Here is a 55166-nt window from a genome sequence, read left to right as displayed (position 1 = left end):
CGCAACTGGTGGTCTTCCTTTTGCTTGCTGGTCGCATGCAGGTGCTCTCCAGCTGGTTGGTGCCGGCCTGGTGGATGCTGCTGCCGCTGGCAGGAGACTGGCTGGCCGGGCCCCACGATCGGCGGTGGCGGGGCTGGATCGTGGCGGGAGCCTGGGGCACGGCCCTGATCTTGCCAGCGCTGCTGCTCACCCTGGCCCTACAGGTGCGCTGGGGAGTGCTCGACGCCTGGTTGCCCCCGGGGCTCGACCCCTCGACCCAGTTGATGCCTGCCGACAGCCTGCGGAGGGACCTCCGCCGCAACCCCGTCGTCTGGAAGGCCCTGCAAGAAGCCAGCCTGATCGCCGGCAACCGCTACGACCTGCCGGGCTTTCTGGCTCTGGCGCTGGGTTCGCAGCTGAATGCCGACTACACCACCTTCAACAACGATTCCAGGGGATTCGCCTGGTGGCAACCGCCCACTGGCTACCGGGGTGCCAGTGGGGTGCTGTTCGGCATCGTGGATCCCGGCAATCCCCTGGTGCGAGAAGCCTGGCTGCCTCAGCTGGGGAAGGTGGAGCCCCTGGGGACCGTTGAGATTCACCGCGCTGGCCGCCCGGCTTTGCAGTTGGAATTCAGCCGTTTTGGCCCCTTGCCCAGCCCTTGGCCCCGTCGTTACGGTCCCAATTCGGCACCGGAGAGGCTCCCGTAACGGCTTCCATACCGGCCCTCAAGAAGCGTCAGACCAGCACGGTCTCGGTCCGGCGGCTATGGCGAATGCCGGCGATCGCTTCGCGGTAATCAGGCGCGTTGAACACGGCCGAACCGGCCACGATCGCGTTGGCACCGGCTTCCACCACCTGCCAGGTGTTGTTGGCCTTGAGACCGCCATCCACTTCGATCCAGGGATCGAGGCCCCGCTCGTCGCACATACGTCGCAGGCGGCGTACCTTTTCCACGGCTGAGGGGATGAAGCTCTGGCCGCCGAAGCCGGGGTTCACGCTCATGATCAGCACCAGGTCACAGAGCTCGAGGCAGTACTCGAGGGTTTCCAGCGGTGTGCCGGGGTTGAGCACCGCACCGGCCTTCTTGCCCAGATCCTTGATCTGGCCGAGGTTGCGGTGGAGGTGAGGGCAGGCTTCCACCTGTACATAGATGTGATCGGCGCCCGCCTTGGCGAAATCGCCCACATAACGCTCGGGCTCCACGATCATCAGGTGCACATCGAGCGGTTTCTGCGTGACGGGGCGCAGGGCTTCGACGATCAGTGGGCCGATGGTGATGTTGGGGACGAAGCGTCCGTCCATCACATCCACATGGATCCAATCGGCCCCCGCCTCGTCAACGGCCCGCACTTCGTCGCCGAGACGGGCAAAATCTGCAGACAGGATCGACGGGGCGATCACCAGAGGCTTGGTGCTCATGGCTGGGGCCACCGGGGCAAGAGATCCACACCATTGTAGGAAGAGGCCGGTACCGGCCCCCCAGCCGCTGGCCGCCCCATGGGGCGCTGATACAGTCGCCACGGCCAGAGACCGAAACAAACCTGCTGCAGCTGGTCTGCCGGTTCTTGCTTCGGCACCGCCGCTCCCTCCCCCTGCCGGACTTTTGTGGATCGCACCCTCATTCAGGAACTGCTTGAAGTCGTCGAGCAGGCCGCCATCGCCTCTGCGCACCTGACCGGCCTCGGCAAGAAAGATGAAGCCGACGCTGCTGCCGTGGAGGCCATGCGCCTGCGGATGGGCAGCATCGCCATGCAGGGCCGGATCGTGATCGGCGAAGGGGAGCGCGACGAAGCCCCGATGCTCTACATCGGCGAGGAAGTGGGCAGCGGCACCGGTCCCGGCGTGGATTTCGCCGTCGACCCCTGCGAAGGCACCAACCTCTGCGCCAACGCCCAAGACGGCTCGATGGCCGTGCTGGCCGCTTCCGACCGCGGTGGCCTTTTCAATGCGCCCGACTTCTACATGAAGAAGCTGGCGGCACCGCCGGCCGCCAAAGGCAAGGTGGACATCCGCAAGAGCGCCACGGAAAACATCGCCATCCTCAGCGAGTGCCTCGGCCTGCCCGCCAACGAGCTGGTGATCGTGGTGATGGACCGCGCCCGCCACAAGGATCTGATTGCCGAGATCCGCGCCACCGGCGCCCGGGTGAAGCCCATCAGCGACGGTGACGTGCAGGCGGCCATCGCCTGTGGCTTCTCCGGCACCGGCACCCATTGCCTGATGGGCATCGGCGCTGCTCCGGAAGGGGTGATCTCCGCTGCAGCCCTGCGCTGCCTGGGTGGCCACTTCCAGGGTCAGCTCGTGTATGACCCCGCGGTCGCCCAGACCTCCGAGTGGGCCGATTACACCAAGGAAGGCAACATCGCTCGCCTCAATGAAATGGGCATCACCGACATCGACAAGGTGTACGAGGCCGAGGAGTTGGCCTCCGGCGAAAACGTGGTCTTCGCAGGCAGCGGCATCACCGATGGCCTGCTGTTCAAGGGCGTCAAGTTCGAGCGCGACTGCACCCGCACCAGCAGCCTGATCATTTCCTCGCTCGATTCCAGCGCCCGCTTCACGGACACCATCCACATCAAGCCCGGCGCTCAAAGCGTCGCGCTGCGCTGAGTCCCACCCCATGCACATCGCCGTCGTCGGGCTCAGCCATCGCACGGCTCCAGTCGAAATCCGGGAGCGCCTCAGCATCCCGGAACAGACGATGGAGGAATCCCTCCAGATCCTGCGCGGCGATGCCCAGGTGCTCGAGGCCTCCATCCTCAGCACCTGCAACCGGCTTGAGATCTACACGCTGCTGCGCCATCCGGAGCAGGGCATCACGGCCGTGGGCTCCTTCCTGAGCCAGCACTCGGGCCTTGATTTCGGCGAACTCACCCCCCACCTCTTCACGTATCACCATGAAGAGGCGGTGGGTCATCTGCTGCGGGTGGCGGCAGGGCTCGACAGCCTGGTGCTTGGGGAAGGGCAGATCCTCTCCCAGGTGAAGAAGATGGTGCGGCTGGGCCAGGAGCATGGCTCGATCGGCCCGATCCTCAACCGGCTGCTCACCCAGGCGGTGAGCACCGGCAAGCGGGTGCGCACCGAAACCAATCTCGGCACTGGCGCCGTGTCGATCAGCTCGGCGGCGGTGGAGCTGGCCCAGCTCAAGGTGGGCCAGAGCCGCGGCGTCGACGACCTCGTGTCGCTCGAGGGGGAGCAGGTGGCGGTGGTGGGAGCGGGGCGCATGTCCCGGTTGCTGCTGCAGCACCTGCAGGCCAAGGGCTGCCGCGCTCTTGTGCTGCTCAATCGCACCGTGTCACGGGCGGAGGCCCTGGCGGCTGATTTTCCCGAGCTGCCGGTGCAATGCCGGCCGCTCGAAGACCTGGACCATTGCCTCAGCACCTGCTCGCTGGTGTTCACCAGCACGGCAGCCGATGAGCCGATCATCGACGCAGCCCGGCTGCAGGGTCTCAACCGCCGCTCCTCGCTGAAGCTGATCGACATCGGCGTGCCCCGCAACATCAGCTCCGACGTCGCTGCCCTGGGTGGGGTGGAGGCCTTCGATGTGGACGATCTGCAGGAGGTGGTGGCTCGCAATCAGGAGGCCCGCCGTGAGATCGCCGCCGAAGCCGAAGGGCTGCTGCAGGAGGAAGCTCGCCAGTTCCTCGACTGGTGGGACGGCCTGGAAGCCGTGCCCACCCTCAACCGGCTCCGCCAGCAGCTGGAGCTGATCCGCGAACAGGAGCTGCAGAAAGCGCTCAGCCGCATGGGCCCCGACCTTTCAGCGCGGGAGCGCAAGGTGGTGGAAGCCCTCACCAAAGGCATCGTCAACAAGATCCTGCACAGCCCGGTCACCCACCTGCGGGCGCCCCAGCCACGCCAGCAACGCCATCAATCCATGAAAGTGCTCCATGAACTTTTCGCGCTCGATGAGTCCAGCGGTGAGGGCTGAATTCCAGACCACCGACCGGGGGTCACGTGCTCCGGTACGGTGCTCGAATGCTGACAACAGCAGTCCTTGGGGGCAGTGATGAAGCGGGTTCTGGCGATCATCCTCGGCGGCGGAGCGGGCACCCGGCTCTACCCGCTCACAAAGATGCGGGCCAAGCCGGCGGTGCCGCTGGCCGGTAAATACCGGCTCATCGACATCCCGGTGAGCAACTGCATCAACTCCGGGGTCAACAAGATCTACGTGCTGACGCAGTTCAACAGCGCGTCGCTCAACCGCCACCTCACCCAGACCTACAACCTCTCCGCCGGCTTCGGGCAGGGGTTCGTGGAGGTGCTCGCGGCTCAGCAGACCCCTGACAGCCCCAGCTGGTTTGAAGGCACTGCGGACGCCGTGCGCAAATACCAGTGGCTGTTCCACGAATGGGACGTGGACCACTACCTGATTCTCTCCGGCGACCAGCTCTACCGGATGGATTACAGCAGCTTCGTGCGCCACCACATCGACACCGGCTCCGACCTGAGCGTGGCGGCGCTGCCGGTGGATGCAGCCCAGGCCGAGGGCTTCGGCCTGATGCTTACCGATCCCCAGGGGTGGATCCGCGAGTTCAGCGAGAAGCCGAAGGGCGCCGCCCTGGAAGCGATGGCGGTCGACACCTCCCGCCACGGCCTCTCGGCCGACGAGGCCCTCAAGCGCCCCTACCTGGCGTCGATGGGCATCTATGTGTTCAGCCGCGACACCCTGTTCGACCTGCTGGTGAGCAATCCCGAAGCCACCGACTTCGGCAAGGAGATCATCCCCACCTCCCTGGCGCGGGGCGACAAGCTCAGCAGCTTCGTCTTCAACGACTACTGGGAGGACATCGGCACGATCGGGGCGTTCTACGAGGCCAACCTGGCGCTCACCGACCAACCCAGCCCGGCCTTCTCTTTCTACGACGAGAAATTCCCCATCTACACGCGGCCCCGTTACCTGCCCCCCAGCAAGTTGCTGGACACCCAGGTCACGCAGTCGATCATCGGTGAAGGCTCCCTGCTGCAGGCCTGCAGCATCCACCACTGCGTGCTCGGCGTGCGCTCGCGCATCGAGGCCGAAGTGGTGCTTCAGGACACCCTGGTGATGGGCGCCGACTACTTCGAATCGGCGGAAGAGCGGGCCGTGCTGCGCGAGCGGGGCGGCATCCCACTGGGCGTGGGCAATGGCACCACCGTGCGGCGCTCGATCCTCGACAAGAACGTGCGCATCGGCCGCAACGTCACGATCGTGAACAAGGACCACATCGAGGAAGCCGACCGGCCGGAGCTGGGCTTTTACATCCGCAACGGCATCGTGGTGGTGGAGAAGAACGCCACCATCGCTGACGGCACCGTGATCTGAGCGGTTGCTGACACAGCCGCGCAGGCGGCGGCGTCGGGCGGGCCGCAGGGGCACACTGGCTCAGAAAGGTTTGCAGCCCAACCCACATGAGCAAAGCGCACTTCGGCCTGATCGGCCTGGGCGTGATGGGCGAAAACCTGGTCCTCAACGCTGAGCGCAACGGCTTCTCCAGCGTCGTCTACAACCGCACCTGGGCCAAGACGGAAGAGTTCCTCAACGGCCGCGGCGCCGGCCTTCAGATCATCGGCGCCCACTCCCTTGAGGAGTTCGTGGCCAGCCTGGAGCGCCCCCGCCGCATCCTGATGATGATCAAGGCGGGCCAGCCGATCGACGACACCATCGCCGCCATCTCCCCGTACCTGGAGGATGGCGATCTGCTGATCGACGGCGGCAACTCTCTCTACACCGACACCGAGCGGCGGGTTAAGGAGCTGGAGAGCAAGAGCTTCGGCTACATCGGCATGGGGGTGTCCGGTGGCGCCAAGGGCGCCCTGGAGGGGCCGAGCATGATGCCCGGCGGCACCAAGGCGGCCTACGACGCCATTGAGAGCCTGGTGACCAAGATGGCCGCCCAGGTGGAGGACGGCCCCTGCGTCACCTACATCGGCCCCGGTGGCGCCGGCCATTTCGTCAAGACGGTGCACAACGGCATCGAGTACGGGATCGAGCAGATCCTGGTGGAGGCCTACGACCTGATGAAGCGCGGCGCCGGCCTCGATGGCATCGCCATGGCCGATGTGTTCGACGGCTGGAACCAGCTGGAGGAGCTCTCCTCCTATCTGGTGGAGATCACCGAGGTGTGCCTGCGCACCCGCGATCCCGAGGATGGCGGCGACCTGGTCGAAAAGATCCTCGACGTGGCCGGCCAGAAAGGCACCGGCCTCTGGACCGTGATCAGCGCGCTGGAAATGGGGGTGCCCGTGCCCACCATCTACGCCTCCCTGAACGGGCGGGTGATGAGCTCGATGAAATCCGAGCGGGTGGCCGCTGAATCGGTGCTGCCGGGTCCGGCGCCCCACCCCGTGCAGCTCGGCGAGCCCACCGAAGGCCTGCCACCGCTGCGGGATGCGGTGATCCTTGCCTGCATCGCCAGCTACGCCCAAGGCATGGCCCTGCTGGTGGAAGCCTCCAAGCTGCACGACTACAACCTCCACCTGTCCGCGATCGCCCAGATCTGGAAGGGGGGCTGCATCATCCGCGCCCGCCTGCTGCAGCGCATCCAGGACGCCTACGACGTCAATCCGGGTCTGGCGAACCTGATGGTGGACCCCTGGTTCGCCGAACAGATCAACCGCCGGCTGCCCGGCCTGCGCCAGGTGGTGGCAGATGCGGCCCAGGCCGGCATTCCCGTGCCCTGCCTGAGCAGCACGCTCGATTACATCGACAGCTACCGCACCGCCCGCCTGCCCCAGAACCTGCTGCAGGCCATGCGCGATTGCTTCGGCGCCCACACCTATCAACGGGTGGACCGCGACGGTGCCTTCCACACCGAGTGGCTCTGATGGAGCACACCCCATCGCCCACCTATCAGCTGAAGGTGGTAGCCGGGGGGCAGGAGCATCTGGCCGAGTGCGCCGCCACCACGATCGCCTCTGCCATCGACCTTGCGCTGGCGGAGCGGGAGCGGGCCCAGATCGCCCTCGCCGGTGGCACCACCCCGGAGGCCGCCTATCGCCATCTCGGCGCGGCCCATCTGCCCTGGAACCGGGTGGACGTGCTGCTCGGGGATGAGCGCTGGGTGCCGGCCGACGACCCCTCCAGCAATGCGCTGCTGCTGAGCCGCTCCCTGCTGGCCGCCGGCCCCGGCCGGGAGGCCTGCTTTCATCCCGTCCCCACCGATCAGGACACGCCGGAAGCCAGCGCCGCCGCCTTCGCGGCCATGCTGGCTCGCCTCTGCGCCGGCGATCCGCCGGTGCTGGATGTGGTGCTGCTGGGTCTGGGGGAAGACGGCCACACCGCCTCGCTGTTTCCAGGCACGGCAGCCACCACGGTTGTGGATCGCCCGGTGACGATCAGCGAGGGCAAGGGCCTGCCCCGCGTGACCCTCACCGCACCGGTGCTGAGTGCCGCGCGCCAGGTGGTGTTTCTGGTGAGCGGGGCAGGCAAGCGCCAGGCCCTGCAACGCCTGCTTGATCCGAACGAGCCGGCCGTGCGCACCCCGGCCCGGCTGGTGAAGCCCCTCACTCCGGTGCTGATCCTCGCCGATCCCGCCGCTGCGGCAGGCTTGGAGCCTTGATGGAGCCGGCTGGCATGGTGGCACCGCTGGTGGTGGTGAGCGGCGACGGGTTCAGCGGCTGGCTGGCCCTGAACGACACGATCATGGGAGGACGCAGCAGCGGCGTCTGCCGCATCGGCCCGGAGGGGCTGGTGCTGGAGGCCGATGTGGTGGAGCAGGGCGGTGGCTTCGTGAGTTGCCGCTCGCCGCTGTTCTCCCCGCCCCTGAACCTGGGCGACTACCGCGCCCTGCAGCTGGAGTTGCGTGGCGACGGCCGCCGCTACAAGCTGGCCGTGGCCTGCGCCGATGGCGTCGCCGGGCTCACCGAGCTGATCCCCGGCGGGCTGCGCTGGGTGGCGGAGTTCGACACCAGCGTCAGCGCGCCTGACCAGCCGCCCCAACGGGTGGAGATTCCCTTCGCTCAGCTGCGGGCCTCGGTGCGGGCCCGCCCGCTGAACCTGCCACTGCGCTTCGATCCCGGCCGGGTCACGCGGCTGCAGGTGCTGCATTCCAAGTTCGGCGACGACGGCCAGCTGAACGCAGGCTTCCAGGCCGGCCCGCTGCAGTTGTCTCTGGTGGCGGTGCGAGCGGTGCCGTGAGCGCCGCCGATGAGCTCAGCCGGCGGATCGCCGCCGCGGCCGATCTCTGCCTCAAACCGCACCGCCATGCGGTGGTGGGAGCCATGGCCAGCGGGGCCTCCGGCTGTGAAGGCTCCGCCAGCGAAAGCTCGGGCGGGCCTGGCGACTGCTGCCTGCGCCTGCAGCCACGGGGGATCGACGGGGAGCGGCTGCCGCAGCAGGACATCGAGCTGGAGCTCTACCGCAGCGGCAACGACCTCCACATGATGCTCAGCTGGCCGGAGCAACCGGAGCAACCGATGCTCTGGCACGGCCAGCACCCCGTCTGGATGGATGGGGAGACGGGGCTGCGCACCGAGCGGCCGCCGGCCGGCGCCCCGCTGGAAGCCCTGGCCCGGCGTCTGCGCGCCTTGCTCAGCCTCCCCTCCGATGCACACGGAGAGGACCCTGCAGAGGCTGCAGGCCCTGCGGGCGAGCCTCCCTGGCAGGCCTAGACCGGATCGGTGACGGCACCCAGACTGCTGCTGCTCACCAGACGGGCGTACTTGCCCAGCACGCCGGTGCGGTAGCGGGGGGCGGGGGCCACCCAGGCAGCGCGCCGGCGCTCCAGCTCGGCCGCGTCAACATTCAGCTGAATCAGCAGCTGGTGGGCGTCCACGGTGATGCTGTCGCCTTCTTCCACCAGCGCGATGGTGCCGCCCACGGCCGCCTCCGGTGCCACGTGTCCCACGACCATGCCGTAGGAGCCACCACTGAAGCGGCCATCGGTGATCAACGCCACCGATTCGCCCAGCCCCTGGCCCACGATCGCGGCGGTGGGGGAGAGCATCTCGCGCATGCCGGGGCCACCCACGGGACCCTCGTAACGCACCACCACCACATCGCCGGCCCCCACAGCTCCGGCCAGGATCGCCTCCAGGGCACTTTCCTCGCTCTCGAACACGCGGGCCGGGCCGGTGATCACGGGGGTCTTGACGCCGCTGATCTTGGCCACCGCCCCCTCTTCCGCCAGGTTGCCCTTGAGGATGGCCAGGTGCCCCTTGGCATAGAGCGGATTGGAGAGGGGCCGGATCACGTCCTGACCGGCCGGGGGCTCGCTGGGCACATCGGCAAGCACCTCACGCAGGGTGCGACCCTCGATCGTGCCGCAGTCGCCGTGCAGCAGGCCCGCATCGAGCAGCAGCTTCATCACCTGCGGGATGCCGCCGGCCCGGTGCAGATCCACCGTCACGTAGCGGCCGCTGGGCTTGAGGTCACAGATCACCGGCACCCGCTGGCGGATGGTTTCGAAATCGTCGATGGTGAGCGGCACCTCGGCGGTGCGGGCGATCGCCAGCAGGTGCAGCACCGAGTTGGTGGAGCCGCCGACGGCCATGATCACGCTGATCGCGTTTTCGATCGCCTCGCGGGTGATCAGGTCGCGGGGGCGGATGTTCGCCTCGATGGCACGCACCAGCACCTCCGCCGAACGGGCGGCGCTCTCCGCCTTCTCCGGATCTTCCGCCGCCATGGTGGAACTGCCCGGCAGGCTGAGCCCCATCGCTTCGAAGGCCGAGCTCATCGTGTTGGCGGTGAACATGCCGCCGCAGCTGCCGGCACCGGGGCAGGCGTTCTTCTCGATCGCCAGCAGCTCCGCCTCATCGATGCGACCCCCCGAAAACTGACCCACCGCCTCGAAGGCGCTCACCACGGTGAGATCACAGGGACCAAGCCGGCCGGGCTTGATCGTGCCGCCATAGACGAAGATCGCCGGGATGTTCATGCGGGCCATGGCGAGCATGGCGCCGGGCATGTTCTTGTCGCAGCCGCCGATCGCCAGCAGGCCGTCCATGCTCTGGGCGTTGCAGGCGGTTTCGATCGAATCGGCGATCACCTCCCGCGACACGAGCGAATACTTCATTCCCTCGGTGCCCATCGAGATGCCGTCGCTGACGGTGATGGTGCCGAACATCTGGGGCATGGCACCGGCGCTGTGGGCGGACTGCTCAGCGCGCCGGGCCAGGTCGTTCAGGCCGATGTTGCAGGGCGTGATCGTGCTGTAGCCGTTGGCGATGCCGATGATCGGCTTGTCGAAGTCGCCGTCGCCGAAGCCCACCGCCCGCAACATGGCGCGGTTGGGGGAACGCTGGACACCTGCGGTGATGGCGGCGGAGCGGAGCATGGAAGGCAGGGGAACACCGGAGATCAACCTACCGATCCGCAGGAAAAGCCTCCGCGTCAGGAGAGTCCGCAGAACACAGCGTGCGGCGGGAAGGGTTCCAAGCCGGAGGAGCCGTGAGGCAGGCCTTTGGCTTGCGCCTGGGCTGAAAGCTGTTGGGCCAGCGGGCGGATCAGTTGTCCGGGGTTAGGCACTCCAGCTGGCGGCGCACATCCTCGATGGCCTGGTTGAGCTCCTGAACCTTGTGCTGCAGCTCCTTTTCGAGCAGCGGGCGACGGATGTAGCCCTCTCCCTCGCTGGGGCCATCCTGAAAGCGCGACAGGGTGAGGCGACGGCGCTGGCGCTCGGCCAGCCGGCGGCGCTCAGCGGCGTCGAGCAGCCACCAGGCCAGCCCGGCCGCTCCCACCACGGCCCCGGCGATAGCGCTGGCCAGGATGGTGCTGCCGCCGCGCGTTGACCCGTTGTGTCCTGCCATCAGGTGGCTCCGATCCAAAAGCCCATTGACACAGCCTAGAAGGCGTGCATCAAGGCATCCGCCACGCGCAGGGCATTGGCGATCACCGTGAGGCCGGGCGACACCGATGGACAGCTGGGGAAGACGCTGGCATCGGCGATCCAGAGGTTGGCCACTTCATGGCTGCGCCCCGCCAGATCCACCACGGAGCTGGCCGGATCACTGCCCATGCGGCAGGTGCCGCAGGCGTAGCCCATCACCGCCAGCGGCGCTTCGCCGCGGGGATGCACCAGCGAGGGACGCACCACCTGGGTGAGAGGGTCCTTTTCGGTGCGCCGCAGGGTGTCGATCCAGCGGTAGACGAGCCGGTCGTGGGCTTCGAGATTGTTGGGCAGGTAGTGGATGCGGATGCGGTCACGCCGCAGGGTGATCGCATTGTCCGGATCGGGCAGCACCGCACTCATCGCCCACCAGCACACCGAGCGGGCCGCCAGCTGCCGCAACGCCGCGTTGGGGAGCAGCCGGGTCACCAGCGAAAGCACCGGCGGGGATTCGGCGAACAGGGCGTCCTGCAGCACGCCGCCGCCGCTCTCGATGTGGCCGAGCGGGAAGCTCACGTTCTTGTCACCCCAGTAGTAGTCGTTGACGCCGAGGCTGCGGGGGTAAGCGCCGGAGTTGGCCCGGGCCGCCAGCTGCAGGATCGCCGTGAGCTGGGGCCGCATCAGGTTGCGGCCCACCTGGCCGGAGCCGTTGGCCAGGCCGGCGGGATGGGGATCTGAGACAGAGCGCAGCAGAATCACCGCCGTGTTCACGGCTCCAGCGGCCAGCACCACCTGATCACCACGAAAGAGCCAGTTCTGGCCGTCGATCTCCGCCTCCACTCCGCGCACCTCCGTGCCGCCGGGATTCACATGCAGGCGGTTAACCCTGGCGTTGGTGCGCAGGCAGGTGCCGGCGCCTGCAAGCGCCGGGGTGACACCGAACAGCTCCGCATCGCCGCTTGGGTCTGCCGGATCCTCCGACCAGCTGAGCGGCAGGTCGTAGGGATGGCACGACTGGCGACGGAGGCCTTCACGCAGCTCCTCCAGCAAGGGATCAAGCGGCCGCGGCGACCGGGCGTAGGCGGCGAAACGGCTGGGCTCGGTGGGATCCACCCCCTGGCGGCCATGCACGCGGTAGAGGGCTTCAGCCCGGTCGTACCAGGGGGCAAAGTGGTTGTAGGGGAGACCCCAGGAGGGTGCGGTGGCTTCCTGATAGCGCAACGGGCCGAACTCCTGCTCCCGCATCCGCTCCAGCACCGCCCCCCAGATCTTGGTGTTGCCGCCGAGGGCATACACCGCCTGGGGGGAGAAGGGATCGCCATCGGTGCCGAACCACTGCTCGCCAGGGTGGTAGCGGTCTTTGCGGAACAGGTCCACATCCGCGACGTTCTGGTCTTCTCGGGGCAAGGCGGCGCCCCGCTCCAGCAGCAGCACCGAGCGGCCCTTCGCCGCCAGATCGCTGGCCAGGGTGGCGCCTCCGGCGCCGCTGCCGACGACGATCACGTCGTAGTGGGTGTCATCAATGATCATGCTTGCCAGGCGTAGAGAAGCAGAAAGAGCAGCACCCAGATCACATCCACGAAGTGCCAGAACAGGGAAACAGCGATGACACCCTGTTCACCGTTGTCGTAGTTGCCTGGATAGAACGAGCGCCCCAGCATCAGGCCCATCAGCAGGATGCCGGTGGCCACATGCAGGCCGTGAAAGCCGGTGAGCAGATAGAAAAGACCGCCGAAGGTGCCGCTGGTGAAGCCGAACGAAAGGCCGCTCCATTCACTCGCCTGGCCATAAAGAAAGACGGAGCCCATCGCCATCGTGAGCAGCAGGAAGGCGCGGAAGGCCCACAGGCGTTTCTGGCCGAGGAAGTGCTCAGCCACGGCGATCGTGCCGCTGCTCGACACAAGCACCACTGTGAACTGCAGCGGGGTGCGCCACTCCAGCCCCTCCACCCCCGGCGGCAACCAGCTGGTGGCGGTGGATTTCAGCAGCGCATAGGCGGCGAAGAACGCCAGAAAGATGACGCTCTCGGAGCAGAGGAAAATGATGAAGCCGGTGAGTGTGTAGCTGGGATGGCTGGCGTGGCCTTCGCCATGGGCCGGGCCGGGGCCGGTGGGCGCCGCTGAGGGAAGGGTGGTCATGGTTCAGGCCTCCTGCAGGGCGCGTTCATAGGCCTCCTGGTGCTCCACCAGGGGTTTGCCCGTGCCGTAGCCGTAGGGGCCGCTGATCACGGTGGGAACGTTGTCTTCAAAGTTCTCGGCCGGAGGAGGGGAGGGGAGCAGCCACTCCAGGCCGATGGCTTTCCAGGGATTGGCCGGCGCCTTGGGCCCCCACACCCAGGAGCTCACCAGGTTGAGCAGGAAGGGAATGATCGACACCCCCAGCAGAAAGCCGCCGAGGCTGGCGATCACGTTCCAGAAGGCGAATTCCGGGTCGTACGACGACACGCGCCGAGGCATGCCCATCAACCCGAGCGGATGCATCGGGAAGAAGTTGAGATTAGTGCCTACAAAGGTGAGCAAAAAATGGAGCTTGCCCAGCCCTTCGAAATACATATGGCCAGTGAATTTAGGGAACCAGTGATAGATCGCCGCATACACCCCCATGGTGGCAGCGCCGTAGATCACGTAGTGAAAATGGCCCACCACGAAGTAGGTGTTGTTGACGTGGATGTCCACCGGCACCGTGGCCAGCATGATGCCGGTCACACCGGCGAACACGAAGTTGAACAGGCCACCGAGGGAAAACAGCATCGGTGTGTTCAGCTGGATCTTGCCCCCCCACAGGGTGCCCAGCCAGGCGAACACCTTGATGCCGGTGGGTACCGCGATCAGCATCGTGGACACCATGAACAGATCCCGCATCCACTGGGGCACCCCGCTGGGGAACATGTGGTGCACCCACACCACCAGGCTGAGGCCCACGATCACCAGCGAAGCCATCGCCACGAACACGTAGCCGAACAGGGGCTTGCGGGCGTGCACGGGAAACAGTTCGGAGAAGATGCCGAACACCGGCAGGATGATCACATACACCGCCGGGTGGGAATAGAACCAGAAGAAGTGCTGATAGAGCACAGGGTCGCCGCCCCCTTCCGGGCGATAGAAGGACGTGCCCACCACCAGATCGAACAGCAGCATCACAGCGCCGCCGGTGAGAGCGGGCAGGCCGATCAGCTGAATCGTCTGGGCGGAGAGGGCGGTCCAGCAGAAGATCGGCATCCGGAAGAACGTCATGCCGGGAGCGCGCATGCGCAGGATCGTGGTCACGAAGTTCACCGCTCCCATGATCGACGACACGCCGGAAAGGGCCACCGCCGTGATCCACAGCGCTTCGCCATTGATCAGATGGCCCAGGGGGTTCTGCAGGCTCACCGGTGGATACGACCACCAGCCGGAGGCCGCCGGACCACCGGGCACCAGGAAGCTGGCCATCAGGATCACGCCGAACACAGGCACAAGCCAGAAGGCAGCGGCATTGAGGCGCGGAAAGGCCATGTCAGGGGCGCCGATCATGCAGGGGATCAACAGGTTGTTGAGGCCGTTGAGAACCGGAAACATGAACAGAAACAGCATGATCGTGCCGTGCATCGTGTAGAGCGCGTTGTACACGGTGCGATCCACCAGATCCGCCTCAGGCGTGATCAGCTCGCCACGCATGATCATCGCCAGCAGCCCTCCCACCAACAGGAAGAACAGCGAGGTCACGATGTATTGGATGCCGATCACCTTGGCATCGGTGTTGAAGCTGAAAAAGCGCTTCCAGTTGTTCGGTGCCCCCGGCACCGGGTGGGCGGCCTTGAGGATGCCGGGATCAAGAGAGGTGAGGGTCATGGGGGTCAACCTGCGTGGGGAAGGGTGTTCGAGCCGGGCACGTTGACCATTGGGGGGGGAGCCGGGGGCACGGTGGGATAGCCGGAGGCGCGCAGCCGGGATTGCTGCTGGGCGTATTCCCGGGAGGCATCGCTGATGCCGGGCCGCAGGGGCTGGGCCGCCGCCCGGGTGAGCCAGTCCTGGTAGGCCTCCTCGCTCTGCACCACCACATCCACCTGGTTGGCGGCGAACCAGGTGCCGCTGTATTCGGAATCGCGCAGGCGGTAGCGACCCTCGCGGGTGGGGGTGATGAAGAAGGCGATCGAGCGGCCGGGGATCACCTGCTGCTTGAGGCGGAAGGCGGGCACGTAGAAGCCGTGGATCACATCGGCGCTCTCCAGCTGCAGGCTCACGCGACGACCCACCGGCAGGTGCAGCTCGGTGCTCGACGCAGCCGCATCCGGGTAGCGGAACTCCCACGACCACTGACGGGCGATCACCTGGATCTCGGCGGTGGGGGCGCCGGCCATCGCCTCGGCGGTGTCGCCGTGGCTGTGGTCCATGGGGCCGATGGCGCCGATCTCACGGTTGACGCCGATGGTCGTCCAGGCGATCGCCATGACCAGCATCAGGGGAATCGCCGTCCAGATGATCTCCAGCACGGTGTTGCCCTCCACCGGAGCGGCATCGTCCATGTCGTATTTCTCGGCCCGGTTGAACAGCAGCACGTACGCCATCACCGACACCACACCGGCGAACACAAAGCAGGCGATCGCGGTTTCGAGGCTGAAGAGGTCATCGACCAGTGGGGCGGCGCTGGAGGCCTGCACTGGCAGCCAGCGGTAGGCCTGCTGCCCCAGCCAGTGCGACAGCAGCACCAGCAGCCCCACCCAGACGCTGACGGCGGCCACCGCGGCCCGATTGACAGAGGCGGGCGCGGGCGGTGAGCTGGTCATGGCAGAGCCTCACGGAGATCGGCGCCGGCGGCCAGCAACTGGTTGGCGGTGACGTGCACGCCGAATTCGACAGCCAGCTGGGCGCCGATGGTGCCATGCACCCCCAGCAGGGCGAACATCACAATGCCGAGGGCCAGGTAGCTCCACTGCACCTGCCGCCCCATCTCGCGGCGCCAGGCATAGCGCTGAAAGCCCCGCCACACGGTCATCAGCACGATCACCAGCAGCAGCAGCAGACCACCGGCGCCGTGCCAGAGCATGCTGCCGGTGCTGCTGAGGCCGAAGCTGCTGGTGATGCCGGGCAGAGGCACGGCCAGCTGCATCTCGAAAAAGCCGGCGGTGACGGTGAAGAAGCTCACCACGCTGCAGGCCAGCAGGTTGTACCAGCCCACATCGTGCAGGGCGGAGCGGGTCACCGGCAGCGCCAGAAAGCGGAACACACGCCGCTCCAGCGGGAACAGGGCCCCGGCGATATCAAAGGCGATGGCGATGATGAACAGGCCGATGGTGAGATGCACCAGGTTCGGGTGAATCGGCAGGCTGTAGGGGAGGCCATTCGGACCGAGGGCCATCACACCAATCCCTCGCGCATCGCTTCCACCACCTTGACGGTGTGAAGGCCGTAGATCCAGACCAGCTCGCTACCCAGCAGCACCTGCACCACCACCAGCACGCTCAGCACCGAGCCGGCGCCGAGGAAGGCCAGCGGCAGGCGGCGCGGATCCTTGCTGCGGATCACGTAACGCCAGGCCGTGAGCACCGAGAGGATGCCGGCCAGCGCCCAGCCGATCGTGCTGTGCAGGTTGAGGATCTCGCGCGATTCGCCATAGGGGTTGGCCAGGCCCGCTTCCACCTGGCCGAAGATGATCGCCACGAAGATCGCCGCGGTGGCGAACAGCAGGTTCCAGAAGCTCACCTCATAGAGCTCAGGCTTGCCGGCCAGGCGGCCGATCACGTCGAACAGGAACGCGATCAGGGCCATGGCGATCACGAAGTGGACGACGATCGGATGGATCGTGTCCATCCAGGGAAGGTTGCGATCGTTGAGCTGGGGCAACAGCTCGAGCATGGCCGCAGAGGGGAATGGCTGGCCCCACCTTGAAGCTTGGCTTCGGGCGGGTGCGTCATTATCAAGAAATAAAGCTAGTGCGTTTGTGCAACCCGACACATCGGAGCGTGCGGGTCATCCAGGGGGAGAAGGCCAGTCCAGGTTCTGCCTTTAGCGTTGGCTTTCGCGAGACCGTGCCCGATGTCGATTCCTGCGTCCAAGCCGTTGCGCTGGCTGGCTGCCGCCCTGGTCTTCGCTGCTGCCGGCCTGTCGATCGCCCTGCCATTCGTGTCAGCCACGCTGCTGACGATCGTGCTGGGCGGGGTGGCGGTGGCAGGCGGGATCTCCCAGCTGCTGCGTCTCACCGGCGGCGGCGACCTCAACACCAAGCTGTTTCGCGGCCTCAGCGGGCTGCTGTATGTGGGCGGTGGCCTCTGGATTCTGGTGTTTCCGGTGAGCAGTGAGGTGAGCCTCACCCTGTTCGTCGGCCTGCTCATGGCCTTCGAAGGGGTGATGGAACTGGCCGCCGGTGCCGCTGCCGATGGCCAGGCCCGGGGCCTGGTGATCGCCGACGGTCTGGTGACCGCGATCCTTGGCGGTCTGCTGATCGCGGAATGGCCCAGCGACAGTCTCTGGGTGATCGGCACCCTGTTCGGCGTGGCGCTGGCCTTCTCCGGCGTCAACCTGCTCACCGCGCCTGATCCCGGCGCCGTCAGCGGGAACGTTTGACGAACCAGGCAGCCACCAGAAACGCCGCCATCACCAGGGACAGCTCGATCAGCCCGCCACTCCAGAGCCAGTCGCGGAAGGTGAACACTGCGGGAGCAAGCGGAACCGGAAGCAACAGAGCCATGGGGGTTCACCGGCTTCAGCCGGTCAGTGGCGGTCGGGCCTGATTGTGAGGCTTCGGCGCCCGTCCTGCCGTGGCGCAGGGCGCGGGCTCACTCCCCGGCAGCGAGGGCGTCGGGGCGGCGCTGATCGGCGACCCCCAGGCTGCCTCCGCCCGGCAGAGCCTCCACCGACTGGGCCGAGCCCATCGCCCGGGCTGGCCGGAGCCGGTGGCCCATCGCCTCCAGCAGGACGAGCGTGTCGGAGCTGAAGCCCTGCTCGATCGCCACTTCATCCGGCCAGAGCTGGCTGTGAAAGCGCGGTGCACTCACGGCCGTGGCCAGGTTGAGGCCGTGTTCCAGCCGGTTGAGCAGCACCTGCAGCACGGTGGTGATGATGCGGCTCCCGCCCGGGCTGCCGGTGGCCAGCAGTGGGCCGCCGCTGCGATCAAGCACCAGGGTGGGGCTCATCGAACTGAGCGGCTGCTTGCCCGGAGCGATGGCGTTGGCTTCCCCCTGCACCAACCCGTAGGCATTCGGCACACCCGGCTTGGCGGTGAAATCGTCCATCTCGTTGTTGAGCAGGAAGCCGGCAGCCGGCACGCTCACACCGTTGCCGTAGGCAAAGTTGAGCGTGGTGGTGGTGGCCACCATCAGGCCGTCGCGGTCGATCATTGAGAGGTGGGTGGTGTTGGGGCCCTCCGGCCGGCCCGGCGGTGGCGGCGCCAGTTCGGCGGCGGGCGTGTGGCGGTCGGTGCGGAGGCGGCGGCGCTGGGCGGCCGCATAGGCCGGGCTGAGCAGACGCTGCAGCGGCATCGTCACGAAGCGAGGGTCGCCCAGATAGGTGTTCCGATCCCGGTAGGCCAGGTTCATGGCCTCGGTCATCACGTGGATCGTGGCGGCGCTGTTCAGCCCCATGGCCGCCAGCGGGAACCCCTCCAGCATCCCGAGCAGCTGAATCAGCGTGACCCCGCCGGAGCTGGGCGGCGGCATGGTGATCACCGGTTGCCCTCGCCAGCTGCCGATCAATGGCGGCAGCGCCTGGGCGCGGTAGGCGGCCAGGTCGGCAAGGGTGATCAGCCCGCCCTGGCGGCCCATCAGCGCGGCCAGACTCTCGGCCACCGGCCCCTCGTAGAAGCCCGCCTCGCCGCGCCGGGCGATGCCGGTGAGCGTGGCGGCCAGCTGGGGCTGACGCCAGAGCTCGCCGGGGCGATAGGGCTGCCCGTCCGGGCGGAAGAACAGCGCCGCGGAGGTGGGATCGGCGCGCAGCAGGGGGGCGGCGCTCTCCAGGGAGCGGGACAGATCCCGACTCACCGGGAACCCCTCTGCCGCCAGGCGGATCGCCGGCGCCATCACCCGCGCCAGCGGCCAGCGGCCGTAGCGGCGCTGGACCAGCAGCAGGCCCGCCACCGTGCCGGGCACGCCCGTGCTCTGCAGGCTGCGGGTGGCCCGTTGGCGATCCACCTGGCCGCTGGCATCGAGGAAGAGGTCGGCCCGGGCGGCGGCGGGTGCGGTTTCGCGGAAGTTGATCGTGACCGCCCGGCCTCGGCCCACCCGCCGCTCTCCCTCCAGCAGCGGCGTGCCCGCCCTGGCCGGTTCCGGGCGCCAGAGCACGAGGAAGCCACCACCGCCGAGGTTGCCGGCCTGGGGCAGGGTCACCGCCAGGGCGAAGGAGGCCGCCACCGCCGCATCCACCGCGTTGCCGCCGTCCCGCAACACGTCACGGCCTACCCGGCTGGCGTGCGCCTCCTGGGTGGCCACCATGCCCCCTGCCGACACGACGGGGTGAAAGCGCTGGCCGGCCTCCTGCAACACATTGGCGGGCACCGCCGATGGCGCCGCACCAACCGGCAACCCCTGGGCCCGCCCCGACAACTGCAACGGAAAGGGCAGTGCTAACGACAGCGTCAGCGGCCAGAACGGCACCAGCAACGGCGCGCCGGCCGCCAGCCCCACCAGCAGCCGCAACAGCCGCTGCTCAGCTCTCGCCATAGCCGCCGCCCCCCGGGGTGCAGATCTCCAGCAGGTCACCCTCCTGCACCTGCAACTGCGCGGCCCCCTCCAGCAGCAAGGCAGGCTGGCCCGCCCGCTCCAGGCTGTTGCGACCGAGCGCGCCCGGTCCGCCGCCGGCCAGGCCAAAGGGGGGCACCCTTCGCGATCCCGTCAGCAGCGACACCGTCATCGGTTGCAGAAAGCGAAGGCGCCGCTCCACCCCCTCCCCGCCGCGCCAGCGGCCCGTCCCGCCGCTGCCCTGCCGCACGCGAAAGCTCTCCAGCTGCACCGGAAAGCGCTGCTCCAGCACTTCTGGATCGGTGAGGCGGGAGTTGGTCATGTGGCTCTGCACCGCATCGGCACCCGCGAATCCCAGGCCGGCGCCGCTGCCACCGCAGATCGTTTCGTAGTACTGGCAAGCGGCATCGCCGAAGGTGAGATTGTTCATCGTGCCCTGCGCCGCCGCCATCACCCCGAGGGCCCCGAACAGGGCATTGGCCACCGCCTGGGACGTTTCCACGTTGCCCGCCACCACCGCCGCCGGCGGCCTTGGCCGCAGCAGGCAGCCCTCGGGGACCACCAGCTGCAGCGGCCGGAAACAGCCGGCATTGAGGGGGATCGGCTCCGCCACCAGGCAGCGAAACACGTAGAGCACCACGGCCTTGGTGATGGCCAGGGGGGCGTTGAGGTTGCCGGGTTGCTGGGGGGAGGTGCCGCTGAAGTCGATGCAGGCCGTGCGGGCGCGGCGATCGATCGTCACCGCCACGGCGATGCGGGCGCCGCCGTCGAGCTCCACACTCCATTGGCCACCCTTCAGCGTGCCGATCACGCGCCGCACGGCCGCCGCGGCGTTGTCCTGAACATGGGCCATGTAGGCCGTGACCTGCGCCACCCCCTCGCGGCGGCAGAGGCGCTCCAACTCCGCAGCCCCGAGCTGGTTGGCCGCCATCTGCGCCTGCAGGTCGGCGAGAAACTGGTCGGGATTGCGCACCGGCCACGGACCGGCCTGCAGGCGCTGCTGCCAGGCCGTCGCATCGAACACCCCCTCACGCAGCAACGGCACGTTGGTGAGCAGCAGGCCTTCCTCGGCGATCAAGCGGCTGTGGGGCGGCATGGAGCCGGGGGTGAGGCCGCCCACATCGGCGTGGTGGCCGCGGCAGGCCACGAAGAAGCAGGGCCGATCAGCACCGGCGAACACCGGGCTGATCACGGTGATGTCGGGCAGATGGGTGCCGCCGTTGTAAGGATCGTTGGTGGCGATCACATCGCCGGGGCGCAGCGGTGGCCGTTCCCCGCGCCCCACCATCTCCAGCAGGCTGGCAAGGCTTTCACCCATGGAGCCGAGGTGCACCGGGATGTGGGGCGCATTGGCCACCAGGGCGCCATCGGCATCGAAGAGCGCACAGGAAAAATCCAGCCGCTCGCGGATGTTCACGGAGCGGGCGCTTTGGCGCAGCCGTTCCCCCATCTGCTCGGCGATCGCGGCGAAGCGGTGATGGAACAGCTCCAGACGCACCGGGTCGACGGAGGCTGCAGCCGCGGAAGCGGCGCTTCTCACAGGGGTGACAGCCACAGCAGCGCCTGAGGTGGCTGTTGTGATGGTGCAGGTGGTGGCAGCTGGGGCAACAGCCGCGGGCTCGCCAGAGGCGGGGCGCTGGAGCAGCAACTCGCCTTGCGGCAGCACCTCGGCCCGCCAACCCGCCGCCAGCACAAGGGTGCCGATCGACTCCAGCACCAGAGCCGGTCCCTGCAGCGTCTGGCCGACCGCCAGCCACTCCCGGCGCACCAGCGGCACGGTGTGCCAGCAGCCCCCGGCATACAACGACACCGTGGGGACAGTGGGGGGGGTGGCTCCATCCGTCAACAGCAATGGCACAGCACCGGCCGCTGTTGCCGGCCAGACCAGTTCCACCTCCAGCCGCTCCACCACGAGAGCTGGGGCGGCCCCGTGCCGTGCCTCCTGCGCGTGGCCGAAGTGGCGGCGATGGCTGGCGTCGAAGGCAGCCTCCATCCCCTCGATCTCCCCGAGAGGCACGATCAGGCTCACCTCGCTCGCGGGGTAACGCAAGGCCACCCGCACCTCCCGCCGCAGGGTTGAGGCCGGGCCAGCAGGTTCCCCTTCGCGAGCAGGTTCCCCTTCGACACCGGCACCGGCAGTCCAGCGACCATCGGCCGCAGCGCCGAGGGCCAGCGCGCCGGCGGCGGTGAGCGCCTCAGCCCAGGCCATCAGGCGCGGCAGCAGCGACGCCGTGAGCGGCTCGCGCACCACCTGCTCGCGCAGCAACCGTTGATCGGCCTGACCCAGGCCGTAGGCGGAGAGCACACCGGCCAGGGGGTGCAGAAGGATGGTGTCGATCTCCAGGGCTTCGGCGAGCGCGCAGGCGTGCTGGCCACCGGCCCCGCCGAAGCACACCAGCGTGGCGCCGCGGATGTCGTGGCCCTGCTGAATCGAGATGCGCCGGATCGCCGCGGCCATATGGTCGATGGCGATCGCCACGGCACCTTCCGCCAGGGCTTCCGGCTGTTGCGGCTGCCCCACGGCGGCGCCGATGCGGGCGGCCAGGGCCTCGAAGCCAGCGCGAACGGGCTCCAGATCAAGCGGCTGGTCGCCGGTGGCACCGAACAGGGCCGGGTAGCCATCGGGTTGCAGCCGGCCCAGCAGCAGGTTGGCATCGGTGATGGTGAGCGGGCCGCCGCGGCCGTAGCAGGCCGGACCCGGCTGGGCACCGGCGGACGCGGGGCCCACCTGCAGCCGCTCGCCGTCAAAATGGAGCACGGAACCACCACCGGCGGCCACGGTGTGGATCGGCAGCATCGCCGCCTCCAGCTGCAGCCCGGCGATCACGGCCTGTTCGCTGCGTTCCCAGCGCTCGGCGACAGCGTCGTGCTCCGAGCCCGTGGGGGAAGGTTCGCTTGCCACCACATGGAAGACATCCGTGGAGGTGCCGCCCATGTCGAAGCCCACGATCGCCCTGGCATCGATGGGCCCGGCGCGAGCCGCTGCCGCCGCCTTCAGCGCGCCCACCATGCCACCCGCCGGCCCGGAGAGGATCGTGTCCTTGGCGCGGATCAGCTCGGGAGCCAGCAAGCCGCCGCTCGACTGCATCACCTGCAGCGGCATGCCGGCACCGAGGGCACGCCGCAACCCCGCCAGATAGGCCTGCAGCGCCGGCCCCACATAGGCCTCCACCACAGCGGTCTGGGCGCGGCTGACCAGCCGCGGCCGCGGTGCCACCGCGTGGGACAGCGCCACCTGCTCGAACCCGAAGCGCTCCAGCCAGGCGCCCAGCTGCTGTTCATGGCGGGGATGGCGGGCGGCATGCAGCAGGGCCACGGCGCAACTGCGCAGGCCATCGGCGCGCGCCTGGGTCAGGGACCGGGCCAGGGCGTCATCCAGCACCAGCGGCTCAAGCTCGCGGCCATCGGCCGCCAGGCGGCCCGGCACCTCCAGCACCCGGGTGTGCAGCGGCTCAGGCCGACGGATCTCGAGCGCAAACAGATCCGGGCGATGCTGATCGCCGATGCGCAGCGCGTCGCCGAAACCGCGGCTGAGCAGCAGCAGGGTGGGAGCACCGCGCCGCTCCAGCAGGGCGTTGGTGGCCACCGTGGTGCCCACCCGCACGTCGGCAATCAGGCCGGCGGGGATCGGTTGATCCGGCGCCACCTCCAGCAGCGCGCGGATGGCGACCACGGCAGGATCTGGGCCGGCGCCGGCGGCGCTCTGCGCCGGGTGTGAGGGCAGCTTGCGCACGCTGCAGACGCCGCTGGGGCTGAGCGCCACCAGGTCGGTGAAGGTGCCGCCGCGGTCGATCCAGAAACGCCAGCCGGAAGGGCCGCTGCGGGGGTTGCCGCTCACCGGCGGCCGCTCCTGTTGCACCGCCCGCTCAGCGGTAATTCTCGAACTGCAGCGGCAGCTCGAGATCTTCAGCGCGCAGCAGCTGGATCACCTGCTGCAGATCGTCCTTGTTCTTGCCCGTGACCCGCAGGCTCTCGCCCTGAATCGCCACGGTGACCTTCTTGACCTGATCGCGCACCGTTTTGCTGAGCCGCTTGGCCAGCTCCTGGCTGAGGCCTTTGCGCAGCTTCACCACCTGTTGCACGCGGTTGCCGCCCACCGGCTCCGCCGGCTGGAAATCGAAGATCTTGAGCGAGAGCTCACGCTTGACGGCCTTCTGGCGCAGCACATCGGCCACGGCTTCCAGGGTCATGTCGCTGGCGGTGGTGATCGTGAGGCTGTTCTCCTCCAGATCGATCTCGGTCTTGGAGTCCTTGAGGTCGTAGCGCTGACCCACCTCACGGCGCACCTGGTCCAGCGCATTCACCAGCTCCTGCCGATCGAAATCCGACACCACGTCGAAAGAAAAGGTGTCGGCCATGGGCAGGTGCTCGGAGCTGAAGACCTGACTTTAGGAAAGTGCTTCCGGGCGTCCCATGGCCAGGGTGAGGATGGACCGGGGAGGAGGGCTGCGCCCCTCCCCGAACTCCCTGAGCTGATGGTGATGTCTACGTCCCGGCGCCGCGTGCTGGATTCCATCGGGGGGGTGGCCCTGGGCTCCACCCTGTCGTTGTTCCTCCAGAGCGGACGCTCCCGGGCTGCAACGGCCCCTGCCCAACCGCGCAGCCTTGACGCTCTGAATCAGACCATTCGTTCCTCCTTCAGCGCCCTGAGAGGAGAGAAGGCGTTCCTGATGCGTTCGCCGGCATTCAGCGCCTCGGCATCGGGAGCCCAGACGACGGCTGCCTGGCAACAGGGGCTGAATCCAAGCCAGCCCCTGTTCTGCGGCAGCAGCTTCAAGGCGTACGTGCTGGCTGAATTCCTGCGGCAGCTGGAGAGCGGCAAGGTCAGCCTGCAGGAACAGTTACCGGTGAATGATTCGGTGCGGTTTCTCAGCAGCCTGGTGCTGGAGAACGTCAGCGGCACGATTCCGGCTTCGGTGGCCCTGGAAGCCATGATCATGCACAGCGACAACACCGCCACCGACATGGTGCTCAAGCGGATCGGCGCGGACAACGTGCGGGGCTTGATCGCCTCTCTCGGCCTGCCTGATACCCGGATCCCCACCAGCACGCGTCAGTTCTTCTCCTACCTGCTGGGAGCCCCCGCCGGCGTGGATCTGGGCTGGCAAGGGGTCAACAAAGCACTGGAGGCCAGCGGAACGCAGACGCGGCCGATCATCAACGACCAGGAGACGATGGTGGGATCTCCCGCGGATTTCGTCCGCTTCTATTCCAGGGCCTTGCAGGGAGAGCTGTTCCGCACCAGCAGTTCCCTGAAGGAGTTCAGGCGCATCCTGGGGTTGCCGCCAGCGATCACCGTGCTGGATCTGCCCCGCGCCCATCTGTTCCTCAAGGGCGGAAGCCTGGATTTCGCCCCCGACTATGTGATGTCGCTGGCCGGCGGCATGCGGCTGTGCAACGGCCGCTGGATCACTTTCTCCTTCCAGCAGAACTGGAAGGACACCGATCCTGCGGCCGCCAAGGCCACCATTCAAACCTTCATCGACACGATCGCGGGCATCTTTCGGGCTGCGGCAGGGTTCTTCTCAGGCTGAGCCGCCCGGTAGAACAGAACCTCCCCCATGCGCCCCTCCCATGGACCTGCCACTGCTGTTCATGGACCTGCCGTTGCTGCTGACGGGCGAACCGAAGGCCCCCCTGGCCTGGTCGCTGGTGCTGTCGGGGGCGGTGGTGATCCTCAGCCTGGTGCCACTGGGGGCCGGGCGGGCCAGCGCGGATTTCACCCCCGCCGATCTGGCCGCCCCGCGGGCCATGTTCGAGCGGCTGCCGGCCTGGGGGCAAAGGGCCAGCTGGGCCCACCAGAACTGTTTCGAGGCCTTCACGCTGCATGCGCCCGCCTGCCTGCTCTGCCTGCTGGCGGGGCCGGCGATGCTGGCAGCGTCGCCGCTGCTGGCCCTGGCGGCCCTGCTGCACCCGGCGCTGCGGCTGGCCTACATCGGCGCCTACCTGGCCAACCAGCCGCTGCTGCGCAGCCTGAGCTGGGTCGGTGCCCTGCTCTGCACCGCCCTGCTCTACACGGAAGGGCTCAAGGCACTGTTGCACGCCTGAAGTCCGGGATGCTCGCCTGAAGTACCGTCCGGGCTGGTCGCCTGAAGTGCGCGCTGCCAGCCCGGGCCAGCGCTCAGCTGCCGCCCTTCTCCTGCAGCCCCTTGAGCGCGGCCAGCAGGGAGGCGGGGCTCTGGGGATCCACCATCAGCACCGATCCCCCCTTGCTCGCTGCCATCGCCTGGCCCATCGCCATCCAGTCCTTGGCGAGCAGCAGCCTCAGGCTCTCGGCGGCAGCGGGATGGGAGTCGATCACGGCGGCCAGCTGGGCGGCAGATTCGGCCCTGGCCCTGGCCAGCAGCAACTGCTGCTTGGCCTGGGCATCGGCATCAAGCAGCACCGCCTCCTGCTTGGCCTTGGCATCAAGCACCAGTGCTTCGGCCCGCCCCTTGGCGGCATTCACCTGGGCCTCTCGCTCCCCCTCGGAACGAAGAACGGCCGCCCGCTTCTCTCGCTCCGCACTCATCTGCATCTCCATCGCCTGCTGCACCCCCTTGGAGGGCTGAATGTCACGCAGTTCCACGCGGGTCACCTTCACGCCCCAGGGATCGGTGGCCTGATCGAGCTCGCGCAGCAGCACCTCGTTCACCTCGGAGCGGGTGGAGAAGGTCTGGTCGAGGTCGAGCTTGCCCATCTCCGAGCGAATCTGGGTGAGCACCAGGTTCACCATCGCCGACTTGAGGTTGTCGAGGGCGTAGTAGGCCTTGGCATGCTCAAGCAGTTGCCAGTACACCACCGCATCCACCTCGATCGAAACGTTGTCGCGGGTGATGCACTGCTGCGGGGGAATGTCCAGCACCCGCTCCTTCAGTGACTCGTTGCTGACGATGCGCTCCACCACCGGCAGCACCAGCGACATGCCGGGGGTGAGCTGGCGGTCGTACTTGCCGAGGCGCTCCACCAGCATCGAGCGGCCGCCATTGGTGATCTTGACGCTGCTCACTCCGAGCACCGCCAGCAGCGCCAGCGCGGGCAAGGAAAACAGGACCTCCATGAAGGCGGCAGAGAACGGGGTGCCATCACAGTACGCAGCCCGCCCGGGCCCAGCCAGCAGACTGGGGCCGATTCGAGACTCCCCGTCATGGCATCCCTGATCTGGCTGGCGGTGGCGGCGGTGCTGTTCCTGGTGGAGGTAAGCGTGCCGGGCTTCGGCGGCTTTCTGATCGCCGCCATGGCGGCGTTGGTGGTCTCGTCGCTCACGGCGCTGCTGGGGCTGGCCCTGCCGCTGCAGCTGGGGCTGTTCGCGCTGCTCACCGTGGCGGGGAGCGCGGCGATCTGGGCCTGGTCGAAGCGGCAACGGCCGGCCCGCGATCGGATCGAAACGAGCGACCGGGCCGTGGTGATCGATGGCTTCGATGCCCAGGGGCGCGGCCGCGTGCGCTGGCAGGGGCAGAGCTGGGCCGCAGAAAGTCTGGAAGGGGAACGGTTGCTGCCGGGCGCCGCGGTGGTGGTGATGCGCCGCGTGGGAACCAAGCTGGAAGTGCTGGCCGATGGGCGCTGAGAGGTGCTCCCCAGCGCTCAGTCGAAGAACAGCAGGGTGACCACCTTGCCCATGTCTTCGGCGGTGCGGCAGCTGGCCAGCAGGGTTTCGCTGTCGTGGAAGGCGAAGCAGATCAGCTGGTCGCAGCGGCCGATGATCTCCTGGTTGCAGAGGGTGCTGGCCATCGGCAGGGTCAGATCGTCGTGGTCGGGCTTCTCCACCAGGTGCAGCACCTTCTCCAGCTGCTGGCGCGATTCCAGCGGCTGACGCTCGAGGCTCTGGGGCAGCAGCACGGTGAGGCGCGAGGGGTCGACGCCGAGCACGCCGCGGATCACGGCGGCGTTGACCCCCTGGGAGCCGGAGGTGACGAGGCTGTGCCCCTCCTGGGCCAGGGAGCGAGCTACCAGCTCCACCAGATGGATCGACACCACCGGCACGTGGCGGCTGCCGAGGATGGCGATGCGTCGCTTGCCCGTGTCCTGCAGCAGGGCCAGTTCCTGAGCCAGGGTGTCAATCCGGTCCAGAGGGGGCAGATCAAGGGACCGCGTCACCGAGCACGTGCAGCCGATGGCACGAAACTAGCAGCGCCCCTGCAGGAGCTTCAGGCGCTGATCGGCAGCCGCAGGCGATCGAACAGGCGGTCGAAGCGGCAGTGTTCCTCCACCAGCCGGATGGCGTAGGTGGCTTTGACGGATTCGTGCAAACGCACGTTGCCGAAGGCCCGCTCGATCACCTCCACGGTGGTGAGTGTGTCGTGCTCCACCTTGAGCAGGGGCACGTCGAGTTCTTCGGCGCGATTGATGAGCTGGGAGAGCGGATCGCCTGCGCCGGTGAGGATCAGGCACTGGGTGGAGGCCTCCAGGGCCGCCAGCTGGATGTCAGTGCGGTCGGCACCGGTGACCACGGCCATGTTGCGCCGACGACGGAAGAATTCCATCGCGGAGTTGACGTTCATCGCCCCGATCGAGAGTGTTTCCACCAGCAGATCGAGCCGCTCGGGGCAACAGAGCACCTTCGCGCCCAGCCGCTCGGCCAGCTCTTCCACGGTGACGCTGCGCAGCAGTGGGCTGCGGGGCAGCACGCCGAAGACCTGCAGCCCCAGACGCTCCATGGCGGGCACCTCCTCCTGCAGGAGGGTCTCGACGGCATCGGGATCCACAGCGTTCAGCACCACGCCGGCCAGGCGCTCGCCGAGCAGGTCGCGGGCCTGCAGCAGGGGATCAATGCTGCAGCTGTCGAGCCAGTGGTGCACCAGGACCACCGGGGCTTCCAGCCCGTGCGCCAGCTGCACCAGGCTCAGCCCATAGAGCAGACCTTCGCTGAGGCTGCCGGAGGCCTCCAGCAGCGTGAGCCCATCATTGGGGGCGCTGAGGTGGTCGCGCAGAGCCCCGAATCCATCACCGGCGCCCAGTTCGCCCTGCAGGAGTCGCTGCCGCGCCGTGGCCGGCTCCAGCAGCTGCAGCGAAGGCAGCAGGCAGTCTGGCGCCAGGCCGAGGATGCCGCCGACGAAACGCACGTCGTCATCGATCAGGGGGGCCGATGGACCATCGCCACCGGGTAAGGGCCTGCGATCCAGCCGCAGACTGGTGGCCAGGGGTTTGCCGAAACGCACCGGCACACCCATGCGGGCGGCCTGCCTTGCCAGGCCGAGCACCAGCGCTGATTTTCCGCTGAAGGGGTGGCACGAACCGATCAGCAGAGTGCTGCTCATGGGGATGGGTTCGCCGGGGCCAGGGTCAGGCAGCAGCCTACGAGGAGACCGGTGGCGGGGCCTCGCCGAGGATCAGCCAGCGCCAGAACGATTCGGGAAGGTCGCCACCACCGCTCACGGCGCGGTCTTCCAGCAGATCCATCAACCAGCCCACCAGGTGGTGGGTGGGCACAGTGAAGCTGTAGCGGATGTCCGGTTGGTCAGGGAAGGCGAGCTCACACTGGCTCGGCTGTTGCGGGGCTACACCGGAGGTCCAGCTGAGCTCGAAGCGATGGGCCCCGTTCGGATGCAGCGGGCGCAGCCCACTCACCCGCCGGAGGGCGAGCTGATCGAGACCGCGTTGCAACCAGCCTTCACGGCTCAGTCCACCGCAATAGGGGGCGAACAAGGCCACCTGTGCAGCTTCCTGGGACAGGGTGGATGATCCTTGTGCTGGGCCCTCACTAAACACGTTGGATGTTGCCTGTCCTTAGAACAAAAAGAATGTCCTCACCTGATCGTACCGGCTGTAACAGTGGTTCGCCCACCACCGCGCAGCGATGAATGCCATGAGGTCCGCCTTGCTGCCACTGCAGGGCCGGCATGTGGCGGTCACCGGCGCCGGTGGCGCTTTCGGCAGCGCCCTGCTCCGCCGCCTCCATGGCCAGGGGGCCAGGCTGCTGGCGCTCACCTCCCGGCCCACCGCCGTAGAACTCAGCGATGCCAGCGGGCAACCGATTCCGTTGTCCAGTCTCTGCTGGGGCTGCGGCGGAGAGGCGGCGCTGCGTGATCAGCTGCTGGATGTGGACATCCTGGTGATCAACCATGGCGTGAACGTGCATGGGGATCGCAGTCCTGCCGCCGTGGAGCGCAGCCTCGAGGTGAACGCGCTGAGCAGCTGGCGTCTGGTGGAGCTGTTTCTGTCTCTGCCCGAGCCAGCGGCTGATCGCCCCCGCCGCGAGCTGTGGGTGAACACGTCGGAAGCCGAACTGATGCCGGCGGTGAGCCCGCTCTATGAGCTCAGCAAGCGCCTGCTGGGTCAGCTGCTCAGCCTGCGCAGCCTCGATCAGCAGGGGCCCCGGGCCTGCCGGATCCGGCGCCTGGTGCTCGGCCCCTTCCGCTCCGCCCTCAATCCGATCGGTGTGATGAGTGCCGACTTCGTGGCCGGTCAGGTGATCGCCCAGGTACGCAGAGGCATGGGGCTGGTGATCGTGACCCCCAACCCACTCACCTATCTGCTGTTCCCGTTGGCGGTGCTGATGCGAAGGCTCTACTTCGGGCTCACAAGCCGCAGCATCTGAGTGGCCGGAGCGCACCGCGGCTGCGTGGCCTGGCGCACGGCGAGGCCGCTCAGAAGTCGCGGTCGGTGAGGATCTCGCAACCGTCGGAGGTGACGGCGATCGTGTGCTCCCACTGGGCCGAAAGGCTTCCGTCCACCGTCACGACCGTCCAGCGGTCGCGCAGGGTGCGGCAGTGCTTGCTGCCGCCGTTGAGGATCGGCTCCACGGCGAGGGTCATGCCGGGGCGGAGCTTCACGTTGGGCAGATCCTTGGTGCGGAAGTTGAACACCGAGGGCTCTTCGTGCAGGTTGCGGCCCACGCCGTGGCCCGTGTAGTCCTCCACCACGCTGTAGCCATGGGCTTCGACGTGGTCCTGGACGGCGCCGGCGATGTCGAGCAGGGTGTTGCCTGCCTTCACCTTGGCCAGGCCCTGCATCAGCGACTCCTGGGCCACGCGGCTGAGTCGGCAGGCGTCGTCGCTGCTGGCACCCACGCAAAGGGACACGCAGCTGTCGCCGTGGTAGCCCTCGAAGTAGGCGCCGGTGTCGATCTTGAGCAAATCGCCCTCGCGGATCACACGCTTGCTGCTGGGGATGCCGTGCACCACTTCGTTGTTGATGCTCGCGCAGATGCTGGCGGGGAAGCCGTGGTAGCCCTTGAAGCTGGGGGTGGCGCCCAGTTCACGGATGCGCCGTTCGGCGTGGCGATCGAGGTCGGCGGTGGTCATGCCGGGGGCGGCCAGTTCCAGCAGTTCGCGCAGCACGGTGGCCACGATCCGGCTGGAGCGCCGCATGATGCCGATCTCGCGCGCCGACTTGATCTCCACGCCGCGACGGCTTTTCTGAATGCGGGGACCGGCCTGGGTGACCACAGAAGCGGGCGACGCCGCCGCCATTCCCACGGCCGCCCCTCCGCCGCCCTGTGCGCTCGATCCTTGGGTGGCGGCCAGCAGATCGGCGAACAGATTCATCGACGGATCCTTGACATCTCAGACTCCAAGCTACCAATTTCAACCCGGCACCTATGCAGACCCTGGCGGCGTTGCGGCGCTGGCATGCGCAGGCAGCCCCGTTCGTGCTCGCCCCCATGCTTCTCACAGCGACCACCGGCATGGGGTACCGGCTGCTGCGTGACTGGGGCGGCCTGAGCCGCGATCAGGCCCACCTCTTGATGGTGCTGCATGAAGGCGAATGGTTGGGCAGCACCGGCAAGACCTTTTATGTGGCCCTCAACGGCCTGGGATTGCTGTGGATGCTGGTCAGCGGAGGCGCCATGGTGGCCGGCAAATGGCAGCGCGCCACTGCCGCCCGGCGCCCCGCCGGGCCCGCTGCCACCAACCGCACCGGCGGCGACGCTTCCGAGGGGGGCGGATGACCCGGTAAAGTCGCTGTTTGCTCAGGCGTGAAGGAAGCCGGGATGGCAGCGGAACTCATCGAAGACAGCACCAGCGAGACGAGCACTCCCGAAGCGGGCACCGCTGCGGCAGCGCCTGCGGTCCGCACCGGCAAGCTCAGCGCCTACGAGCTGATGCGCACATTCGAGGCGGAGCAGCTCAAGAGCGACCTTCCCGAGATCTACGTGGGCGACACCGTCCGTGTGGGCGTGCGCATCAGCGAGGGCAACAAGGAGCGCATCCAGCCCTACGAGGGTGTGGTGATCGCCAAGCGCCACGGCGGCCTCAACGAAACCATCACCGTGCGCCGGATCTTCCAGGGCATCGGCGTGGAGCGTGTGTTCATGCTGCACAGCCCTCAGGTGGCCACGATCAAGGTGGAACGCCGGGGTAAGGTGCGTCGTGCCAAGCTCTTTTACCTGCGCGATCGGGTGGGCAAGGCCACCAGGGTCAAGCAACGCTTCGACCGCTGATCCCGCGATTCCCATCGTCTATCCAGGTGTCGCCCTGCGGCACCTTCTGAGGGTCATCGCCTTGCGCCGTTAGTTCAGTTGGTAGAACGCAGGTCTCCAAAACCTGATGTCGGGGGTTCAAGTCCTCCACGGCGCGCTCGATGACCCTTCCTGCACTTTTCTGGTTCCGGACATGGAGTTGGATCTACAACCCGGTGATGTGGTCAAGGTTCTTGAGTCGGCCGCACTGGGCTGGGTACGAGCTCGGGTGATCCGGGTCAAATCCGGAGGCCGTGTGGTGGTTCAGAGCGACCAAGGTCGGGAATTCACCGCCCGTGGCAACCAGGTCCGTCTCATTGAACCTGCTGGCTTTCGCCCCTGAGCGCGCGGATCTTTTTCGTGCGCCGCTGATTGCTTCAAGCCGCCGGCCATGCTGATTCTTGCGGCCAGCAATGGCCACAATCTCACTCTCGCTACACGTGTGGCCCAGGAAGCAGAGCTTCAGGGCCACGCTTTTCATGTGATGGATCTGGTCGATCTCGGCCTGCCGCTCTACAGCCCAGCGGCCGAGGTGGCCGGCAGCGGCGCCCACCCTGGGGTAGATGCGCTGGCCCACCAGCTGCGCTCCCTGGGGCGGCTGTGGGTGTGCGCGCCCGAATACAACGGCTCCCTGCCGCCCACGCTCAACAACGCCCTCGCCTGGCTGTCACGAAGCAGCGATGATTTTCGCGAGCTGTTCAACGGCCTTCCTGTGGCTCTGGCCACCCACAGCGGCGGTGGCGGTCAGAAGGTGCTGAGCGCCATGCGCCTGCAGTTCGCCCATCTCGGCTGCTCAGTGCTGGGGCGGGAGCTGCTGAGCACCGGCCAGAAGCCCGCCAACCCTGCCTCCATCAGCGCGATGGTTGCAGAGTTGCACCGTCTGGCGCCTGCCATCGCATCGGCTGGTTGACGACGGGACCGGCGGCAACTGATACTGCCGAGGTCGCCGACGCGACAGCGCACCCCGCACGGGAGCCCGGCCCAGCCGAGCCACCAGTACGGATGAACTGGGACTGTAGTTCAATCGGTTAGAGCACCGCCCTGTCACGGCGGAAGTTGCGGGTTCGAGCCCCGTCAGTCCCGTTTTCAATTCATCTCATCCACCAGGAGTGAACGCATTGACGGTGAGGGTTCGTCTCGCTCCCAGCCCTACCGGCACGCTTCACATCGGCACAGCCCGCACGGCGGTGTTCAACTGGCTCTTCGCGCGCCACCTCGGCGGTGCCTTCCTGCTCCGCATCGAGGACACCGATCGCGAGCGCTCCAGGCCCGAATACACCGCCAACATCCTCGACGGCCTGCGCTGGCTGGGCCTGGACTGGGACGAGGAGCCGGTGATCCAGAGCGAGCGCATCGAGGCGCATCGCGCCGCGATCCAGCAGCTACTCGCCAGTGGGCACGCCTACCGCTGCTACGCCAGCGAAGCGGAGCTGGCGGAGATGCGGGAGGCTCAGGCCGCCGCCAAGGAGGCCCCCCGCTACGACAACCGCCACCGCAACCTCAGCCCGGAGCAGGAGCAGGCCTTCATCGCCGAAGGGCGTGAAGCGGTGGTCCGTTTCCGCATCGATGACGGCGCCACGATCGTCTGGAACGATCTGGTGCGCGGCGAGATGCGCTGGAGCGGCAGCGACCTGGGCGGCGACATGGTGATCGCCCGGCGCGCCCCGGCTGATGCCATCGGCGACCCCCTCTACAACCTGGTGGTGGTCGTCGACGACGCCGCCATGGCGATCAGCCACGTGATCCGCGGCGAAGACCACATCGCCAACACCGCCAAGCAGTTGCTGCTCTACGACGCGCTGGGCCTGGCCGCACCGGAGTTTGCCCACACGCCCCTGATCCTCAACGGCGAAGGCCGCAAGCTCTCGAAGCGCGATGGGGTCACGTCGCTGAGCGAGTTCCGAGAGCTGGGCTACACCGCCGATGCGCTGGCCAACTACATGACCCTGCTCGGCTGGTCGCCGCCGGAGGTCATGGGGGAGCGCTTCAGCCTGGCCGAGGCGGCACCGGTCTTCGGCTTCGAGCGGGTCAATCGCGCCGGCGCCCGCTTCGACTGGGACAAGCTCAACTGGCTGAACGCCCAGGTGCTGCATGGCTTGCCGGCCGAGCAGCTGCTGGCTCTGCTGGCGCCGCGCTGGCGGGCCCAGGGGTGGAGCGCCCCCTCAGGGGAGGCCGGCTGGGAGCTGGAGCTAGCCGCCTTGCTGGGCCCCTCCCTGGTCACGCTGCAGGACGGCGTCGAGCAGGCCCGGCCCTTCTTCGAGCGTCCCAGCCTCAACGACGAAGCCCGCCAGCAGATCGAGAGCGAAGGGGCCAGGGCGGCCCTGGCGGCAGTGCTGCAGGCACTGGAACCTGCGGATCTCGCCCAGCTGGCCCACCAAGCACTTGATGCCGATCAGGCCAAGACCCTGCTGGGGGAGGCCGCCAAGACAGCCAGCGTGAAGAAGGGCGTGGTGATGAAGAGCCTGCGGGCAGCCCTGCTCGGCAGCCTTCAGGGCCCCGATCTCGTGGCCACCCTGCTGCTGCTCCAGCCCGGCGGCGAGGCCGTCGCTCGACTGCAGCGCAGCCTCTGAAATTGGCCAGCAGCGGCTCTCACGACCAGGCCCGCTCAGACCGAGGGGCCAGCCAGCGCCCTCAGCCTCCGGCTCCACCCGGCTCAGCTGCTACTCAGCCAACGCTTCATCAGAATCAGCCACCCGATCACCTGCCGGCTCCACCAGGCCAAGCCGCCGGGCCAGGGCTGCGGCGGTGAACCCCTGAATCCCCACCGTGAGGAGGATCGTGAGGAACACGAGGCCCTTGAGAGCGCCGCCGCCCGGAACTCCGGCTTCGTCGAGCCGGAGGGCGAACAGGCTGGCCACGGCGGCGGTGACGATGCCGCGCGGGGCGATCCAGCTGAGCATGAGCTTTTCGCGCCAGCCGAGCCCGGGCAACCCCAGGCCCGCCACCTGGATCACCGGCCAGCGGCAGAGCATCAGCACCAGCACGCAGGCCACGCCACCCAGCCCCAGCGGGCTCAACTCCGACCAGGACAGATCGGCGGCCAGCAGCGGGAACAGCACGGTGATGGCCAGCAAGGCGAGTTGCCGGATCAGCTCATCGAGCTGACTGGCCCCACCCTCGAGCCTCAGCCCCACCACCACCCCGGCACTCACGGCAGCCGGTAATCCGGATTCGGGCAACAGGGTTTCGCAGCCTCCCACCAGCAGGAACAGCACGCCGAGGCTGAGCTGCAGCGCCAGGGCATCGAGCACCTCGGAGCCTTGCAGCAGACGGCGCAGCAGCTCAGAGAGCAGCCACCCCGCCAGGCTGCCGATCAGCACACCGCCACCCAGCCGCAGCACCAGCCGACTGGCCACCTCCTGCCAGCTGCCGAGATCACCGATGGCGAGCTGCAGCAGCAGCAGCGCCAGCACGGCGCCCAGCGGTTCGAGCGCGAGCCCTTCGGCTTCGAGCACATTGGCGAGCGAGGGCAACAGGCGCATCTGCTGCACCATCGGTGTGACCACGGTGGGGCCGGTGGCGAGCGCGATCGCCCCGAACACCAGAGCCAGCGGCCAGGACAGACCGGCCAGCAGGTGGGCCAGCAGCACCGCCGCCAGGAAGCCCAGCACGGCCCGCACCAGCACCACCTGCACAACGGTGCGCTGCAGGTCGCGGCCCGCCAGCCTCAGATTGAGGCCGCCATCGAACAGGATCAGACCCACCAACAGGCTGACCAGTGGCTCCAGCACCGGCCCCAGCGCCTCGGTGTCGACCAGGTCGAAGCCGGCCCTGCCGATCATCAGGCCCACCGCCAGGAGCAGCACCACCGCCGGCAAACGGCTGAGCTGGGCCAGCAACTGGGCCATCGCCCCGGCGAAGAAGGCCTCACCCCAGATCAGCTCCAGCCTGCTCAAGCGGCCCCGGACAGAAGGAGAGCGATGGCCTTGGGCGGCGTGATCACAGTGGCTCTGCGCGGCGTGAGCGCGGTGGCGACTGCAGACCTCCGGTGCGGGAGGCCCCGGGCCTGTTCAGGCGGGCTGGGACGCGCTGCAACCATGGGGATCATCGGGAAGCGAATTCCGGCACGATGCGGATCCCCACCACAGAGCTGGGACGCAGCACCAGGTATTCCCCTTCAAGGTCGTTGATCGGCACATTCACGAAGGCATCGCCGTTGCTGCCGTTGAGCACGCCGCCGTACCACTGCTGGAACGCGTCGAGCGTGGCGAAATGGATGATCTGCTGGTGACCGCCGAGCAGCAGCAGATGAATGGTGTAGCGGCGGGGTTGGCGTTGGGATTGGGAGTCCATGGCGTGCGCGTGCGGGAAGCGACCGGTGGCTCCGCAGGAGACGGCCGTGGGCCACAGCCCCGGGGGCTGGCGGAAATCTAAAGCGCCCGACGAAGCATCACTCCTGGATGCATCGCACGTGCAGACGACGGGTCACCGCAAGCGGTGGGCGATTGGGAGGATCGGGTCCGGCAGGCCGCCCTGTGGTGGTTCCAGATGGCAGGCTGAGGCGCAGCTGAGGGTGGGGCAGGACGTGGCCAAGGCAACGAAGAATTCGGCTGAGAGTGGTCCGGCTGAAGCAGGTTTGCCTGGGAGTGGTTCACCAGAGAATGGTTTGCCTGGGGCCGGCCCAGCCCCGAACGCTCCGGCCGATCACCGGTCGGTGGGGGAGCAGCGGCCCCTGCTGCTGCTCGTGGACGGCCACTCGCTGGCCTTCCGCAGCTTCTATGCCTTCGCCAAAGGCGGTGAAGGGGGCCTGGCCACCCGCGATGGTGTGCCCACCAGCGTCACCTATGGCTTTCTCAAGGCTCTGCTCGACAACGTGAAGGGCCTCACCCCCCAGGGCGTTGTGATCGCCTTCGACACCGCTGAGCCCACCTTCCGCCACAACGCAGACGCCGCCTACAAGGCACACCGCGACGAAGCGCCCGAGCACTTCTTCACCGACCTGGCCAACCTGCAGGAGATCCTTGCCGGCGCCATGGATCTGCCGCTGTGTATGGCGCCCGGCTACGAAGCCGATGATGTCCTCGGCACCCTCGCCAACCGGGCCGCAAACGACGGCTGGCGGGTGAGGATCCTGAGTGGCGATCGCGATCTGTTTCAGCTGGTGGATGACGAGCGGGACATCGCCATCCTTTACATGGGGGGAGGACCTTACGCCCGCAACGCCGGCCCGCAGGTGATCCGCCGGGAGGGGGTGATCAGCAAGCTCGGGGTGACGCCGGAGGAGGTGGTGGATCTCAAAGCGCTCACCGGCGACGCCAGCGACAACATCCCCGGCGTCAAGGGTGTGGGCCCCAAGACAGCCATCGTGTTGCTGCAGGCCCATAACACCCTCGATGGCATCTATGCCGCCCTCGACCAGCAGAAGGGAGCGCTCAGAGCCAAGCTGGAGGCCGACCGGGACAACGCTTTCCGCTCGCGCATGCTGGCCGAGATCCTCGTGGACATCCCGCTGCCGAGCGAACCACGCCTGGCCCTCGGGTCCCTCGACCGGGACGCCCTGGCCCAGCGGCTCGAAGAGCTGGAGCTGCACAGCCTGGCCCGCCAGCTGGAGGCCTTCGAACGGGTGTTCTCCGGAGCTGCAGCCAGCGGCCGCGCGAAGGCTCAGACCACAACACCCAGCAGCAAAGCCAGCGGAACGGCCAGCGCAGAACCCGCCGCGGCCACCCCCTCAGCATTCGCCGGTGAACCAGCGGAAAGAGGCGGCCACGGCCAGGAGCCACGGAGCAGCAGCTCGGCTTCAGGCGACCACCCGCCTGCCGGCGCCGGGGGGCCTGAATCTCTCGCTGGCTCCCTCTTGCCGGTGCTGGAGCCCCAGCTGATCGCCACCACCAGCGCGCTGGCGGCCCTGGTGGAGCGGCTTCTGGCAGCCACAGATCCAACGGCACCGATCGCGCTCGACACCGAAACCACCGCACTCAACCCCTTTCAGGCGGAGCTCGTTGGGGTGGGGCTGTGCTGGGGAGACGGGCCTGCCGATCTGGCCTACATCCCGATCGGACACCAACCCGCAGTGGCCGAACCCGCCGCCGATCTGCTCACGGCAGCGGAACCAGCGACCGACGCCCCTGCCCAGCTGCCGCTGGCGGCGGTGCTCACCGCGCTGGCTCCCTGGCTGGCCAGCACGGCCCATCCCAAGGCCCTGCAGAACGCCAAGTACGACCGGCTGGTGCTGATGCGCCACGGGCTGGAGCTGGGCGGCGTGGTGATGGACACCCTGCTGGCCGATTACCTGCGCGACGCCAACGCCAAACATGGCCTGGAGGCCATGGCCCTGCGGGAGTTCGGCTTCAGCCCCACCGGCTACACCGACCTGGTGGCGAAGGGGCAGACCTTCGCCTCGGTGCCGATCGCCGCAGCCGCGCTCTATTGCGGCATGGACGTGCACCTCACCTGGCGCCTGGGCCGGCTGCTGCACGAGCAGCTGGAGGCCATGGGCCCCCGGCTCCTGCCCCTGCTCGCCCAGGTGGAGCTGCCCCTGGAACCTGTGCTGGCCCAGATGGAGGCCACCGGCATCCGCATCGACACCGCCTACCTGGCCGAACTCAGCGCGGAGCTGGGCGAGCAGTTGCACCGCCTCGATGGTGAGGCCAAGGCGGCGGCCGGCGTTGATTTCAACCTGGCCTCCCCCAAGCAACTGGGGGAACTGCTGTTCGACACGCTCGGGCTCGACCGGAAAAAGTCCCGAAAGACCAAGACCGGCTGGAGCACCGATGCCGCCGTGCTCGAGAAGCTCGAAGACGACCATGCGGTGGTGCCGCTGGTGCTGGAGCACCGCACCCTCAGCAAGCTCAAGAGCACCTACGTGGATGCCCTGCCCCTGTTGGTGGAGGCGGAAACGGGCCGTGTGCACACCGATTTCAACCAGGCGGTAACCGCCACCGGCCGCCTGTCGAGCAGCAACCCCAACCTGCAGAACATCCCGATCCGCACCGAGTACAGCCGACGGATCCGCAAGGCCTTCCTGCCCCAGGAGGGCTGGCACTTGATCAGCGCCGATTACTCCCAGATCGAGCTGCGCATCCTCACCCACCTCTCCGGTGAGGAGGTGCTGGTGGAGGCCTTCCGCAACGGCGATGACGTGCATGCCCTCACCGCCCGCCTGTTGCTGGACACCACCGAGGTGAGTGCCGCAGAGCGGCGACTGGGCAAAACGATCAACTTCGGCGTGATCTACGGCATGGGTTCCCAGCGGCTGGCCCGGGAGACCGAGCTCAGCCCCAGCCAGGCCAAGGAGTTTCTCGGCAAGTACAAGCAGCGCTATCCGAAGGTGTTCGCTTTCCTGGAGCTTCAGGAGCGGCTCGCCCTCAGCCAGGGATACGTGGAAACGATCCTGGGACGGCGGCGGCCCTTCCCGTTCGATCGCAATGGGCTGGGCCGCTTGCTGGGCAAGGATCCCTTCGAGATCGATCTGGAGGTGGCGCGGCGGGGCGGCATGGAGGCCCAGCAGTTGCGAGCCGCGGCCAATGCGCCGATCCAGGGCTCCAGCGCCGACATCATCAAGCTGGCGATGGTGACGCTGCAGCGCACCTTGGAGCAGCAGGCCCTGCCGGCCCGGCTGCTGTTGCAGGTGCATGACGAACTGGTGCTCGAAGCGGCCCCTGACGCACGCGAGCAGGTGGTCGCCACCGTGAAGGCCACCATGGAGCAGGCGATTCAACTGAGCGTGCCCCTGGTGGTGGACACCGGCTGGGGTCCGAACTGGATGGAAGCGAAGTAGGCGAGGGCGGGGCGAACAGCTCCACACAGTCGGCGGCCTAGGTTCGCGCACACGGCCCCTGGCCACCCTCTGCCTTTCTCCTCCGGCCCCGGGCCGGCATGCCTCTTGACCCTGCGGCTCACCAACACCCTCACCCGCCGCCTTGAGGCCTTCGAGCCCCTGGTGCCGGGTCAGGTGTCGATCTACTGCTGCGGAGTCACGGTCTACGACCTCTGCCACCTGGGGCACGCCCGCAGCTATATCGCCTGGGATGTGCTGCGCCGCTATCTGCAGTGGCGGGGTTATGCGGTCACCTTCGTGCAGAACGTGACCGACATTGACGACAAGATCCTGGCCCGCGCCGCCGCCGAAGGCAGCTCGATGGAGGCGGTGAGCGAGCGCAACATCCGCGAGTTTCAGGTGGACATGGCTGCCCTGGGGATCCTGCCGCCCGACCGTCTGCCCCGGGCCACCCGCTGCCTTGACGGCATCCGCCGGATGATCGCGGAGCTGGAGGCCAGCGGCGCGGCCTATTCCGCCGATGGCGACGTGTATTTCTCGGTGCTGAAGAAGGCCGACTACGGCAAGCTCAGTGGCCGCAGCCTCGACGAGCAGCAGGAGGGGGCCAGCGGCCGCATGGGCGAAGCGGAAGAGGCCCGCAAGCAGCACCCCTTCGACTTCGCCCTCTGGAAAGGAGCCAAGCCGGAGGAGCCCAGCTTCCCTTCCCCCTGGGGGCCGGGGCGGCCCGGCTGGCACATCGAATGCTCCGCGATGGTGCGCCAGGAGCTGGGCGACACGATCGACATCCATCTGGGCGGAGCCGATCTGATCTTTCCCCACCACGAAAACGAAATTGCCCAGTCGGAAGTGGCCACCGGCCAGGCGCTGGCGCGCTTCTGGCTGCACAACGGCATGGTGAACGTGGGCGGCGAGAAGATGAGCAAGTCGCTCGGCAACTTCACCACGATCCGGGCCCTGCTGGACGGCGGCACCACGCCGATGACCCTGCGCCTGTTCGTGCTGCAGGCCCACTACCGCAAGCCGCTCGACTTCACCGCCGCCGCGCTGGAAGCGGCGGCCACCGGCTGGAAGGGGCTCAATGCGGCCCTGCTGGTGGGGGATCAGCACGCCGCCTCGCTCGGCTGGGCTGCCGCCGCCCCGGCAACCGCTGCCACGGGGATGGCCCCCCAAGCCGACGCCGACCCTGCCGCTCCGCTGGGAGAGGCCCGCCAGCGCTTCATCGACGCGATGGACGACGACCTGAACACGTCCGCCGCCCTGGCGGTGCTGTTCGAGCTGGCGCGGCCCCTGCGCTCGCTCGCCAATCGGCTGGAGCGAGGGGATGCCGCCGCCGCCCCGGACGACCTGCGAGAGCGTTGGCTGCTGCTGCAGGAGCTCAGCACCGTCCTGGGCCTGGTGGCGGAGCGGCCCGCCGCAGGGGCGACAGCACCCGGCGCGGACGGACCCAGCGAAACCGAAATCCAGGCGGTGATCGAGGCCCGCCGGCTGGCCAAGGCCAGTAAGGATTACGCCACCGCCGACGGCCTGCGCGACCAGTTGCGCCGTGCCGGCATCGAGCTGATCGACCGCCCCACCGGCCTCACCGAGTGGATCCGGAAGTAAGCGGCCCCGAACGCCTACGGCATCGGAATCGGCAGGCTTGAAATGGGCCCGCTTGGGATCGGCTGGCCCGGCTCCATGGTCAGCTGGAGCGGCTCAGGAATCAGCTGGCGGTGTGGGCCCTTTGCCCACCATCAGCTTCTCGATCTTGCGGATCCGCCCCAGGGTGGTCTGCCACACCTCCTGACGGAAGGGGTCGTCGGCCGGGCAGGCGGCCACCAGCGCCTCGATGTCCTCCTGGCGCTCGAAGGCGTCCCAGAGCTCCCGCTCCAGGCGGGCCCGCTCGATGAAGTTCCAGCGCTTGAGCCAGAGCACGGAACACCGCGGCAAGTGCGTTCAGTGTGACGCGCTGCAGACCCAGGCCGTCTGCCCTGCAGCCGGCAATGGGAGACTGGCGCCCTGCAGCGTCGGGCCGTTCTGATGAAAGCGATCAGCGTGCTGGGCTCCACCGGCTCGATCGGCACCCAGACCCTGGAGCTGGCCGAGGAATTCCCCGATCGCTTCAAGGTGGTGGGGCTCACCGCCGGACGCAACCTGCCCTTGCTGGTGGAGCAGATCGTGCGCCACAGCCCCGAAGTGGTGGCGTTGGCCGAGGGGGAGCTGCTGGCTGAGCTGAGCGCACGGCTCGATGCCCTGCCGAAGGAGCAGCAACCGCTGCGGCGCCCTGAGCTGCTGGGCGGCAACGAAGGGCTCTGCGCCGTTGCCTCCTGGGCCAGCGCCGATCTGGTGGTGACCGGCATCGTGGGCTGCGCCGGGCTGCTGCCGACCCTGGCGGCGGTGGAGGCGGGCAAGGATCTGGCCCTTGCCAACAAGGAAACCCTGATCGCCGCAGGGCCGGTCGTGCTGCCGGCGCTGAAGCGCAGCGGCAGTCGCCTGCTGCCGGCCGATTCGGAGCATTCCGCCATCTTCCAGTGCCTGCAGGGCACCCCCTGGGCCGACACCGCCCGCCTCTCCACCGGCGTTCCCACCCCGGGGCTACGCCGCCTCCAGCTCACCGCCTCGGGCGGTGCCTTCCGCGACTGGCCGGCCGCCGATCTGGCCAAGGCCACCGTGGCCGATGCCACCAGCCACCCCAACTGGAGCATGGGGCGGAAGATCACGGTGGATTCCGCCACCTTGATGAACAAGGGGCTGGAGGTGATCGAAGCCCACTACCTCTTCGGCCTCGATTTCGACCACATCGAGATCGTGATCCATCCCCAGAGCATCATCCACTCGATGGTGGAGCTGGTGGATTCGTCGGTGCTGGCGCAGCTGGGCTGGCCCGACATGAAGCTGCCGATTCTCTACTGCCTCAGCTGGCCGGAGCGGCTGGAAACCCCCTGGCGCCGCCTCGATCTCACCGAGGTGGGCACGCTCAGCTTCCGCGCCCCCGACGGCGCCAAGTATCCGTGCATGGCCCTGGCCTACGCGGCCGGCCGCGCCGGCGGCACGATGCCGGCGGTGATGAATGCCGCCAACGAGCAGGCGGTGGCCCTGTTCCTGGAGGAACGGGTGCACTTCCTCGACATTCCGAAACTGATCGAACAGGTCTGCGACCGCCACCGGGCCGACCTCAGCGCCGCCCCCTCGCTCGCTGACGTGCTGGCCGTTGATGCCTGGGCGCGCCAGGCCGTGCGGGAGGCCGCCGCGGCCACCGGCCGCACCCTGCTGACCGCATGAGCAGCGGCATCCTGCCGGCGTCAGCCGGCGTCGAGCGCCACCTGCTGCTCTGCGCCACCCCCACCAAGGCCCTGTGCGGTGATCCGGCGGTGGGAGCCGCCAGTTGGGCCCTGCTCAAGCGCCTGCTGCGCGAGCGCGGCCTGGAGGACCCGGGGCGCCCCCAGGGGGTGGTGCTGCGCTCCAAGGCCGACTGCCTGCGCGTGTGCGAAGGCGGGCCGATCCTGCTGATCTGGCCGGAAGGCCTCTGGTACGGCGGTGTGACGCCGGAGCGGATCGAGCGGATCGTGGACGACCACCTGATTGCCGGCCGTCCCATCGACGACTGGGTGATTCGCCGCACGCCGTTCGCCCCCACCGCCACCGGCGTTCAGGGGCTCCCCTGCACCTGATCCAGCAGCCAGCGCGTCACCAGCAGATCCGACCAGCTGCCCCCCGAGCCGTGGAAGCCGTTGTGGCCGCCCGCCTGACTGAGCACGATCTGCAGCGGTGAGGCCGGCGTGAGCCGCTCCTGCAACGCCACCGCGGGGGCAGCGGGCACCCATGGATCGTCGAGGGCATGCACCAGCAGCAGAGGGGGCAAAGGCCGCGCTGGAGGTTCTCCCGCCAGGCAGCCCTGCAGCAGCCAGAGCGGACTGGCGCCCGCGTAGTAGGCCTCCACAGACTCGAATCCCCAGCGCGGCGCGGTGATCAGGGCGTCGAAGGCGCGGATCGACTCCACCGCCTGCAGCTGGCTGCGCTGCCCGTCCTGCAGGCCACCGGGATCGGCCAGGGTCTGCTGGCGCAGGCGCTGCAGCAGCCAGCGCTCGTACAGGCGGTTGCGGGGCCGGCCGATGGCGGCCGAACTGCTGGCCAGATCGATCGGGGAACTCACGACCACCAGGCCGTCCAGCAATCCCGGGGCGGAGGCGTCGAGCAGGCCATTGAGCAGCACGGTGCCGCCGAGCGACAGCCCCACCCCCAGCAGAGGGCGGCCGGCGGCGAGGCTGCGGGCCTGCCGCAGCGCCGGGATCAGATCGCGGTTGCAGTGGGCGGCGTAGGTGCCCCGCGCCAGGCTCCGGCCCGCTCCCGCGCCGCGCAGGTTCAGCCGCAGCACGGCAAACCCCGCCTGCCGCAGGACATGCGCCAGCCGCAGCAGGCCGATGCTGCGGCTGGAGCCGCCCAGCCCATGCAGCAGCAGCACGAGGGCGTGGGGGCTGGCGGCGGAGCCGTCGGGGCCAGCAGCGGGGGCATCGAGGCAGCCGAGCAGGGCTTCGCCTCCGGGCAGCGCCAGCGGCACCGCCTGGGCCGACTCCGCCGGTAAGCGCTCTGGACGCAGCGTGTCGCGCAGGGTCTGGAGATCGGCGCCCCACCAGGGCGCCCGGGGCTGGAAGGGCGGCACGCCCAGGTGATCCAGCAAAGCCGCAGCAGTCAACGTCAACGGAGCGATCAGGCGCGCGCGGGGCTGGCGCCGGCCGCCCCCTCCAGCCACTGGGCCAGGGAGCTGGGCAGCAGGTCCTGGCTGCTGGTGATTTCGATGAGGCGACCGATGGAGGCGGGCGCTTCGACGGCATCGAGGCAGACGCGCGCCACCAGGCGGCGGGGAATGCTGTTGCTCTCCTGCTGGTCCGGACCGCTGAAGCGCAGCCCTTCGCGCTCGAGACCCTCCTCGCTTTCGCGCAGCCCACCGGGGCGGATCACGGTCCAATCCAGGCCGCTGCTCTCCAGCCAACGCTCGCCGACGCGCTTCCAGATCAGGATCAGGCCGAACAGGTTGAGCGGGTGAAACAGCCGGCCGCTGCAGAGCGAGCTCACCAGCACCACGCGCTTGACCCCGGCGGCACGGCAGGCGGCGATCTGGCTGCGGATCGCCAGCGCATCCACCTGCAGCGGACCGGTCAGGTCGATCGACGGGCGCGCGCCGGTGGCGATCACCAGCGCCTCCACGCCGGCGAGCGCCTGCTGCAGGGCGCTCTGGTCGGACAGTTCCAGCCGGATCAGCTCCGCCCCTTCCAGTCCTTCAGGGACGTTCGAGCCCGGCCGCAGGATCGCCCGCACCGAATAACCACGGCGGCGCGCTTCCTGTACGACCCGCCAGCCGGTCTTGCCGGAGGCACCAGTGACGGCCAGCAGTGTCGGAGTGGAAGGGAAGGGCATCAGAACAACGGCAGCAATTCCTGTTCCAGGCAGCGGGCCTGCACCACCGAGCCGAGATGGCGCAGCAGACGGACCCGCAGGATCACGGGGTCGATGTCGCACTCCTGCTGGAAACAACCCTCAAGGTGCTCACGGAGGAGGGGTTCCGGCAGACCGGACTCGGGGAACTCTCTCATCGGTGCCTCATCGGCGCGGAGAACAGCGGGGGCTGCAGGTCCTGGGGGGATGGCCTGAACGTAGGGGCGGAAGCGGGAAAAACCCTGGGAACAAACCCCCATTCTTTCCGCTCAGGCAGCCACAGCGAGGGGCGGCACAATGGCGCCACCGCAGGGAACCGTGGCCGCACCCTCCTTCGATCTTGGCAGGCGTGCCCCAGGCACCGCCACAGCCGCATCCGGAGCGGCGTCAGGAGCAGCGTCGGAAGCGGCGTCCGGCCCGGCCACCGGCGGCGGGCTCAGGCCGCGCCAGTGGCAACGCCAGCTGATCGACCTGATGCGGCGGCGGCTGGTGCGCGCCGGGCCGGAGGGCGAAGACGTGCTGGTGCATGCCGGGCCCGGAGCCGGCAAGACCCTGGGGGCGCTGCTGGGGTTCCAGCGCCTGCTGGCGGAAGGGCGGCTGAGCCATTTCCTGGTGTTCTGCCATCGCCAGTCGATCGCCAGCCAATGGCGCTCCTCCGCCGCACGCCTGGGCCTGGAGCTGGGGGAGCTCGATCTCGAAGCGAGCGCTGCAGGCGAAGGCAGTGGCAGTAGCGGCTGGAGTGGGATGGTCCCCGGCCAGGGGCTGCTGATCAGCTACCAGAGCGCGGCCCGGCACCGGCTGCAATTGGAGCGCGAGCTGGCGGGCCTTCAGGCCGGCAAGGTGCTGGCGATCGCCGATGAGGTGCACCACCTCGGCCTCGATCCCGACGATCCGGAAGCCACCGCCTGGAGCCATGCCTTCGGCCGCCTCAGCCGGAACTGCGTGATGCGCCTGGGGCTGAGCGGCACTCCGTTCCGCGCCGACAACCTCGGTTTCAGCGCCTCCCGCCGCATCGCCCGGCGGCAGGAGGGCGTGATCGTCGAGGAGATCGCCCCCGACCTGAGCGTGGAACCGCGCCAGTTGATTGATCAGGGGGACGTGCGGCCGCTGGAGTTCCGCTTCCAGGACGGTTGGGTCGACCACGGCCAGGCCAGCGCCGATGGGGCGCTGGCGGCAATTGAACTGGAGCGTTCGCCCCTTTCCGCCGAGCACCGGGAGAGCTGGCGCGCCCGCAACCTGCGTCGGGCGATCCGCCTGGGGGATCCCAGCAGCATTGCCCTGCGGGTGCTGCTTCAGGCGAGGCGCAAGCTCGAAACACTTCGCAACACCGACCATCCCGAGGCCGGCGGCCTGGTGATCGCCCGCGACATCGCCCATGCCCGCGGCCTCTCCGGACTGCTGGAGGAACAGGGCGACCAGGTGCTGCTGGTGCATTCGCAGGATCCGGAGGCGGCCCAGCGGCTGGCGGACTTTCGCGCCGGTGGCGCCGACTGGCTGGTGAGCATCGACATGTGCGCCGAAGGTTTCGATGCCCCCCGCGTGCGGGTGGTGGCCTACCTGACCACCGTGGTCACCCGCAGCCGCTTCGTGCAGGCGATTACGCGGGCCGTCCGCGTCGATGGCCAGCGGGCGGAACAGGAAACGATCCCAAGGCACCCCTCCTATGTGTATGCGCCCGCCGACCCTTTGCTGGTCAGCTATGCGCGCACCTGGTCGGTGGCAGAGCCCTATCTGATCCAGCCGAAGCCCATGCCGGAGGAGCCCGGGGCCGCGGCGGGTGGACGCGCGCCTGGGTTGCCACTGGAGGCCCTGCGCGATGAAGCCGGCGAGGTGATCCGGCTGCGCGGGCCCCAGCTGCCCGGCTTCCTGCACACCCGTCAGCGCGCCTGAAGCGGTGGGCACGCAGGGTGGCGTGTCAGCGCAGGGGTTTCAGCGGCGGCGCGGGCCGCCCGGACGGTTGCCACCCGGGCGCGGGCCCGTGGCACCGGCGTTGCGTTCCCGGTAGGTGATGCGGCCACGGGTGAGGTCATAAGGGCTGATCTCGACCAGCACCTTGTCACCGGCCAGCAGCTTGATGCGGAACTTGGTGAGCTTGCCTGCAGCACGGCACAGGCACTGGTGGCCAGCGGGCTGATCGAGGGTCACCAGGTAGAAACCATTGCCCTGTTCCTTCTCGATCACGCCCGAGGTTTCGATCATGCGGAGCGGGTGCTCAATCTGTAGGAGAAGGCACAGCTTAAATTGGCGCCTCTCCCCCCCTCCAGGCCGGCCCCTCTCCACACCGGTAAGCAGCGCAACTCCTGAACCACAAGCTGAGCATCACGCCTGAGCCAGCAGAGTGCCCGCCCTGCGCCAGCTGAGCAGTGCCCCCGAGCCAGCGGACCACTGGCCCAGTGACGCCCCGAGCAAGCCACACCGGCAACAGGCCCTACCCCCAGCAGCATCAGACCCAAACCTCAGTGGCACGCAGGCCGAAACCCCGCCGACCTGCTACCACAACGCTGTCGCCCCCCAACCCCTAGGGTCTGCGATCGCTCCGGGGCCAAGCCTTGATCGTTCCTTCCCTGTCCCTCGATCTGGGCTTGCTGCTGATTTCCATCGGCGCAGTGAACCTTTGGCGCGCACGCCGCAGCGCCAGCTGAGTGGCGATGAGCCTGCCTGCGCAATCCAGCTTGCTGCCTGGATCTGCCTCAGGCCAATGACTGGGCTGGTTCCGCATCGGAAGGCTGGCTGAACGGGGTGGAGCCACATGGGACTGGGCTCCTCTGGGTGGATCACAGCCGCCGGGGCCCGGTCAGGGTTTGGCTCGCGGGCCCGATCTGATTGAGTTCCGAAACCAGAAATGAACTCCGGCAGGTTGCGCCAGATGGGGGCCAGTGCCATGGCTTGCCTGGCGGCATCAGCCAGCTGGTTCAAGCCAGCTCAGGAGCCTGTGAGGCACTGCCTACCGGCTTTGAGCTTCCGTCTGCTGCCCGCAAGCCTTGGAGCTGAAGACTGGAAGCTGTCTCCATCAAGCTGTCGCCTTCCTGCAGTGGCCATCAAGCAGTTGTCATCAAGCAGAGGGCTCCAAACTGTCCCCTACCAGCTTTGATCTGCAAGCCATGGCCTTCCTGCGGAGGTCCATGGCGATGGACTCCATGCTGTGGCCGTTCTGCTGTGGCCGATCTGCTGTGGCCTTCGTGCGGTGGGCTCCATGCTGGTGCCTGAGGCCAGAGGGCGACGCACACCATTCCACTCCAACCACCGCCACCAACAGCTAACGAGCAACGACCGTGCCCACCCTGCTGTTCCACAAGCCCTACGGCGTGCTCAGCCAGTTCACGGCAGAACCGGGCAGCCCATGGGTGCACCTGGCAGAGTTCATCCCGGTGCGGGAGGTCTACGCCGCCGGACGGCTGGATGCCGACAGTGAGGGACTGCTGCTGCTCACGAGCGTGGGCCGCCTGCAGCAACGGCTCACCGATCCCCGCTGGGGACACTGGCGCCGCTACTGGGTACAGGTGGAAGGGGAGCCCACCCCGGCCGGGCTGGCCGCCCTGCAAGCGGGGGTGACCATCCAGGGCCAGCGCACCCTGCCCGCCCGGGCCCGGCTGCTGGCGGATCCCGGCCTGCCGCCACGGGATCCACCGATCCGTGAGCGGCGCGCCATTCCCACCAGCTGGCTGGAACTGGAGCTGCGCGAGGGGCGCAATCGGCAGGTGCGCCGCATGACCGCGGCAGTGGGATGGCCCACCCTGCGGCTGATCCGCACCGCCATCGACCTGATGGACGGTCAGCCGCCGCTTGATCTGATCGACCTGCCGGCCGGCCAGTGGCGCCCGGTGAGCCAGGCGGAGGAGGAACGCTTGCAGCGGCTGCTCCTGCTTGCTTCCGCCCAGAGCGACGGTCCCGTCCGAGGGCGAGGCGGACGGGCCGGTGGCGGGAAATCCGGGCGCAACGGCGGTGGCGGATAGGGAGGCTTGGCATCCATGCCGCTCAGCCGATCACCTGTTGCAGCTCCCGCACCGTTTGCAGTTGGCCGTAGTAGTAGTTCGCTCTGGAGCGCCGATCGGGATCCTCCAGCGCGTCGAGGGCATCAAATCCCAGGCTCTGCCACAGCTCATGGCCGCAGGCACGATTCAACTCCTGCACCGATTCCTGCTCCAGGTTGGCGAGACGCCGCTGCAGGTTCTTGATCTGAGCAATCGACATGGGGCGAACAGGGCCGGGGGGTGAAAGAGGCAGGAAGCGGGGGAGAGACCCAGCAGGGGCGCCGGAGAGGCGCGGCAGGAACTGAGAAGTGACGAGGGAGAGGCCTGGGGAGGAGGAGCCCAGTGGACAGGGAGCAGCCTTGCAGCGGATGGGCAGCAGGGAAGCGACTGGGGGAAAAGACGCAGGAAGTGAAAGGGGGCGAACTGGAGCCAGCGTCAGCGGACCAGCCCCCTCAGCCAATGTCCGCCCCATCAGCCACTGCGCCGCCTCACTCCACCACTGGCCCACTCACACAACCACTGGGCCGCCTGATTCAGCCACTGGACTTCCTGCTTCAACCACTGGGGCTCCTCCAGCCCTTCAAACGGCCTCCCCAATTCTCCTGCCATAGTACAGATGAACTTACCCCAGCTGTATCACCCAGCCAGGCTTCCGGGTCTGCGATGTGGCCAAAGCCTGGGAACAATTCCAACCGCAGCCATGGACGGGCCATGTACAGACAGGACAGACAGGAAAGTCAGAAAGACGCGGCCAGACAGTCAGGTGCGGCCAATCGCCTGAAGCTCAGAAGGGAAGCTTCTTCTTGGCGCTCTTGTCGAGATCGGCCTCCATCTCGCGCAGACGCCGCAGGATCGTGTCGTAATACTCCTTGAGGTAGTCCTCCAGGCGGGTGGTAGCGGCCGGGTCCAGCCCGAAGGCGGCATAGCTCTCCTCCATCGGTGCCTCCAGGCTCTGGCCTCCCCCTGTCACGTCGGCGAAAGCCAGCCGTTCAGCCACCTGCACCCCGGGCTCGAAGAACGACGCCAGACCCTGCATCAGACGGATCAGGAAGGGCCGCACACGGAACACGCGAGCCGATCGCCCGCTGTAGCGCTCGCACAGCTGGGTGACTTCCCCGGTGTTCCAGGCCTTCGGCCCCACCACAGGAAAGGACTGGCGGATCGTTTCGTCATGGCTCAGGGCCGCCACCGAAAATCGGGCTACGTCCTGGGTGTTCATGTAGGCGATCGGCGTGGGCGTTCCGCTCACCCACACCGTCTGGCTTTCGAGCACCGGGATGGCGAACTGACCGATCACCCCCTGCATGAAGGCCACGCAGCGCAGGATCGTGTAATCCAGTTGGGAGGCCGCCAGCAACTGCTCGGTGCAGTATTTGATATCCATCAGCGGCACGTTGCGGTGCTGCGCCGCCTCCAGCAGCGACACGAACACGAAGCGCTTCACGTTGGCCGCTTCGCAGGCCCGCACCAGATTGAGCTTTCCCTGCCAGTCGATCGTGTAGATGCCGGCACTGTCGGTGGGGCGGGCGGTGGCCGCATCGATCACCGCTTCCTGGCCCTCAAGGGCGTAGGCGAGGCTGTCGGGTTCCAGCAGGTCACCACGGGTGAGCTCGCAGCCCCATTCCTGCAGGAACGAGGCCTTGCGAGGGGAGCGCACCATGCAACGCACCTGATGCCCCTGCTCCAGCGCGTGCCGGGCGATCTGGCGGCCGAGAGTTCCTGTGGCGCCGACGACCAGAACCTGCATGAACCACCGGTGGATAGGGCGCTGAGCCTAAAGCTGAGGCAGGGGGCGACGCGCCGCAGGCGGCTCAGTCTTTCTGCAGCTTGAGCAGCAGGGCACCGCCGGCCAGACCCACGGGGATGAGCACCCAGAAGATCGCCGCGATGCCGAAGATTTCAGAGGCCATGGCCCATTGGGAAAACGGCTACCTATTTAGCGCCCCGGCCCGTTCGAGCACCAGTGGCCAGGGGGCATCGGTCCGGAACTGGCCGGGCATCACCCCACTGGCGCAGGCCTCCCATCCCTGGTTGTTCAGGTCTGCGAGCAGTACCTGCAACCGCGGCGGACCGCCCCCCAGGCGCCGGCCCAGCTCGGCCAGGGGCCAGCAGCGCGCGGGCAGGCCCGCGTCGGCGGCGAGGCTGCCCAACAGGCGGGCGGCAGCACGGCAGAGCGAAGCATCCTCCGCCGCAGTGGCAGCACGGATCGCCGTGAGCGTGGCGGGATCCTGCAGCGGACCGATCCAGAGCGGGCCACTCACCGCCAGCGCGGCCGCAGGCTCGCAGCACACCTGCCACTGGCGCAGGCGCAGCAGGCTCTGCACCTGCTGCTCACCGCAGTGGTGGCAGTGCGCCAGCAGGCCGAGCTGCCGTTCCTCGCCCGCCAAGGGCCGGCGCAGGATCCGCACCGCCGTGCGGAACGTGCGGCCCTCACTAAAGCTGAACACCGGCTGCAGGCCCCGCCCCATGGCCCAGGCCGTGCGGGCGATCACCCCCAGCTGCAGGCGCAGCGCCAGCTCCCAGCTGGCCGGGTGGGCCCGCGCCGCAGCCCCCAGGGTGCGCACGGCGGCAGAACGGTCGTGGCCGGTGGGGGAGCGGCCATCAGTGCTGGCCACGTAGAGCACACCGCCGAAAGCCACCGCCTCCAGCGCCAGCGGCAACAGGGGAGTGGGACAGCCGAAGGCGTCAAGATCAACGAGCTCGAAGCGCTCCTGCCGCTGCAGGCAACCCGCTAGCAGCTGCTGGGCGGTGAGGGCGGAGCAGCACAACTCCAGCCCCGGGCGATCCGCCAGGGGGGCAAGGTTGGCGTGCAGCAGCGGCTGACGGTCGGGATCGGCGTCGTTGGCCCACACCAGCTGGGCCGGGCTCTCCTGGCCGTAGCGCAACGCCCGGATGCCGCAGCCTGTCATGAGGTCGAGCACCCGCAGGGGGCCCGCCAGGCTGAGCTGGCGCGCCAGCAGCACCCCCAGATCACGGGAGGGCCGGGATTCCGGCCGGAAGAACCCCTGACCCGTGCACAGCGCTGCTGAAGCTTCGCAATAGTGAGAGGTGTCTTGCGTGAACCCGCTCCGTTGGTGACATCCCTGGGCCAGCCTGTCGCAACGGCCGGACCCGACTGGGGCCGCGCGGCGGTGTGGCGATGGCGCGGGCTCGACTGCCACTGGCGCGTGCTGGGCGATCCGGACGGGCCACCACTGCTGCTGCTGCATGGCTTCGCCGCCGGCAGCGGCCACTGGCGGGCCACCGCCGGCCCACTGGCAGCCGCAGGCTGGTGCGTCTATGGCCTCGATCTGATCGGCTTCGGCGCCTCGGCCCAGCCGGCGATGCGCCTCGACAACCGGCTCTGGGCCCGTCAGGCCCAAAGGTTTCTTGAACAGGTGGTGCAACAGCCGGCCGTGCTGATCGGGCACTCGCTGGGAGGGCTGGTGGCACTCAGCTGCGGGGTGTTCTTTCCCGCCTGGGTGCGGGGGGTGGTGGCCGCACCGCTGCCGGATCCCACTTTGCTGATGCCCGTGCCGGCGCGGCGGGCGCCATGGCTGCGCTGGCTGCAACGCCGGGCGGTGGTGTGGCTCTGCCGGCTGCTGCCGCTGGAGCTGCTGGTGCCCCTGATCGCCCGCACGCCGCTGCTGGATCTGGGCATCCAGTCGGCCTACAACTCGCCGGTGATCGGCGACAGCGCCCTGCACCAGCTCATCGCCCGTCCGGCACGTCGCCCCACCGCCGCCTGGGCCCTACGCGGCATGAGCATCGGTATGGCGCTGCGCCCCCGTGGAGCCACCGCAGCGGTGCTGCTGCAGCGCCTGCGCCGGCCGCTGCTGGTGCTGTGGGGGGAAGCCGATCGGTTGGTGCCGATCGAGGTGGCCGCCGAGATGCGGAAGCTCCGGCCCGACCTCGAACTGCACAAGCTGGAGGGGGTGGGCCATTGCCCACACGACGAAGATCCCGCCACGGTCGATCGCCTGCTGCAGGCCTGGCTTCGCCGTCTGCCACCCCGGCCCGAGGATCCCCGCTGAGCACCCGGCCCTGAGGGCCGTGAGGCCAGCGCGTAATTTGGGAAGCTGATCGCCTGCTGTGCCCGCCGGGAATGAAGCACACCCTCTCGGTGCTGGTGGAGGACCAATCCGGTGCCCTCAGCCGGATTTCTGGATTGTTCGCCCGCCGCGGCTTCAACATCGAGAGCCTGGCGGTGGGCCCGGCCGAGCAGCGGGGCGTCTCGCGCCTCACCATGGTGGTGGAGGGCGACGATCGCACGCTCGAGCAGATGACCAAGCACCTCAACAAGCTGGTCAACGTGCTCAACGTGATCGACCTCTCCACGATTCCTGCGGTGGAGCGCGAACTGATGCTGCTCAAGGTGGCGGCGCCGGCCGAGAGCCGAGCCGCCATCCTGGATCTGGTGCAGGTGTTCCGCGCCAACGTGGTGGACGTGGCCGACAACGCCCTGATCCTTGAGGTGGTGGGCGACCCGGGCAAGCTGGTGGCTCTCGAGCAGATCCTCGAGAGCTACGGAATCCTCGAAATCGTGCGCACCGGAAAAGTGGCCCTAGAGCGGGCCTCCGGTGTGAACACCGCCTACCTCAAGACCACCGCCTCAGAGAAACGGGTGCCGGCCTGAGGCGCCTCAGGGCTGACCCTTCACCAGGGTGCCGCCCTCGATCACGCTGGCCTTCACCAGCTTGTCTCCCTGCTGGATGCGGTCCACCACGTCCATGCCCTTCACCACGCGGCCGAACACGGCGTAGCGGCCGTCGAGCTCGGGAAGCGGCCGCAGAGCCACGTAGAACTGCGCACTGGCGGAGTTGGGGTCCTCGGAGCGGGCCATGGCGATGGCACCGCGCTCGTGCACGAGCCGCAGCTGCGCTGCATCCGCCGGATCGGTGAGCTGCTCGCCGTAGCGGGGAGTGGCCTTGCCCTTCATGCCCAGTTCCAGCGGAATGAAGCGGGGCTGACCGGTGCTGGGGTCCACGAAGCTGCCGGTGCCGAACAGCTCGGGACTCACGCCGGGGGTGGCGCTCTGGGGGTCACCGCCCTGCACCACGAACGGTGTGGGCTGGTTCACCACCCGGTGAAAGACAGTGTTGTTGTAGGTACCGCGGCGCACCAGGTCGACGAAATTGCCGGCGGTGAGCGGGGCATCGGCGCCATTGAGCTCCACGACCACATCGCCGCGGCTGGTCTGGAGCGACACCACGGCCTTGCCGCTCAGGCAGGGGCTGGCGGCAGAGGCACAACCGAGAGCGGCCTGGCTCTGATCGCTGCCGCAAGCGCTGAGGCCGAAGGGTGTGAACAGCAGCAGGCTCACCAGAAGGGTGCGGGTGAGCGAGAACGCCATCGTGTTCATACGCCCTCGAGAGGCACCTTGAGGAAGCGGGCGAGTTCCGCGCCGCTCTGCTCCAGCTCGGCCAGAGGCAGCGGTTCGCCCACCCGGGTGAGGGGCAGGTCGCGGCGCCCCTGCACACGCAGGGCAAGACGACGGCGCGGGTTAAGGCCGTCGCGCACGTCCACCTTGACGGCCTGAATCTCGCGCAGGGGCAGCTCGAAGCTGATCAGGCTGCGGAAGCCGCGGCGGCTGATCGTGGCCGTGCCGCTGCTGCGATCGAAGCGGTTGGCACCGGCGCCCACGTCGATGCTGATCACGCTCCAGAGATAGAGGGCGAGCAACAGGGCTGCCACGCCATAGGCCCCCATCACCAAGCCCTGTGGAACCCAGGCAAGGCTGGCGGGGTGCCCGATCGGCAGCAGATCGATCCCCAGCCGGCTCGAGAGGCTGGTGAGCAGGAAGCCAGCGCCTCCAGCACTCACGGCCGAGGCCACCAGCAGGTTGGAGAGGCGCCGGGATCCCTGCACCGACTGCTCAAGCACATCGGCGGGATCGCTGGCGCGGGGAGCTGGACTGGTGGCCGGGTCGGGGCGCGGCGGAGTGCCGGCGGAGGAAGAAGCCGGGGGCATGGGAGCGGGGGTGGTGGCGGAAGACTTGCCATCCTCGCCTCCGTGCCGCGAGGCTGTGGAAAAGCGAAGAGGGGACCAGCGAAAAGGTTGCTGGGTTCGGCACCATGCAGCCGCCGCTGGGCAATCAGAAGAATTGCTTAAGAACGCTGGCTGCGGCAAGGGTGTCAGCCCATTTCGGGCTTCCTCGCAGCGGTGGGTTTCGTTGTTACGATCCTGCGGTATCCCTCAGCTTGGCGGGATTTCCGCACTTTTTCTTCCCATGACGATTGCTGTAGGGCGCGCGCCTTCGGCTCGGGGATGGTTCGACGTCCTCGATGACTGGCTCAAGCGCGACCGCTTCGTGTTTGTCGGCTGG

At 68.2% G+C, this 55166-nt stretch carries 57 protein-coding genes and 2 tRNA genes (1 of these 59 running past the window's edge); 28 read left to right on the top strand and 31 right to left on the bottom strand.

Features of this window, described 5'->3' with window-relative positions:
* Positions 1 to 689: the 3' end of a glycosyltransferase family 39 protein gene (locus CJZ80_RS15830; RefSeq protein WP_094513105.1), read on the top strand. 814 nt of this gene lie to the left of the window's left edge; 689 of the gene's 1503 nt are visible here — the last part of the coding sequence; its start codon lies beyond the left edge, outside the window; its stop codon occupies positions 687 to 689.
* 28 nt (positions 690 to 717) lie between these two features.
* Here CJZ80_RS15830 and rpe read toward each other — a convergent pair whose 3' ends face one another.
* Complete coding sequence (rpe, locus tag CJZ80_RS11190; protein WP_094513104.1) at positions 718 to 1401, bottom strand: ribulose-phosphate 3-epimerase; 684 nt, start codon at positions 1399 to 1401, stop codon at positions 718 to 720.
* 186 nt (positions 1402 to 1587) lie between these two features.
* Here rpe and glpX point away from each other — a divergent pair, with 186 nt between their 5' ends.
* From glpX to CJZ80_RS11155, 7 genes are all read left to right on the top strand, one after another.
* Entirely contained in the window at positions 1588 to 2592 is a 1005-nt protein-coding gene (gene glpX / locus CJZ80_RS11185) for a class II fructose-bisphosphatase (protein WP_094513103.1), read from the top strand.
* Positions 2593 to 2602: 10 nt separating this feature from the next.
* Positions 2603 to 3913, top strand: coding sequence for a glutamyl-tRNA reductase (locus CJZ80_RS11180; RefSeq protein WP_094513102.1), 1311 nt, complete (start codon positions 2603 to 2605; stop codon positions 3911 to 3913).
* 78 nt (positions 3914 to 3991) lie between these two features.
* Positions 3992 to 5287, top strand: a complete 1296-nt coding sequence (locus CJZ80_RS11175; protein ID WP_094513101.1) for a glucose-1-phosphate adenylyltransferase — start codon at positions 3992 to 3994, stop codon at positions 5285 to 5287.
* An 86-nt stretch (positions 5288 to 5373) separates the two neighbouring features.
* Positions 5374 to 6789, top strand: a complete 1416-nt coding sequence (gndA, locus tag CJZ80_RS11170) for an NADP-dependent phosphogluconate dehydrogenase (protein WP_094513100.1) — start codon at positions 5374 to 5376, stop codon at positions 6787 to 6789.
* Complete coding sequence (gene pgl, locus CJZ80_RS11165; RefSeq protein WP_094513099.1) at positions 6789 to 7523, top strand: 6-phosphogluconolactonase; 735 nt, start codon at positions 6789 to 6791, stop codon at positions 7521 to 7523. The genes gndA and pgl overlap by 1 nt, the downstream gene beginning before the upstream one ends.
* Positions 7523 to 8101 (top strand): CIA30 family protein, encoded by a 579-nt coding sequence (locus tag CJZ80_RS11160; protein WP_094513098.1) that lies wholly within the window; start codon positions 7523 to 7525, stop codon positions 8099 to 8101. Before pgl ends, CJZ80_RS11160 begins: the two co-directional genes overlap by 1 nt.
* Positions 8098 to 8574 carry a hypothetical protein gene (locus CJZ80_RS11155; RefSeq protein ID WP_094513097.1) on the top strand — a complete coding sequence of 159 codons (477 nt, stop codon included), beginning with the start codon at positions 8098 to 8100 and terminating at the stop codon, positions 8572 to 8574. The genes CJZ80_RS11160 and CJZ80_RS11155 overlap by 4 nt, the downstream gene beginning before the upstream one ends.
* On the opposite strand, the gene ilvD is transcribed toward CJZ80_RS11155, so the two are convergent.
* From ilvD to CJZ80_RS11115, 8 genes are all read right to left on the bottom strand, one after another.
* Positions 8571 to 10241: a dihydroxy-acid dehydratase gene (gene ilvD, locus CJZ80_RS11150; protein WP_094513096.1), complete on the bottom strand. Its 1671-nt coding sequence runs from the start codon at positions 10239 to 10241 to the stop codon at positions 8571 to 8573. The two genes, CJZ80_RS11155 and ilvD, sit on opposite strands and share 4 nt — an antisense overlap.
* A gap of 169 nt (positions 10242 to 10410) precedes the next feature.
* Complete coding sequence (locus CJZ80_RS11145; protein ID WP_094513448.1) at positions 10411 to 10713, bottom strand: hypothetical protein; 303 nt, start codon at positions 10711 to 10713, stop codon at positions 10411 to 10413.
* 35 nt (positions 10714 to 10748) lie between these two features.
* Positions 10749 to 12263, bottom strand: a complete 1515-nt coding sequence (locus tag CJZ80_RS11140; RefSeq protein WP_094513095.1) for a GMC oxidoreductase — start codon at positions 12261 to 12263, stop codon at positions 10749 to 10751.
* Positions 12260 to 12871 carry a heme-copper oxidase subunit III gene (locus tag CJZ80_RS11135; RefSeq protein WP_094513094.1) on the bottom strand — a complete coding sequence of 204 codons (612 nt, stop codon included), beginning with the start codon at positions 12869 to 12871 and terminating at the stop codon, positions 12260 to 12262. The genes CJZ80_RS11140 and CJZ80_RS11135 overlap by 4 nt, the downstream gene beginning before the upstream one ends.
* Positions 12872 to 12874: 3 nt before the next feature.
* Positions 12875 to 14563: a cbb3-type cytochrome c oxidase subunit I gene (locus CJZ80_RS11130; protein ID WP_094513093.1), complete on the bottom strand. Its 1689-nt coding sequence runs from the start codon at positions 14561 to 14563 to the stop codon at positions 12875 to 12877.
* Positions 14564 to 14568: 5 nt separating this feature from the next.
* Positions 14569 to 15498, bottom strand: a complete 930-nt coding sequence (locus CJZ80_RS11125; RefSeq protein WP_094513092.1) for a cytochrome c oxidase subunit II — start codon at positions 15496 to 15498, stop codon at positions 14569 to 14571.
* A complete protein-coding gene (locus CJZ80_RS11120; protein WP_094513091.1) occupies positions 15495 to 16070 on the bottom strand; it encodes a DUF2231 domain-containing protein in 576 nt (191 codons plus the stop codon). The genes CJZ80_RS11125 and CJZ80_RS11120 overlap by 4 nt, the downstream gene beginning before the upstream one ends.
* Positions 16070 to 16567, bottom strand: a complete 498-nt coding sequence (locus CJZ80_RS11115; RefSeq protein WP_094513090.1) for a DUF2231 domain-containing protein — start codon at positions 16565 to 16567, stop codon at positions 16070 to 16072. The genes CJZ80_RS11120 and CJZ80_RS11115 overlap by 1 nt, the downstream gene beginning before the upstream one ends.
* 180 nt (positions 16568 to 16747) lie before the next feature.
* Between CJZ80_RS11115 and CJZ80_RS11110 the strand changes: the two genes are divergently transcribed.
* Positions 16748 to 17275: an HdeD family acid-resistance protein gene (locus tag CJZ80_RS11110; RefSeq protein WP_094513089.1), complete on the top strand. Its 528-nt coding sequence runs from the start codon at positions 16748 to 16750 to the stop codon at positions 17273 to 17275.
* On the opposite strand, the gene CJZ80_RS15360 is transcribed toward CJZ80_RS11110, so the two are convergent.
* The 4 genes from CJZ80_RS15360 to CJZ80_RS11095 all read right to left on the bottom strand — a co-directional run bounded on the left by CJZ80_RS15360 (position 17259) and on the right by CJZ80_RS11095 (position 23741).
* The gene (locus tag CJZ80_RS15360) at positions 17259 to 17399 is read right to left on the bottom strand and encodes a hypothetical protein (protein ID WP_158217476.1); all 141 of its coding nucleotides are present in this window, start codon (positions 17397 to 17399) and stop codon (positions 17259 to 17261) included. The genes CJZ80_RS11110 and CJZ80_RS15360 overlap by 17 nt on opposite strands.
* Before the next feature lie 88 nt (positions 17400 to 17487).
* Positions 17488 to 19365 carry a gamma-glutamyltransferase gene (gene ggt, locus CJZ80_RS11105; RefSeq protein WP_094513088.1) on the bottom strand — a complete coding sequence of 626 codons (1878 nt, stop codon included), beginning with the start codon at positions 19363 to 19365 and terminating at the stop codon, positions 17488 to 17490.
* Positions 19352 to 23242, bottom strand: a complete 3891-nt coding sequence (locus CJZ80_RS11100) for a hydantoinase B/oxoprolinase family protein (RefSeq protein ID WP_233133033.1) — start codon at positions 23240 to 23242, stop codon at positions 19352 to 19354. The genes ggt and CJZ80_RS11100 overlap by 14 nt, the downstream gene beginning before the upstream one ends.
* Before the next feature lie 7 nt (positions 23243 to 23249).
* A complete protein-coding gene (locus tag CJZ80_RS11095) occupies positions 23250 to 23741 on the bottom strand; it encodes a YajQ family cyclic di-GMP-binding protein (RefSeq protein WP_094513087.1) in 492 nt (163 codons plus the stop codon).
* Positions 23742 to 23864: 123 nt separating this feature from the next.
* On the opposite strand from CJZ80_RS11095, the gene CJZ80_RS11090 reads away from it, so the two are divergent.
* Both CJZ80_RS11090 and CJZ80_RS11085 read left to right on the top strand, forming a co-directional pair.
* The gene (locus CJZ80_RS11090; protein ID WP_158217475.1) at positions 23865 to 24917 is read left to right on the top strand and encodes a serine hydrolase; all 1053 of its coding nucleotides are present in this window, start codon (positions 23865 to 23867) and stop codon (positions 24915 to 24917) included.
* A gap of 40 nt (positions 24918 to 24957) precedes the next feature.
* A complete protein-coding gene (locus CJZ80_RS11085; protein WP_369803043.1) occupies positions 24958 to 25431 on the top strand; it encodes an MAPEG family protein in 474 nt (157 codons plus the stop codon).
* Between the two features lie 73 nt (positions 25432 to 25504).
* Here the strand turns inward: CJZ80_RS11085 and CJZ80_RS11080 are convergent, their stop codons facing one another.
* Positions 25505 to 26422 carry an SPFH domain-containing protein gene (locus CJZ80_RS11080; protein ID WP_094513085.1) on the bottom strand — a complete coding sequence of 306 codons (918 nt, stop codon included), beginning with the start codon at positions 26420 to 26422 and terminating at the stop codon, positions 25505 to 25507.
* An 87-nt stretch (positions 26423 to 26509) separates the two neighbouring features.
* On the opposite strand from CJZ80_RS11080, the gene CJZ80_RS11075 reads away from it, so the two are divergent.
* Positions 26510 to 26929, top strand: coding sequence for an NfeD family protein (locus CJZ80_RS11075; RefSeq protein ID WP_094513084.1), 420 nt, complete (start codon positions 26510 to 26512; stop codon positions 26927 to 26929).
* A 17-nt stretch (positions 26930 to 26946) separates the two neighbouring features.
* On the opposite strand, the gene CJZ80_RS11070 is transcribed toward CJZ80_RS11075, so the two are convergent.
* Genes CJZ80_RS11070 through ebsA form a run of 3 tightly spaced genes read right to left on the bottom strand, consistent with a single transcriptional unit; the run spans position 26947 to position 29013 of the window.
* Entirely contained in the window at positions 26947 to 27459 is a 513-nt protein-coding gene (locus CJZ80_RS11070) for a DNA recombination-mediator protein A (RefSeq protein ID WP_094513083.1), read from the bottom strand.
* Positions 27460 to 27509: 50 nt separating this feature from the next.
* Complete coding sequence (locus CJZ80_RS11065) at positions 27510 to 28619, bottom strand: phosphotransacetylase family protein (protein WP_094513082.1); 1110 nt, start codon at positions 28617 to 28619, stop codon at positions 27510 to 27512.
* Between the two features lie 37 nt (positions 28620 to 28656).
* Positions 28657 to 29013, bottom strand: coding sequence for a type IV pilus biogenesis protein EbsA (ebsA, locus tag CJZ80_RS11060; RefSeq protein WP_233133032.1), 357 nt, complete (start codon positions 29011 to 29013; stop codon positions 28657 to 28659).
* Positions 29014 to 29167: 154 nt separating this feature from the next.
* Between ebsA and CJZ80_RS11055 the strand changes: the two genes are divergently transcribed.
* Positions 29168 to 29899, top strand: a complete 732-nt coding sequence (locus CJZ80_RS11055; RefSeq protein WP_094513434.1) for an NAD-dependent epimerase/dehydratase family protein — start codon at positions 29168 to 29170, stop codon at positions 29897 to 29899.
* 49 nt (positions 29900 to 29948) lie between these two features.
* Here the strand turns inward: CJZ80_RS11055 and map are convergent, their stop codons facing one another.
* On the bottom strand, positions 29949 to 30848 hold the full coding sequence (gene map / locus CJZ80_RS11050) for a type I methionyl aminopeptidase (protein WP_094513081.1): 900 nt from the start codon (positions 30846 to 30848) through the stop codon (positions 29949 to 29951).
* Between the two features lie 53 nt (positions 30849 to 30901).
* On the opposite strand from map, the gene CJZ80_RS11045 reads away from it, so the two are divergent.
* From CJZ80_RS11045 to gltX, 7 genes are all read left to right on the top strand, one after another.
* Positions 30902 to 31252, top strand: a complete 351-nt coding sequence (locus tag CJZ80_RS11045; protein ID WP_094513080.1) for a peptidase — start codon at positions 30902 to 30904, stop codon at positions 31250 to 31252.
* Positions 31253 to 31294: 42 nt separating this feature from the next.
* On the top strand, positions 31295 to 31744 hold the full coding sequence (rplS, locus tag CJZ80_RS11040; RefSeq protein WP_094513430.1) for a 50S ribosomal protein L19: 450 nt from the start codon (positions 31295 to 31297) through the stop codon (positions 31742 to 31744).
* Between the two features lie 63 nt (positions 31745 to 31807).
* Positions 31808 to 31880 (top strand) — tRNA-Trp (locus tag CJZ80_RS11035).
* Between the two features lie 36 nt (positions 31881 to 31916).
* Positions 31917 to 32105, top strand: a complete 189-nt coding sequence (locus CJZ80_RS11030) for a hyperconserved protein Hcp (RefSeq protein WP_006043540.1) — start codon at positions 31917 to 31919, stop codon at positions 32103 to 32105.
* Positions 32106 to 32153: 48 nt separating this feature from the next.
* Positions 32154 to 32672, top strand: coding sequence for an NADPH-dependent FMN reductase (locus tag CJZ80_RS11025; RefSeq protein WP_094513079.1), 519 nt, complete (start codon positions 32154 to 32156; stop codon positions 32670 to 32672).
* Between the two features lie 99 nt (positions 32673 to 32771).
* Positions 32772 to 32845, top strand: a tRNA-Asp gene (locus CJZ80_RS11020).
* Positions 32846 to 32880: 35 nt separating this feature from the next.
* The gene (gene gltX / locus CJZ80_RS11015) at positions 32881 to 34332 is read left to right on the top strand and encodes a glutamate--tRNA ligase (RefSeq protein ID WP_094513078.1); all 1452 of its coding nucleotides are present in this window, start codon (positions 32881 to 32883) and stop codon (positions 34330 to 34332) included.
* Positions 34333 to 34422: 90 nt separating this feature from the next.
* On the opposite strand, the gene CJZ80_RS11010 is transcribed toward gltX, so the two are convergent.
* Together CJZ80_RS11010 and CJZ80_RS11005 are read right to left on the bottom strand one after the other, a co-directional pair.
* Positions 34423 to 35658, bottom strand: coding sequence for a sodium:proton antiporter (locus tag CJZ80_RS11010; protein WP_255374157.1), 1236 nt, complete (start codon positions 35656 to 35658; stop codon positions 34423 to 34425).
* A 148-nt stretch (positions 35659 to 35806) separates the two neighbouring features.
* Positions 35807 to 36055: a hypothetical protein gene (locus CJZ80_RS11005; RefSeq protein WP_094513077.1), complete on the bottom strand. Its 249-nt coding sequence runs from the start codon at positions 36053 to 36055 to the stop codon at positions 35807 to 35809.
* Positions 36056 to 36368: 313 nt separating this feature from the next.
* Here CJZ80_RS11005 and polA point away from each other — a divergent pair, with 313 nt between their 5' ends.
* Together polA and cysS are read left to right on the top strand one after the other, a co-directional pair.
* Positions 36369 to 39479 (top strand): DNA polymerase I, encoded by a 3111-nt coding sequence (gene polA, locus CJZ80_RS11000; RefSeq protein WP_369803042.1) that lies wholly within the window; start codon positions 36369 to 36371, stop codon positions 39477 to 39479.
* Positions 39480 to 39584: 105 nt separating this feature from the next.
* Positions 39585 to 41081, top strand: coding sequence for a cysteine--tRNA ligase (gene cysS / locus CJZ80_RS10995; RefSeq protein ID WP_094513075.1), 1497 nt, complete (start codon positions 39585 to 39587; stop codon positions 41079 to 41081).
* Positions 41082 to 41174: 93 nt separating this feature from the next.
* Here the strand turns inward: cysS and CJZ80_RS10990 are convergent, their stop codons facing one another.
* Positions 41175 to 41393, bottom strand: coding sequence for a hypothetical protein (locus tag CJZ80_RS10990; RefSeq protein ID WP_094513074.1), 219 nt, complete (start codon positions 41391 to 41393; stop codon positions 41175 to 41177).
* A gap of 105 nt (positions 41394 to 41498) precedes the next feature.
* Here CJZ80_RS10990 and CJZ80_RS10985 point away from each other — a divergent pair, with 105 nt between their 5' ends.
* Positions 41499 to 42740: a 1-deoxy-D-xylulose-5-phosphate reductoisomerase gene (locus CJZ80_RS10985; protein ID WP_094513073.1), complete on the top strand. Its 1242-nt coding sequence runs from the start codon at positions 41499 to 41501 to the stop codon at positions 42738 to 42740.
* Positions 42737 to 43129, top strand: a complete 393-nt coding sequence (locus tag CJZ80_RS10980; protein WP_094513072.1) for a ferredoxin — start codon at positions 42737 to 42739, stop codon at positions 43127 to 43129. Before CJZ80_RS10985 ends, CJZ80_RS10980 begins: the two co-directional genes overlap by 4 nt.
* Here CJZ80_RS10980 and CJZ80_RS10975 read toward each other — a convergent pair.
* From CJZ80_RS10975 to CJZ80_RS15470, 3 genes are read right to left on the bottom strand one after another with little or no spacing between them, the layout of a single operon-like run.
* A complete protein-coding gene (locus CJZ80_RS10975) occupies positions 43108 to 44151 on the bottom strand; it encodes an alpha/beta fold hydrolase (protein WP_094513419.1) in 1044 nt (347 codons plus the stop codon). The two genes, CJZ80_RS10980 and CJZ80_RS10975, sit on opposite strands and share 22 nt — an antisense overlap.
* 14 nt (positions 44152 to 44165) lie before the next feature.
* Complete coding sequence (locus CJZ80_RS10970; RefSeq protein ID WP_094513071.1) at positions 44166 to 44873, bottom strand: SDR family oxidoreductase; 708 nt, start codon at positions 44871 to 44873, stop codon at positions 44166 to 44168.
* Positions 44873 to 45049, bottom strand: coding sequence for a hypothetical protein (locus tag CJZ80_RS15470; RefSeq protein ID WP_198948295.1), 177 nt, complete (start codon positions 45047 to 45049; stop codon positions 44873 to 44875). Before CJZ80_RS15470 ends, CJZ80_RS10970 begins: the two co-directional genes overlap by 1 nt.
* 160 nt (positions 45050 to 45209) lie before the next feature.
* On the opposite strand from CJZ80_RS15470, the gene CJZ80_RS10965 reads away from it, so the two are divergent.
* The gene (locus tag CJZ80_RS10965) at positions 45210 to 46781 is read left to right on the top strand and encodes a DEAD/DEAH box helicase (protein WP_233133031.1); all 1572 of its coding nucleotides are present in this window, start codon (positions 45210 to 45212) and stop codon (positions 46779 to 46781) included.
* 39 nt (positions 46782 to 46820) lie between these two features.
* Here the strand turns inward: CJZ80_RS10965 and infA are convergent, their stop codons facing one another.
* Positions 46821 to 47090: a translation initiation factor IF-1 gene (gene infA, locus CJZ80_RS10960; RefSeq protein WP_094513069.1), complete on the bottom strand. Its 270-nt coding sequence runs from the start codon at positions 47088 to 47090 to the stop codon at positions 46821 to 46823.
* A 1073-nt stretch (positions 47091 to 48163) separates the two neighbouring features.
* Between infA and CJZ80_RS10955 the strand changes: the two genes are divergently transcribed.
* A complete protein-coding gene (locus CJZ80_RS10955) occupies positions 48164 to 48844 on the top strand; it encodes a pseudouridine synthase (protein WP_233133030.1) in 681 nt (226 codons plus the stop codon).
* 22 nt (positions 48845 to 48866) lie between these two features.
* Here the strand turns inward: CJZ80_RS10955 and CJZ80_RS10950 are convergent, their stop codons facing one another.
* The 4 genes from CJZ80_RS10950 to CJZ80_RS10935 all read right to left on the bottom strand — a co-directional run bounded on the left by CJZ80_RS10950 (position 48867) and on the right by CJZ80_RS10935 (position 51825).
* Positions 48867 to 49082, bottom strand: coding sequence for a hypothetical protein (locus tag CJZ80_RS10950; RefSeq protein WP_094513068.1), 216 nt, complete (start codon positions 49080 to 49082; stop codon positions 48867 to 48869).
* A 564-nt stretch (positions 49083 to 49646) separates the two neighbouring features.
* Complete coding sequence (locus CJZ80_RS10945) at positions 49647 to 50609, bottom strand: NAD(P)H-binding protein (protein ID WP_094513067.1); 963 nt, start codon at positions 50607 to 50609, stop codon at positions 49647 to 49649.
* A gap of 64 nt (positions 50610 to 50673) precedes the next feature.
* Positions 50674 to 50772 carry a cytochrome b6-f complex subunit PetM gene (gene petM / locus CJZ80_RS10940; protein ID WP_094513066.1) on the bottom strand — a complete coding sequence of 33 codons (99 nt, stop codon included), beginning with the start codon at positions 50770 to 50772 and terminating at the stop codon, positions 50674 to 50676.
* An 18-nt stretch (positions 50773 to 50790) separates the two neighbouring features.
* Positions 50791 to 51825 carry a N2,N2-dimethylguanosine tRNA methyltransferase gene (locus CJZ80_RS10935; RefSeq protein WP_233133029.1) on the bottom strand — a complete coding sequence of 345 codons (1035 nt, stop codon included), beginning with the start codon at positions 51823 to 51825 and terminating at the stop codon, positions 50791 to 50793.
* A gap of 111 nt (positions 51826 to 51936) precedes the next feature.
* Between CJZ80_RS10935 and CJZ80_RS10930 the strand changes: the two genes are divergently transcribed.
* Both CJZ80_RS10930 and ilvN read left to right on the top strand, forming a co-directional pair.
* Positions 51937 to 52875 carry an alpha/beta fold hydrolase gene (locus CJZ80_RS10930; protein ID WP_369803055.1) on the top strand — a complete coding sequence of 313 codons (939 nt, stop codon included), beginning with the start codon at positions 51937 to 51939 and terminating at the stop codon, positions 52873 to 52875.
* Between the two features lie 71 nt (positions 52876 to 52946).
* Positions 52947 to 53477, top strand: a complete 531-nt coding sequence (gene ilvN / locus CJZ80_RS10925) for an acetolactate synthase small subunit (protein WP_094513065.1) — start codon at positions 52947 to 52949, stop codon at positions 53475 to 53477.
* A gap of 6 nt (positions 53478 to 53483) precedes the next feature.
* Here ilvN and CJZ80_RS10920 read toward each other — a convergent pair whose 3' ends face one another.
* Complete coding sequence (locus CJZ80_RS10920; protein WP_094513408.1) at positions 53484 to 54194, bottom strand: peptidylprolyl isomerase; 711 nt, start codon at positions 54192 to 54194, stop codon at positions 53484 to 53486.
* A 5-nt stretch (positions 54195 to 54199) separates the two neighbouring features.
* Positions 54200 to 54811 carry a photosystem I assembly protein Ycf4 gene (locus tag CJZ80_RS10915; protein ID WP_094513064.1) on the bottom strand — a complete coding sequence of 204 codons (612 nt, stop codon included), beginning with the start codon at positions 54809 to 54811 and terminating at the stop codon, positions 54200 to 54202.
* Positions 54812 to 55166: the final 355 nt, after the last annotated feature.

This window comes from Synechococcus sp. MW101C3 (assembly GCF_002252635.1).
In the GTDB taxonomy this organism is placed as follows: Bacteria; Cyanobacteriota; Cyanobacteriia; order PCC-6307; family Cyanobiaceae; genus MW101C3.
This window is presented reverse-complemented; position numbering and strand designations above follow the sequence as displayed.

Coding starts and splice junctions, on each gene's coding strand:
- CJZ80_RS11075 (WP_094513084.1), top strand. CDS start 26,510: ATGGCATCCCTGATCTGGCTGGCGGTGGCGGCGGTGCTGTTCCTGGTG.
- CJZ80_RS11180 (WP_094513102.1), top strand. CDS start 2,603: ATGCACATCGCCGTCGTCGGGCTCAGCCATCGCACGGCTCCAGTCGAA.
- CJZ80_RS10920 (WP_094513408.1), bottom strand. CDS start 54,194: ATGGCGTTCTCGCTCACCCGCACCCTTCTGGTGAGCCTGCTGCTGTTC.
- CJZ80_RS10970 (WP_094513071.1), bottom strand. CDS start 44,873: ATGCCCTTCCCTTCCACTCCGACACTGCTGGCCGTCACTGGTGCCTCC.
- CJZ80_RS10985 (WP_094513073.1), top strand. CDS start 41,499: ATGAAAGCGATCAGCGTGCTGGGCTCCACCGGCTCGATCGGCACCCAG.
- CJZ80_RS11110 (WP_094513089.1), top strand. CDS start 16,748: ATGTCGATTCCTGCGTCCAAGCCGTTGCGCTGGCTGGCTGCCGCCCTG.
- CJZ80_RS11130 (WP_094513093.1), bottom strand. CDS start 14,563: ATGACCCTCACCTCTCTTGATCCCGGCATCCTCAAGGCCGCCCACCCG.
- CJZ80_RS10945 (WP_094513067.1), bottom strand. CDS start 50,609: ATGCAGGTTCTGGTCGTCGGCGCCACAGGAACTCTCGGCCGCCAGATC.
- CJZ80_RS10950 (WP_094513068.1), bottom strand. CDS start 49,082: ATGTCGATTGCTCAGATCAAGAACCTGCAGCGGCGTCTCGCCAACCTG.
- CJZ80_RS11005 (WP_094513077.1), bottom strand. CDS start 36,055: ATGGACTCCCAATCCCAACGCCAACCCCGCCGCTACACCATTCATCTG.
- CJZ80_RS11175 (WP_094513101.1), top strand. CDS start 3,992: ATGAAGCGGGTTCTGGCGATCATCCTCGGCGGCGGAGCGGGCACCCGG.
- ilvN (WP_094513065.1), top strand. CDS start 52,947: ATGAAGCACACCCTCTCGGTGCTGGTGGAGGACCAATCCGGTGCCCTC.
- CJZ80_RS11045 (WP_094513080.1), top strand. CDS start 30,902: ATGCAGACCCTGGCGGCGTTGCGGCGCTGGCATGCGCAGGCAGCCCCG.
- petM (WP_094513066.1), bottom strand. CDS start 50,772: ATGGCCTCTGAAATCTTCGGCATCGCGGCGATCTTCTGGGTGCTCATC.
- CJZ80_RS11030 (WP_006043540.1), top strand. CDS start 31,917: ATGGAGTTGGATCTACAACCCGGTGATGTGGTCAAGGTTCTTGAGTCG.
- CJZ80_RS11160 (WP_094513098.1), top strand. CDS start 7,523: ATGGAGCCGGCTGGCATGGTGGCACCGCTGGTGGTGGTGAGCGGCGAC.
- CJZ80_RS11095 (WP_094513087.1), bottom strand. CDS start 23,741: ATGGCCGACACCTTTTCTTTCGACGTGGTGTCGGATTTCGATCGGCAG.
- CJZ80_RS11025 (WP_094513079.1), top strand. CDS start 32,154: ATGCTGATTCTTGCGGCCAGCAATGGCCACAATCTCACTCTCGCTACA.
- CJZ80_RS11145 (WP_094513448.1), bottom strand. CDS start 10,713: ATGGCAGGACACAACGGGTCAACGCGCGGCGGCAGCACCATCCTGGCC.
- CJZ80_RS11080 (WP_094513085.1), bottom strand. CDS start 26,422: ATGGAGGTCCTGTTTTCCTTGCCCGCGCTGGCGCTGCTGGCGGTGCTC.
- map (WP_094513081.1), bottom strand. CDS start 30,848: ATGAATCTGTTCGCCGATCTGCTGGCCGCCACCCAAGGATCGAGCGCA.
- infA (WP_094513069.1), bottom strand. CDS start 47,090: ATGATCGAAACCTCGGGCGTGATCGAGAAGGAACAGGGCAATGGTTTC.
- CJZ80_RS11135 (WP_094513094.1), bottom strand. CDS start 12,871: ATGACCACCCTTCCCTCAGCGGCGCCCACCGGCCCCGGCCCGGCCCAT.
- CJZ80_RS11125 (WP_094513092.1), bottom strand. CDS start 15,498: ATGACCAGCTCACCGCCCGCGCCCGCCTCTGTCAATCGGGCCGCGGTG.
- CJZ80_RS15360 (WP_158217476.1), bottom strand. CDS start 17,399: ATGGCTCTGTTGCTTCCGGTTCCGCTTGCTCCCGCAGTGTTCACCTTC.
- rplS (WP_094513430.1), top strand. CDS start 31,295: ATGGCAGCGGAACTCATCGAAGACAGCACCAGCGAGACGAGCACTCCC.
- CJZ80_RS11090 (WP_158217475.1), top strand. CDS start 23,865: ATGTCTACGTCCCGGCGCCGCGTGCTGGATTCCATCGGGGGGGTGGCC.
- CJZ80_RS11085 (WP_369803043.1), top strand. CDS start 24,958: ATGGACCTGCCACTGCTGTTCATGGACCTGCCGTTGCTGCTGACGGGC.
- ggt (WP_094513088.1), bottom strand. CDS start 19,365: ATGGCGAGAGCTGAGCAGCGGCTGTTGCGGCTGCTGGTGGGGCTGGCG.
- CJZ80_RS11140 (WP_094513095.1), bottom strand. CDS start 12,263: ATGATCATTGATGACACCCACTACGACGTGATCGTCGTCGGCAGCGGC.
- CJZ80_RS10915 (WP_094513064.1), bottom strand. CDS start 54,811: ATGCCCCCGGCTTCTTCCTCCGCCGGCACTCCGCCGCGCCCCGACCCG.
- CJZ80_RS11055 (WP_094513434.1), top strand. CDS start 29,168: ATGAGGTCCGCCTTGCTGCCACTGCAGGGCCGGCATGTGGCGGTCACC.
- CJZ80_RS11065 (WP_094513082.1), bottom strand. CDS start 28,619: ATGAGCAGCACTCTGCTGATCGGTTCGTGCCACCCCTTCAGCGGAAAA.
- gndA (WP_094513100.1), top strand. CDS start 5,374: ATGAGCAAAGCGCACTTCGGCCTGATCGGCCTGGGCGTGATGGGCGAA.
- CJZ80_RS10980 (WP_094513072.1), top strand. CDS start 42,737: ATGAGCAGCGGCATCCTGCCGGCGTCAGCCGGCGTCGAGCGCCACCTG.
- CJZ80_RS11120 (WP_094513091.1), bottom strand. CDS start 16,070: ATGGCCCTCGGTCCGAATGGCCTCCCCTACAGCCTGCCGATTCACCCG.
- ilvD (WP_094513096.1), bottom strand. CDS start 10,241: ATGCTCCGCTCCGCCGCCATCACCGCAGGTGTCCAGCGTTCCCCCAAC.
- CJZ80_RS11115 (WP_094513090.1), bottom strand. CDS start 16,567: ATGCTCGAGCTGTTGCCCCAGCTCAACGATCGCAACCTTCCCTGGATG.
- pgl (WP_094513099.1), top strand. CDS start 6,789: ATGGAGCACACCCCATCGCCCACCTATCAGCTGAAGGTGGTAGCCGGG.
- CJZ80_RS15470 (WP_198948295.1), bottom strand. CDS start 45,049: ATGAGAGAGTTCCCCGAGTCCGGTCTGCCGGAACCCCTCCTCCGTGAG.
- rpe (WP_094513104.1), bottom strand. CDS start 1,401: ATGAGCACCAAGCCTCTGGTGATCGCCCCGTCGATCCTGTCTGCAGAT.